The sequence below is a fragment of the Limobrevibacterium gyesilva genome, assembly GCF_025989185.1.
Lineage (GTDB): Bacteria > Pseudomonadota > Alphaproteobacteria > Acetobacterales > Acetobacteraceae > Limobrevibacterium > Limobrevibacterium gyesilva.
The window spans coordinates 21370-77210 of sequence record NZ_JAPDNT010000014.1; the positions used below are offsets into that span (position 1 = coordinate 21370).

A 55841-nucleotide genomic window follows, 5' to 3' on the forward strand; every position below is an offset into this window, starting at 1 on the left:
CTTGCCGGCATCGGCGGTCGGCGCCGGCAGCGGGCGGTTGGACGCACCCAGGCGGACCTTGCCGGCATCGGCGGTCGGCGCCGGCAGCGGGCGGTTGGACGCACCCAGGCGAACCTTGCCGGCGTCAACAACAGAGGCGATCAGCTGCTGGGTGGTGGTCATGTCGTAGTCCCTTCCTGCTCGATGGGCGACCGGCATCGCCCGGCACCGCAAACTTGATGAGCAAGAAGATTTCACATATCGGTGTGTATCTACGTTTTAACGGCGTTAAGACGCCGTGAAAACGATCTCTAGACGACGAATTAACGATGCGCGCCCCGATCGGCGCAAAACCAGGCAAAAGTCACACTTGTCCGGCTGCCGATGACCCGCCAATGCCGCGCATTGTGCAGTGCCAAACAAATACGGTGTGAACGTGCTCAATTCTATGTGTGCCTGGCTGTGAATTTCCAGCCATTCGTTCAACCGCTTGTCACGCCAAAGACATATTGGTGCATAGATGCGACAAATATGTCATCGCGTTGGCAAATCGATGTCTTTGACGATGGGCCGTGCCCCGCACGCCGTGACCGGAGCGGCCAGGCCAGCGCCGGCGCGATTGCCGGCCATGCGGGGACAGCGCGCGCGGCCCCGATCTCGTCTTTCAACGCATAATGCGCATGGCGGGCTCGGGCAGCCCGCAGGTGATGAGACTCACCGGCCGTTGATCGCCCCGATCCCGGCGCCGCTCGCCCCGGGGCAAAGTCTCATACCAGCGGCCATGAAGAATGACCGCTGTTACGAGCCGTTATTTTGCGCGCCGCCGCCCACCAACCCGGCGCGCGATATCAACGGCCCTTGACGATGGAAGGGTCATCGTCAAGGGCCGTTGGTATCAGGCGGCGGTGCCGCCGACCGTCAGGCCCGCCAGCTTCAGCGTCGGCTGGCCCACGCCCACCGGAACGCCCTGCCCGTTCTTGCCGCAGGTACCGATGCCGGGATCCAGCGCCATGTCGTTGCCGACCATTTCCACCTTGGTCAGCGCGTCCGGCCCGTTGCCGATCAGCGTCGCGCCCTTGACCGGCGCGGTCACGCGGCCGTCCTCGATCAGATAGGCCTCGCTGGCCGAAAACACGAATTTCCCGGACGTGATGTCCACCTGGCCGCCGCCGAAATTCACGGCGTACAGGCCGCGCTGCACCGAGCGGATCATCTCCTCCGGCGCGTGCGCCCCGGCCAGCATGATCGTGTTGGTCATGCGCGGCATCGGCGCGTGCGCATAGGACTGGCGGCGGCCGTTGCCGGTGGGGCGCACCCCCATCAGGCGCGCGTTCAGCCGGTCCTGCAGGAAGCCGCGCAGGATGCCGTCCTCGATCAGCACGGTGCGCCCGCTCGGCGTGCCTTCGTCGTCCACGGTCAGGCTGCCGCGCCGGTCGGGGATGGTGCCGTCATCGACCACGGTCACGCCGGGTGCCGCGATGCGCTGGTTCAGCAGGCCCGCGAAGGCGCTGGTCTTCTTGCGGTTGAAGTCGCCTTCCAGCCCGTGGCCGATCGCCTCGTGCAGCAGGATGCCCGGCCAACCCGGGCCCAGCACCACCGGCATTTCGCCCGCCGGTGCGGGGCGGCTGTCCAGGTTCACCAGCGCCTGCCGCAGCGCCTCGTCCACTGCTCCCCGCCAGATATCGTCGGTGACGATGCGGCTGTAGTCGAAACGCCCGCCGGTACCATGGCTGCCGGTCTCGCGTCGCCCGTCCTGCTCGACCACCACGGCCACGTTCAGCCGCACCAGCGGGCGCAGATCGGCCACGCGGGTGCCGTCGGCGCGGATGATCTGCACCGCCTGCCATTCACCGGAGATCGAGGCCATCACCTGGCGCACCCGCGAATCCTTGCCGCGGGCATAGGCGTCGATGTCGGCCAGCACGCCGGTGCGGCGGGCGAAGTCCATGCGCGCCAGCGGATTGGCGTCGGAATACAGCCGCGCGTTGCTGGCGCGCGGCGGCTCGGCCGCGGTGCCGGAATGGCCGGCGGCCACCGCGGACACGGTGGCGGCGGCGCGCTTCAGCGCGTCCTCCGTCAGCTCGCCGGCATGGGCGTACCCCGCCTGCTCGCCGGCGACCGCGCGCATGCCGAATCCCAGTTGCGTGTCGAAGCCGGCGCTACGGATGCGGCCGTCGTCGAGGCTGATCGACTCGCTCTCCCGGTATTCCAGGAACAGCTCGCCGTCGTCGGAGCCGCTCAGCGCCTGGCCGAGAATGCGCTCGGCGGCGTCGCGCTCCAGTGTGGCGCCGGCGCGTTCGAAGAACAGCCGGTCGGTGACGTTCAGCGGGGTATCGCCGGTGATCGTGGCACTCATGGCGGATCCTGACGGGACAGAAATGGGTTCAAGAAACCCGCCGCAGCGCGTGCAGCGAGACAATTGCGGCGGTCAGCACCAGCACGGCGACGGCCTGGTGGGCGGTACCCAGCGCCGGCGGCACGACCAGCAGCAGCGTGGCCACGCCCAGCGCATATTGCGCCGCCACGGCCACCCCCAACGCCAGCAGCGCGCCCAGAGCGAGCCCGGTCACGCGTGCGCGCAACCCCGCGGCCAGTGTCGCCAACGCCACCAGCGCCGTGACCGTGGCCAGCAGGCGATGGTCGAACTGCACGGCGGCCACGTTCTCGGTCAGGTTGCGCAGGAACGGGACGAGCCGCGCATAGCCCTCCGGCACCAGCCGGCCGTCCATCAGCGGGAAGGTGTTGTAGTCGAGCCCGGCGCGCAGCCCGGCGACGAAACCGCCGGCCAGTATGGTCAGCGACACCAGCACGACACTGAGCTTCACCAGCCGGCGCAGCCCCGGCGTGCCGCTCAGCACGCGCACCGGCCGCAGCACCGACAGGCCGGTCCACAGGATGGCCACATACAGCACCAGCGCCAGCGTCAGGTGAACGACCAGCCGATACGGCGAGACCGTCGTGCTGTCGGGGAAGAAGCCGCTGGCCACCATGAACCAGCCGACGGCGCCCTGCAGGCCACCCAGCGCGAACAGCAGGGCCAGCCGCGGCACCAGATGCCGGCCGATGGCGCCGCGCACGGCCAGCACGATCAGCGGCAGCAGGAACACCACGCCGATCAGCCGGCCCCACAGCCGGTGCGTCCATTCCAGCCAGAAGATCTGCTTGAAGCCGTCGATGCCGAAGCCCTTGTTCAGCAGCTCGTATTGCGGAATCTGCTGGTAGAGGCCGTAGAGTCGCTGCCACTCCGCCTCGCTCAGCGGCGGCAGCGTGCCGCTGAGCGGCGCCCACTCCATGATCGACAGGCCGGAGCCGGTCAGGCGGGTGGCGCCGCCGAGCGCGATCATCACCCAGATCATCGCGCACACGCTGAACAGCCACGTGGCCACCAATCGGCGGTTGCGCAGCGCGGCATCGGGTGCCCCCGCGGCGGCGGCGGGGAAATTTCGGTCGTCGAAGGGCATGGCCCTTCATATAGGCAGCCGCGCTTGCGAAACAGGGTGGGGATCGGCCGGGGCCGGTCACGGCATGGCGATGCGCCGCCCCACCCAGGACGGGCGCGGCAGAACCGCATGCGCGGCAGCGGCTTTCTGCATGCGCGCCAGAAGATCGCCGGGCCACGGCACCACCCGCCGCGTGCCGAGATTCACGTGCAGGTACATGATCTCCTGCGCCGCCGCGCGCTTGCCGTCAGAGACGCGCAGCATCTCGTGCGCCAGATGCAGCCGCTTGGCATCCACGCCCAGAACCTGCGTCACCACCCGCACCCGCTCGCCCAGGCGCAACTCCTGGTCGTACAGCGTGTGGGTCTCCACCGCGAAGGTGCCGTGGTTGGTGGCCGATTTGTAGGCGGCGGCACCGAGGCCGAGGGCGTCGTAGATGGCATCGGTCGCGTAGTCGAACATCACCACGTAGTAGGCGAGGTTCATGTGGTCGTTGGAATCGATCCATGCCGGCAGGACCTCGCCTTCGTACTGGGCGAAGGGAGTCGGGAAATTCATTGCGCGGGTCTCGGGGTTACGGGTTGGGGGCAGCCGGGTGAAATGGCGAGGCAAGGCGGTGGCGGATATGACCATCCGGCCGCTTGTGTGGCCACCCCTCCCCGTCGCCCGCATCCTGCGTCAGGATGACGTGGCGGAACCGGCACGAAAAAGGGAGACAGGCATGGCGAACGGCGCTTTCGGGATCGAGCATCCGCTGGTGACCGTGCACGACATCGCGGCCGTCGCCGCGCGCTACGAGGCGATCGGCTTCGATCCGACGCCGCTGGGCCGGCATCCCTGGGGCACGGTGAACCGGCTGGTGATGTTCCCCGACAACTTCATCGAGCTGATCGGCGTGGGCGACGCCGCCGCGATCGAAGCCGACCCGGTGGGCGGCCACAAATTCGGCCGGCGCGTGCGCGACAGCCTCGCTCTGGGTGAGGGCATCTCGCTGATGGCGCTGCACAGCAAGGACGCGATCGCCGACGCGCGCACCGCCGTCGCCCGCGGCGCCGAGAGCGCCGGGCAGGTGGATTTCCGCCGCGCCGTGCGCCTGCCGGACGGCACCCGCGACGAGGCGGTCGTGACGCTGTCGATCCTGCCCGACGCCACGCATCCCGGGCTGAGCTTCTTCCTGTGCCATCAGCACAAGCCGCATCTGGTCTGGAACCCCGACTGGCTGCGCCACCGCAACCAGGCGGACGCCATCACCGCCGTCACCTACCTCGCCCCCGAACCCGATGACGTCGTCGACCGTTTCCGCACCGTCTGGGGCGCGGACGCGGTCACGGTACAACCCGGCGGCTACCGGATCGCCACCGCCGGCGGCCTGATCCACTTGCTGGACCACGCCGCCGTGGCCGCGAAATTCCCGGGCATGGCCTTGCCGGAGGGCGCCGACCGGCGGGCCCCGTGCGGGGTGGCGATCTCCGTGCACACGCCGGCCCTCGCAATGGCCGGGCCGATGGCCCTGCAGGCGCCGGGCGCGAGGGCCCTTCGCGGGCGCGTCCTGGTGCCCGCCGCCTATGCGGGCGGGGTGATCCTGGAGATCCATGGGTGAAGCCGGAACAGGCAAAAGCCAGGGCCGGGGCCCTGCACCGCCCTCAGCGCCCGGCCGTCGGCGCCGGCAGCTCGTCGTAGCGTTTCCAGCGGTAGATCGCCGCCGAGACGGCCCAGCTCAGGGCGAAGATGGCGATGACGGCAAAGCCGAAATTGCCCATGTCGTCGTTCAGTGCGGACACGGCCGACCAGATCGTGCCTTCCAGGCCCAGCTTGTTCACAATCAGCCCCGCGCCCTCGATGCCGCCGATCAGCAACGCGACCGCGACCGAGGTCGCGGTGATGGTGAGGTTGTACCACAGCTTGCGCACCGGATGCAGGAACGCCCAGCCATAGGCGCCCACCATGAATGCCGAGTCCGCGGTGTCCACCAGCGCCATGCCGGCGGTGAACAGGGCCGGGAACACCAGGGTGTGCCAGGGCGACATGCCGCGCGCGGCCTCGGTGGCGGCAATGCCCAGCAGGCCGATCTCGGTGGCGGTGTCGAAGCCGAGACCGAACAGGAAGCCCAGCGGATACATGTGCCAGCTTCGCCGCACCGCGCGAAACAGCGGGCGGAACAGGCGCGCCATCAGGCCGCGGCCGGACAGCAGCAGGTCCAGTTGTTCCTCGTGCAGCACAACGCCGCGCCGCACGGCGCGGAAGCTGCGCCAGACATTGCGCAGGATCACCAGGTTCACGCCGGCGATCGCCAGCAGGAACAGGGATGATATCGACGTGCTGATGACGCCGCCGACCATGCGGGCGTCCTGCAGTTCCCCCTGCAGCGAAGCGGCGGTCGCCGCGATCGCGATGGAGCCCAGGATCACCACGGTGGAATGGCCCAGCGAGAAATGGAACCCGACGGCGACCGGCTTGCGCCCCTCCTGCATCAGCTTGCGCACCACGTTGTCGATGGCGGCGATGTGGTCGGCATCGATGGCGTGGCGCAGGCCGAACGCCCAGGCCAGCAGGGCGGTGCCCATCAGCGTCGGCTGATCGCCGAAGGCGCTCCAGGCCCACGCCCAGGCGCCGAGGTTGGCGGCGATCAGCAGCGCGAACAGCCGTTTGGTGCCGCCCGGCAGGCGGGCGGCCGGAGTGCCGGCGGTCACGCCGCCGGTCGCAGGGCCACGGTAGCCGCGAGGCTCTCGCGAATGAAGCCGACCAATGGATCCACCAGCGCCGAGCGCCCCTCGGCGTCGCCGAAGATCGCCATCTCCGCGGTGCCCAGCGGCGGCAGGCCGACAACCTCACGCAGGCCGGGCGTGAGGGTGGAGCGGCCCAGCACCGTCACCGCGAGCCCCGCCTCGGCGGCGGCGATGACGCCGAGCAGGCTGGCCGAGGTGTAGACGATCTCGTGGGCGATGTTGGCGCGGCTCAGCGTGGACAGGGTGCGGTCGCGGAACATGCAGCCGGGCGGCAGCATGGCCAGCGGCAGCGGCGCGTTGCGGCCGCTGTCGGCGGTCCAGCGCGCGAGCTGGCCGTCGCGGGCGGCCACCCAGGCGAGCGTCTCGGTCCAGATCGGCGTGCCCGCGGTCTCGCCGTCGCGGCGCTTGCCGATGACGAGATCGAGCGTGCCGCGCTCGCAGTCCGCGCGCAGCTCATGGCTGCGGCCCACCTCCACCTCAAGCTGCACGTCTGGGTAGGTGCGGGCGAAGCGGGCCAGAATCGGGGCAAGATGCTGCGGGACGAAATGGTCGGCGACGCCAAGGCGCAGATGACCGCGCACCGGCGGCGCGATCATGCGGCGCACCGCCTCGTCGTTCAGCGTCAGCAGGCGGCGGGCATAGACCAGCAGTACCTCGCCGTCCGGGGTCAGGGACAGGCGTCGGCTGGTGCGGTCGAACACCCGTTTGCGCAGGATGTCCTCGAGCCGCTTGATCTTCAGGCTGACCGCCGACTGGGTCAGGCCGAGCGACTGCCCCGCCGCGGTGAAGCCGCCCTGCCCGGCGACGGTGGCGAAACAGCGCAGCAGGTCAATGTCCAGATCCGGGTAGCGCATCGGCTCATCCTCCGGCGGTCCATGAGAAAACCCTAATGGACCGATGCGCCGGGATCAAATTCCGTTATGAGCTCACGTATTGTCGTAATCGTCGAACCCGCCGCCGCCGCTGGCATCGTCCCAGCCGCCGGCGTCGGGCTCGGCCGCGTTGGCATCATCCCAGCCGCCGGGCGAGGAGGCCGCCTGCTGCCAGCCCTGATCCTGGCTCTGGTCGGCCCAGCCGGCCGGATCCTTCGGCGCGCCGCCGACGTCGTAGGGATCGACGGACGGGGCCGCCGGCGTGCTCGCCCAGGGGCTCGCAGTCTCCACCGGGATGAATGGCGCGGCCGCCGCCGTGCCGAAGCCGCCGCCGCCGTGACCGCCGGAGAACAGGTTCATCAGCGCGTGGCCCGCCACCATGCCGCCGGCCACGCCGGCCGCGGTGGTGAGGGCGGAGCCGAGGAAGCCCGATCCCTGCCGCTGGAACATGCCGGGCTGGTAGCCCGGCGCATATTGCGGCGGCGGTGGGGCGTATTGCGGCGGCTGGTTTTGCGGCTGGGGCGGCTGCGGCGGGGCCGCCTGCTGGCCGCCGCCGAACAGGCCGCCGAACAGGCCGCGCGACGGCTGCTGCGGCGGCGGCTGGGCCGGTGCGCCCCACGGCGACTGCGCCGGCTGGGCGGGTGCCTGGGCCTGGGCCTGCCTCGCGTTCTGCAGCTCCCATTGCAGCCGGTTGATCTGGTTCTGCGCCTCGGCCAGCGCGTGCTCCTGCATGAAGGCCATCTGGGTGATGCGGTAGCGCGCTTCCGGGTAGCGGCTGAACAGCTCGGCGATCAGCGCATCCGCGTCCCGGTCGACCGGCGGCAACGGCTGCGTGGGCGCCGTGCCTGGCACGGATCCGCCGAAACCGCCGGCCGGCGCGCCGCCGACCCGCTGGATGAAGCGCGTGATAAGGTCGCGTTCCTCGTTGGTCATGTCCTGGGTCCTGTTGTGCCGGCCGACTCCGTCCCGGCCTTGCCGCGCCAGCATGTGGCAAGCGGCCGAGCCGGGTTCAAGTTAACTGTCTGATATCCAGCCGGCTTGTCTCGATCGCCGGGCAGCGGTTCATCACCACGACGATGCCGGCCGCCCGGGCGCGAGCCGCCGCCGCCGCGTGGACCACGCCGAGCTGCATCCAGATCACCTTGGCGCCCAACCGGATGGCGTCGTCCACGACCGGGGGCACGTGCGCGCTGGCGCGGAACACGTCCACCATCTCCAGCGGCACCGCCTCGTCCAGCCGTGCCGCGACGCGGCGGCCCTGCAAGATCTGTCCGGCGAGGCCCGGGTTCACCGGCGTCACGTCGTAGCCGAAATCCTGCAGGAAACCCTGGATCTCATGGGCCGCCCGGTCGGGGTTCGCCGAGGCGCCGACCAGGGCGATGCGGCGCACGCCGGTCAGCACGGCGCGGATGGTGTCGTCGTCGAGTCCGTCGATTGCCATGCGCGCATCCTTTCACGACCCGGCAAGAACCGGTAGTGGCGAGGCATGTCCCGTCCGACCCCTTGGCTGCTGCCCTTGCTCGCCGTGCTGTCCGCGCTGCTGGTGCTGCTGTGGTGGGTGCCGAACCGGCCGCGCGACGCCGGGCCCGACCTGCCGGACGGGAAGCTCAATTCCGTGTCGTTCGCACCGTACCGCGCCGACCAGTCGCCGTTCGACGGTACCTTCCCCACCGCGGCCCAGGTCGATGCGGACATGGCGCTGCTGGCCGGGCATGTGCGGGCCATCCGCAGCTACGCCGCGATCGAGGGCGCCTACGATGTGGCCGCACTGGCGCAGAAACACGGGCTGAAGCTGTGGCAGGGCATCTGGCTGGGCAGCGACCGGGCGCAGAACCGGCGCGAGATCGCCCGCGCCATCGCCAGCGCGAACCGCTACCCCGACACGGTGGAGCGCGTGATCGTCGGCAACGAAGTGCTGCTGCGCCGCGACCTGCCACCGGCCGAGCTGATGGCCGCACTCGACGCGGTGCGCGCCGCCGTGCGCCAGCCCGTGACCTATGCCGACGTGTGGGAGTTCTGGGAGCAGTTCCCCGAAGTCGCGGCGCATGTCGACATCGTCACCATCCATCTGCTGCCGTACTGGGAGGACCATCCCACCGCCATCGACCGCGCCATCGCCCATGTCGACGCCACCTACCGGCACATGGCCGCGCTGTTTCCGGGCAAGCCGATCTCCGTGGGTGAAACCGGCTGGCCCAGTCGCGGCCGCTGGCGCGCCGATGCCGCACCGGGGCTGGTGAACCAGACATCCTTCGTGCGCCGCTTCGTCGCCTTGGCCCATCAGGAAGGCTTCGACTACAACCTGATCGAGGCGTTCGACCAGGTATGGAAGCAGCGGGCCGAGGGCGCGGTGGGCGCCAACTGGGGGCTGTGGACCGCCGACCGGCAGCCGAAATTCGCCGCCGCCGGCAAGGTGGTGGAAAACCCGCACTGGCGTCTCGGTGCCGCGGGCGGCTGCGTGCTGGGGCTGGTGCTGCTGGCCGCGGGGCTGGCCACGCCCGGGCTGAGGGCGCCGGCGCAGGCGACGCTCGCCGTGCTGGCGATGGCCCTTGGCGGCGTGCTGGGCTGGGCCGTGATGGCGACGCTGCCCGACATCTACGACGCCTATCAGGGCGTCGCCGCTGCCGGGAATCTCGCGGGACAGGCGTTGCTCGCCGTGCTGATGACGCGGCGCGCGGCCGGGCTGCTCGCCGGCAACGCCGTGCCGCCGCCGCGCACCGGCGCGGACGCGACGGACGCCGTCCGGGGGCTGCTGCGCCTGTCGCTGCCGCGCCGGGACTGGCTGTTCGACGACCTCGGCTTCGTGTTCGTCTGGACCGCCGCGGTGCTGCAACTCCTGTTGCTGTTCGACCCGCGCTACCGCGACTTTCCCATCCCCACCTTCGCCGTGCCGGTGGTGGCGGTGCTCGCCCGCGCGCTGCTGCGCGACCTGCCGCGCGGCGGCGGCGGGCGGGAGGAGCTTTGGGCCGGCGGCGTGCTGGCGCTGGCGGCGATCGGCACCGCCGTCAACGAAGGCCCGCGCAACCTGCAGGCGCTGGCCTGGACCGCCTGCGCCCTGGTCCTGGCCGCCCCGCCATTGCTTCGTTGCTTCACATCAGCGGCTATGAAGAATGGCCGCTGATGAGAGTCTTTGTTTCGCGCGCCGCCGCCCACCAACCCGGCGCGCGATGCCCGCGGCCATGAAGGCTGGCCGCGGGCATCAGGCCCGCGCGCGCCTGATCCAGACCCAGGCGCCCAGCGCCGCGCCGAGCATCCCCCAGGTCGCGTTGTAGTTGACCACCCCGGCGGCGCCCGCGGCCACCGCCGCGACGGCGACCGGGGCCCCGGCGAAGGCCGCGACCCCGAGGGCCAGGCCGCTCAGCCCCCACACTCCCCAGTGTTGCAGCCACAGCAAGGCGGCCCTGGGGGCGCAGGCGAGCGGCGGGTTCGCCGCCGCGCACAGCGCCCCCCAGACGCGCGGCTCGATATAGGCATGGCGGTATGCCAGCAGCACCGCCAGCCACATCGCCACCGCCGCAAGTCCTGTCGCGTCTCGCCGGTCCATCATCCGCTCCCGAGGCCCTCACCTTGTGACCGGGGGGGCCGCCCCGTATTGTGCGCCGCATCAAGCGACCCGAGACGCCAGCACACAATGCCAAACACCGCATCCACCCCGCCCAGCTTCCAGGAGCTGATCCTGCGGCTGCACGCGTTCTGGTCCCGCCAGGGCTGCGTGATCCTGCAACCCTACGACGTCGAGATGGGGGCCGGCACCTTCCACCCCGCCACCACGCTGCGCGCCCTGGGCGCCACGCCCTGGGCCGCCGCCTACGTCCAGCCCAGCCGCCGCCCCACCGACGGCCGCTATGGCGAGAACCCGAACCGCCTGCAGCACTACTACCAGTACCAGGTGATCATGAAGCCCAGCCCGGCGGAGGCGCAGGCGCTGCTGCTGGAGAGCTATCGCGAGCTGGGGCTCGACCCGCTGCTGCATGATTTCCGCTTCGTCGAGGACGACTGGGAAAGCCCGACCCTGGGCGCCTGGGGCCTGGGCTGGGAGGTCTGGTGCGACGGCATGGAAGTCGGCCAGTTCACCTATTTCCAGCAGGTCGGCGGCATTTCCGTGGCGCTGCCCAGCTTCGAGATGACCTACGGGCTCGAACGGCTGGCGATGTACGTGCAGAACGTCGAGAACGTCTACGACCTCGACTTCAACGGCCGCGGCGTGCGCTACGGCGACATCTTCCTGCGCGCCGAGCGCGAATACAGCGCCTACAACTTCGAGCACGCCGACACCGCCGCGCTGTCGCGCCACTTCGCGGACGCCGAGCGCGAATGCGCCGCCTTGCTCGACCGCAAGCTGGCGCTGCCGGCCTATGACCAGTGCATCAAGGCCAGCCACCTGTTCAACCTGCTGGAAGCCCGCGGCGTGATCAGCGTCACCGAGCGCGCCAGCTACATCGCCCGCGTGCGCACGCTGGCGAAGGGCTGCTGCGAAGCCTGGATCGCCGGAGAGGACGCCGCCCGTGCCTGAATTCTTCCTTGAGCTGTTCAGCGAGGAAATCCCCGCCCGCATGCAGGCCCGCGCGGCCGAAGACCTGGCCCGGCTGGTCGGCGAGGCGCTGGCCCCGCTGGCCCCGTCCGCCGTGGCGACGTTCTGCGGCCCGCGCCGCATCGCGCTGGCCGCCCAGGTCGCCGCCGCCGTCGCCGAGAGCCGCAGCGCCGAGCGCGGGCCGCGCCGCAACGCGCCCGAGCAGGCCCTGGCGGGCTTCCTGCGCAAGCACGGCGCCACCTGCGCGCAGTTGCGCGAGGAAGGTGCGTTCTGGGTGCTCGACAAGGTCAGCCCCGGCGTCGAGGCCGCGTCCCTGATCGCCGCCGCGCTGCCGCCGCTGCTGTGGCGCTTCCCCTGGCCGAAATCCATGCGCTGGGGCGGCACCAGTGCCTTCACCTGGGTGCGGCCGCTGCGCCGCATCCTGTGCCTGCTGGACGGCGCCGTGGTTCCGTTCGACCTGCGCGAGGGCGCCGATGACGGGCACGGCCTGGCGTCGGCGAACCAGACTGAGGGTCATCGCTTTCTGGCCCCCGGCGCCTTCCCGGTCACCTCCGCCGGCGCATGGCGGGCGATGCTGCGCGAGCGGCGCGTGATCGTGGACGCGGCCGAGCGCAAGCGCCTGATCGCCGACGGGCTCGCCGGCCTCGCGGCCACGCGCGGCCTCGCCGTGGTCGACGATCCCGGGCTGCTCGACGAAGTGGCCGGGCTGGTGGAATGGCCGGTGCCGCTGATCGGCCGGATCGACGACGCCTACATGGACCTGCCGGCCGAGGTGATGCAGGTGTCGATGCGCGTGAACCAGCGCTATTTCGCGCTGCGCGACGCGCTGGGCCGCGCCGCGCCGTTCTTCGCCTTCGTCGCCAACATCACCGCCGCCGATGGCGGGGCCACCATCATCGCCGGCAACGAGCGCGTGCTGCGCGCCCGCTTCGCCGATGCGCGGCATTTCTGGGACCTCGACCGCACCCGCACGCTGGCAAGCCGCGTGCCGGCGCTGGATGCGGTGACGTTCCACGCCAAGCTCGGCAGCCAGGGCGAGAGGGTGCGCCGGCTGGTGCGGCTGGCGGCCGTCATCGCCCCCTTCGTCAAGGCCGACATGGCGAAGGCAAAGCGCGCGGCGCTGCTGGCCAAGGCCGACCTCACCACCGGCATGGTCGCGGAGTTCCCGGAACTGCAAGGCGTGATGGGCAGTTACTACGCCCTGCATGACGGCGAGGATGCCTGCGTGGCCGAGGCCATCCGCGACCACTACGCGCCCAAGGGCCCCGCCGACGCCGTGCCGGGCAACCCGGTGGGCACCACGGCGGCGCTGGCCGACAAGCTCGACCTGCTGGCCGGGTTCTTCGCCATCGGCGAGAAGCCCACGGGCTCGGGCGACCCCTATGCGCTGCGCCGCGCCGCCCTCGGCATCATCCGCATCATCCGCGAGCGCGGCCTGCGCCTGCCGTTGCGCGTGCTGGTCGCCGAGGCGGGCGCGGGCCAGCCCGCCCGGCCGGATGTGGAGGACATCCTCGGCTTCCTGGCCGAGCGCCTGCGCGTGCAGCTGCGCACCGAAGGCGCGCGCCACGACGTGCTGGCCGCGGTGCTGGGCGCGGGCCTGGACGACGACTTCACCCGCCTGCTGGCGCGCACCGACGCGGTGGCGGAGATGCTGGCCGGCGAGGACGGCGCCAATCTGCTGGCCGCCTATCGCCGCGCCGCCAACATCCTGCGCATCGAGGAGCGGAAGGACGGCCCCCATGACGGCCCGGTGCAGCCCGCGCTGCTCGAAGCCGCCGAGGAGATCGCCCTGGCGGCGGCACTCGACCGGGTCGCGCCGGTGGTGCGCGCCGAGATCGGACACGAGGCGTTCACGGCTGCCATGGCCGCCCTGGCCTCGCTGCGGGCGCCGCTCGATGCGTTCTTCGATAAGGTAACGGTCAACGACGAGCGGCCGGAATTGCGCCGCAATCGTTTGGCCCTTCTCGCACGCGTTCGCGCCGCCATGAATATGGCGGCCGATTTTTCCAAGATCGAAGGCTGAAGGATCCGACCATGAGCAAGTGGGTGTACAGCTTCGGGGCCGGCCACAACGACGGCGGCGCAGACATGCGCAACCTGTTGGGCGGCAAGGGCGCCAACCTGGCGGAGATGGCCAGCATCGGGCTGCCCGTGCCCCCCGGCTTCACCATCACCACCGAGGTGTGCACCGCCTATTACGACAACAACCAGAAATACCCCCCCGACCTCGCCCCCCAGGTCAAGGCGGCGCTGGCGCGCATCGAGCAGGCGGTGGGGCTGACCTTCGGCGACAAGCACAAGCCGCTGCTGGTCTCGGTCCGCTCCGGCGCGCGCGTGTCGATGCCGGGCATGATGGACACGGTGCTGAACCTCGGTCTGAACGACGCCACTGTGGAAGGGCTCGGGGAAGCCTCGGGCGACGCCCGCTTCGCCTGGGATTCCTATCGCCGCTTCATCCAGATGTACGGCGGCGTGGTGCTGGGCGTGGACCATCACCGCTTCGAGGAGATCATCGAGCACGTCAAGCTCGACGCCGGCGTGACCGAGGACACGGCGCTGACCGCGTCGGACTGGCACCGCGTGGTGCACGGCTACAAGGAGATGATCCAGGAGGAGACCGGCAAGCCGTTCCCGATGGACCCCGAGGAGCAGCTGTGGGGCGCGATCGGCGCCGTGTTCGGCAGCTGGATGAACCCGCGCGCCAACACCTATCGCCGGCTGCACGACATCCCCGCCACCTGGGGCACCGCCGTGAACGTGCAGGCCATGGTGTTCGGCAACATGGGTGACGACTGCGCCACCGGCGTGTGCTTCACCCGCGACCCCTCCACGGGCGAGAACGTGTTCTACGGCGAGTACCTGGTGAACGCGCAGGGCGAGGACGTGGTGGCCGGCATCCGCACGCCGCAACCGATGTCCAAGGCGCGCGCCAAGCCGGGCGAAGTGGCGATGGAAACGGCCATGCCCGCCGCCTATGCCGAGCTGATGGAGGTCCGCAGGACGCTCGAGCGGCACTACAAGGACATGCAGGACATCGAGTTCACGGTGCAGCAGAACAAGCTGTACATGCTGCAGACCCGCAACGGCAAGCGCACCGCCGCCGCGGCGCTGCGCGTCGCCGTGGAGATGGCCGAGGAAGGGCTGATCGACCGCAAGGAGGCGATCAAGCGCGTCAATCCGGCCTCGCTGGACCAGCTGCTGCACCCCACGCTCGACCCGAAGGCGCCGCGCGTGCTGCTGTCCAAGGGCCTGCCCGCGAGCCCCGGGGCCGCCAGCGGCATCGTGGTGTTCAGCGCCGACGAGGCCGAGATCCGCGCCGCCAAGGGCGAGCAGGTGATCCTGGTGCGCATCGAGACCAGCCCCGAGGACATCCACGGCATGCATGCCGCCAGGGGCATCCTGACCACGCGCGGCGGCATGACCAGCCACGCCGCCGTGGTGGCGCGCGGCATGGGCCGGCCTTGCGTCGCCGGCGCCGGCGGCATCGCCATCGATTACGGCGCGCAGACGCTGTCGGCCGGCGGCCGCGTGGTGCGCGCCGGCGACACCATCACCCTCGACGGCGCCACCGGCGAGGTGTTCATCGGCACCGTCGCGATGGTCGAGCCGATGCTGTCCGGCGACTTCGCCACCCTGATGGGCTGGGCCGACCAGGTCCGCCGGCTGAAGGTCCGCACCAACGCCGAAACGCCGCTGGACGCGGAAACGGCGAAGAAGTTCGGCGCCGAGGGCATCGGCCTGTGCCGCACCGAGCACATGTTCTTCGACCCCGCGCGCATCGGCGCGGTGCGCCAGATGATCATGGCCTCCGACGAGCGTGGCCGGCGCACGGCCCTGGCCAGGCTGCTGCCGTTCCAGCGCCAGGATTTCATCGACCTGTTCCGCATCATGGCCGGCCTGCCGGTCACCATCCGCCTGCTGGATCCGCCGCTGCACGAGTTCCTGCCGCACGCCGACGGCGAGCTGGAGGAGGTTGCCGAGGCGCTGGGCACCGATGTCGAAGCGATGCGCCGCCGCGCCGCCGAGCTGGCCGAGGCGAACCCGATGCTGGGTCATCGCGGCTGCCGCCTGGGCATCACCTATCCCGAGATCTACGAGATGCAGGCCCGCGCCATCTTCGAGGGCGCGATCGCGGTGGCCAAGGAGCTCGGCCGCGCCCCGGTGCCGGAGATCATGATCCCGCTGGTCGGCGCCCGCCGCGAGCTGGAGATCACCCGCGCCCAGGTGGAGAAGGTGGCCGCCGAGGTGTTCGAGGAAAGCGGCACGGCGATCGACTACGTCGTCGGCACCATGATCGAGCTGCCGCGCGCCTGCATCACCGCGGACAAGATCGCCGGCGTCGCCGATTTCTTCAGCTTCGGCACCAACGACCTGACGCAGACCGTGTTCGGCCTGTCGCGCGACGACGCCGGCAAGTTCCTGCCGGCCTATGTCGATGCCGGCATCCTGCCCAAGGACCCGTTCGTGTCGCTGGACGTGGAAGGCGTGGGCGCCATGGTGCGCATCGCCGCCGAGCGCGGCCGCGCCACCAAGCCCGGCCTCAAGATGGGCATCTGCGGCGAGCATGGCGGCGACCCGGCCTCGATCGCGTTCTGCGAAGAGGTCGGGCTCGACTACATCTCCTGCAGCCCCTACCGGGTGCCGGTGGCCCGCCTCGCGGCGGCGCAGGCGGCGCTGGGCGCCGGGGACGACCGGACCGCGTAGCGCCGGCGCGGGGAGCGGTCCGTGCCGGTCCTGGGACCGTTCCCCCGCCGCGACCTGCTCTCGATGCTCGACGCGGCGCGCAGGAGCGGATCATCGCGCCTGGTCTCGGCACGCACGGTCGCCGCGCCGCAGACCGTCGCCCTGCCGCCATTGCCGACCGGGCAGCACATGCTGCGGTGGGTCCCCCTCGCCGAGCATCCGCCCGGTGCGCACTGGGACGAGCGGTCCTACGAGTCCGTCGCGGCCTGGATCTGCGAATTCCACGACGTGCTGCTGCACAGCGACGCCGGCATCGCCTGCGTCGGCGGCCAGGTGGTCGAGGACACGCTGAACCAGACCAACGCCGCCGAGCACCATTACCGGCACAGCCCCGAAGGGCTCGTCCTGCACCCCGGTGGGGCGGTGCAGCAACTGCGCGGGACATGGCTGAGCCTGCTGGCCTTCAACCATGCCAACTACTATCACTGGATGCTCGACTGCCTGGGCCGGCTGGCCGCCGCCGACAGCGCGGCGCTCGCCGAGTGCGCAGGCGTGCTGGTGCCGGAATTGCGGACCGGGTTCCAGACGGCCGGCTTCGCGCTGACGGGCCTGCAGCAAAGCCACGCGGTGCACACGGTGGCGGCGGACGCGGCGCTGCGGGTGGAGCGCGTGGTCGTGCCCTGGAGCATCAGCTGCGACCACCGGCCGCATCCCTGCATCCGCGGCTTCTTCGGCACGCTGCGCGCGGCCGCACCGGCCTGTGCCGGCCCGTTCCCGCCGCGCGTCTACATCGACCGCCGCGGCGGCCCCAACCGGCCACTGGTCAACGAGGACGAACTGGTCACCGGGCTCGCGGGCCTGGGCTTCGTGCCGGTGCGGCTGGAACGGTTATCGCTCGCCGAGCAGATCGCGCTGTTCGCCAATGCCGAGATCGTCGTGGCGCCGCACGGTGCCGGCCTCGCCAACATCGTCTTCGCCCAACCCGGCAGCCGCGTGGTCGAGCTGCACGCCGATTTCTGGGTGAACTGGTGCTTCCGCAGGCTCGCGGCCGTGTTCGACCTCCGCTACGACTGCGTGGTCGGCCGCCAGTTGCCCGGCCCGCAGCCGGAATGGATCAACCGCCGGAGCTGGGCGATCTCGCTGACGCATGTGCTGGGCGCAGTCGAGCAGGCCCTGGCGGCATAGGCGTCCGGCTTGAAGCCATGTCGCCGCAGGTCTACAGCACGGCCATGCCAAGCGAGCTGGCCGCCAGCATTCCCACCACGATTCCACGCGCCGCCCTGGTCACCGGCGGCGCCCGCCGGCTGGGCCGCTCCATCGCCCTGGCTCTGGCCGAGGCCGGGTTCGCCATCGCCGTGCATTGCAATGGCAGCATGGCCGAAGCCGAAGCCACCGCCAGCGAGATCCGCCTGCGTGGCGTGCCGGCCGTGGTGCTGCCGGCCAGCCTGTCGGACGAAGCCGCCGTCGCCGGGCTGGTGCCGGCGGCGCAGGCCGCGATCGGGCCGTTGGGCGTGCTGGTGAACAACGCCAGCACGTTCGAGCGGGACGAGTGGAACGACGCGACGCGCGAATCCTGGGACCTGCATCTCGAACCGAACCTGCGCGCGCCCTTCGTGCTGATGCAGCATTTCGCCCGCGCCCTGCCGGACGGGGCCGAGGGGGCGGTGATCAACATGCTGGACCAGCGAGTGTGGGCGCTGACGCCGCATTTCGTCAGCTACACCGTCTCCAAGGCCGGGCTGTGGGCGTTGACGCAGACCATGGCGCTGGCCCTGGCGCCGCGCATCCGCGTGAACGCGATCGGCCCCGGCCCGGCCATGCCCAGCGCGCGCCAGACCCAGGAGCAGTTCGACCGGCAATCCGCCTCGGTTCCGCTCGGCCATGGCACCGGGCCCGACGAGATCGCGCGCGCGGTCCTGGCGCTGCTGGCGCTGCCGTCGATGACCGGCCAGATGCTGGCGTTGGACGGCGGGCAGCACTTGCAATGGCATTCGGCCGCACGCGGCCGGTCGGTCGAGGAGTAGCGGGATGGACACGAAGCGGATCGCCGATGCCGCACGCGGCCTGCGCCACGTGTTCCTGCGCGACCTGATGCTGACCGCCAGCATCGGCATCTATCCGCACGAGCACGAGGCCAAGCAGCGCATCCGCATCAATGTCGACCTCGCCGTGCAGGACGACGCCGGCCGCGGGCTGTCGCGCGCGGCGGTCGGGCGCGACGACCTGACCCGGGTGGTGGATTACGAGGCGCTGGCCAACAAGGTCCGGGCCCTGGTCGCCGCCGGCCATGTCCGCCTGGTGGAGACGCTGGCGGAACGGATCGCCGAGGCGTGCCTCGAGGATCCGCGCGTCGAGCTGGCGCGAATCAGGGTCGAAAAGCTCGATGTCTTCGCGGATGCGGCAAGCGCCGGGGTCGAGGTCGAGCGGCGCCGCCGCTGATTTTGTCCACTTCCGGTCATGTCCGCCTTGCATTACAGGCACATGACAGCCTGTCTTCAGGTTATTACAGAGTTGTGATCCACAAATTCATATAAATCAATCACTTAGTTTTGCTGCCTCCAAACTAGGCAGAGTCGTCAGCGTCAGGAATTCCGCGGTTTTGGCGCAACCGCCCCTGGCTTGCCCACAAACTTATCCACATATTCGGTGGATCATTTTTTCCGCCGTCGCCGGCTTGAGCAGGACGCGGGCGCGCGCTTAATCCATGTCCATGAGTGATGGCTCCGACACCCCGCAGGACGCGCCGCCGCCGCCCCTCAAAGGGGTCGCGGTGATCGAGGCGCAGCTTGTCACCATGCCGCTGGCGCCCGGCGTCTACCGCATGCTCGATGCCAAGGGCGACGCGCTGTATGTCGGCAAGGCCCGGTCGCTGAAGAAGCGGGTGACCTCGTACACGCAGATCCCGCGCTTGCCGGAGCGGCTGCGGCGGATGGTGTCGGAGACGGTCTCGATGGAGATCGTCACCACCCATACCGAGGCCGAGGCGCTGCTGCTGGAAGCCAACCTGATCAAGCGGCTGAAGCCGCGCTACAACATCGTGCTGCGCGACGACAAGTCGTACCCGTGGCTGATGCTGACCGAGGATCACCCCTTCCCGCAGATCGCCAAGCATCGCGGCGCGCGCACCCGCAAGGGCAGCTATTACGGCCCGTTCGCCTCGGCCTGGGCGGTGAACCAGACCGTCACCGCCATGCAGCGCGTGTTCCTGCTGCGCAGCTGCGCGGACACGGTGTTCGCCAACCGCTCCCGTCCCTGCCTGCTGCACCAGATCCGCCGCTGCTCGGCCCCCTGCGTGGGGCGCATCAGCAACGAGGCCTATGGCGAGCTGGTGGCGCAGGCGAAGGCGTTCCTGTCCGGCAAGGCCGGCACCGTGCAGCAGGAGCTGGCCAAGGAGATGGAAAGTGCGGCCGAGGCGCTGGAGTTCGAGCGCGCGGCCGCCATCCGCGACCGCATCCGGGCGCTGACGCATGTGCAGGGCACCGACGTCATCAATCCCGCCAGCCTGACCGATGCCGACGTCATCGCCGGCTGGCAGATCGCCGGCCAGACCTGCGTGCAGGTGTTCTTCATCCGCGGCGGGCGCAACAACGGCAACCGCGCCTTCTTCCCCGCGCACGCGAAGAACGACGAGACGGCCGAGGTGCTGGCCGCCTTCATCGCCCAGTTCTACGACGACAAGCCGCCGCCGCCGCTGCTGCTGCTGAACGCCGCGCTGCCGGAGCAGGAGCTGATCGCCGAGGCGCTGACCCTGAAGGCCAACACCTTCGGCGGCGGCAAGAAGGTCGACATCGCGGTGCCGCAGCGCGGCGAGAAGCACGCCGTGGTGGCGCATGCCGAGCTGAACGCGCGCGAGGCGCTGGAGCGGCGGCTGGCCGAGACCGCCGGCCAGGCGAAGCTGCTGGACGGTGCCGCGGAGCTGTTCGGCCTGCCCGCGCCGCCCGAGCGCATCGAGGTCTACGACAACAGCCACATCATGGGCACGAACGCCTATGGCGTGATGATCGTGGCCGGCCCCGAAGGCTTCCGCAAATCCGCCTACCGCAAATTCGCCATCCGCGGCGCCATCACGCCGGGCGATGACTTCGCGATGATGCGCCAGGTGCTGGAACGCCGCTTCGGCCGCGCGCTGAAAGAGGAGTCCGAAGGCCCTGGCACCCCCTCCTGGCCCGACCTGGTGCTGATCGACGGCGGCGCCGGCCAGCTCTCCGCCGCCCGCGCGGTGCTGGAGGAGCTCGGCGTGGACGACGTGCCCCTGGTCGCCATCGCCAAGGGCCCGAACCGCGACGCTGGGCGCGAATGGTTCCACATGGACGGCCGCGCCGCATTCCAGCTGCCGCCGCGCGACCCCATCCTGTATTTCCTGCAGCGCCTGCGCGACGAAGCCCATCGCTTCGCCATCACCACCCACCGCGCCGGCCGGTCGAAGGCCCTGGTCACCAGCGAGCTGGACGAGATCCAGGGCATCGGACCGGGCCGCAAGCGCGCCCTGCTGAACCATTTCGGCTCCGCCCGCGGGGTGAAGCAGGCCGGCCTGCACGACCTGGAGGCCGCGCCGGGGATCTCACGCGAGATCGCGCGGCGGGTGTATGCGCATTTCCATCCGGGCGTGCGCGTCGAGGGCGTGTCGTAGCGGCGTCGTCCGCTCAGCGTCGGGATCGGGCAAGCCAGGCATAGGCCGCGCCGCCCGCCATCACCACGCAGGTGCCCAGGAACACGGCGCGCATGCCGAAATGCCCGCCGACGAACCCGCCCGCCAGCGGCCCGACCACCTGCCCGGCATATTGCGCCGAGGTGGAATAGCCGAGCATGCTGCCGGCGACGCCGTCCGGCACGTTGTGGCGGATGACGCTGGCGATGCAGGGCAGCAGGCCGCCCAGCGACAGCCCCATCAGGAAGCGCAGCCCGACGAGCTGCCAGCCTTCGGTGACGAAAGCCTGCGGCACCAGCAGCAGGGCCGAGACCAGCAGCCCGCCGACGATGACGTTCCAGTGCCCGACTCGGTCCGCGAGCCGGCCGAGGCGCGCGGCGGACAGGATGCTCCCGAGCGCCGCGGCCGACATCACCAGGCCGGACACCAGCGTCACGTGCCCGGCGTCGCGCACCAGTTGCGCGACATAGACGGCGATGATCGGCTCGATCGACATGTTGGCGACCATGAGCAGCAGCCCGGTGGCCAGCATGGCGAAGACCGGCCGCTTGTCCGGTATCGCCGCCCACCCGCCGCGCGCCCGCGCCTGTTTCGCCCTGGGCGGCCGTGGCGCCTCGCGGATCAGAAACAGGGTGGCCAGGAACGCCACGAAGATGATCGCACCGGCCGCGAAGAAGGTCTGGCGAATCCCGATCAGCGGCGGCAGCACGCCGCCGACCAGCGGGCCGACGAGGTTGCCGGCCATGACGCCGGACGACAGCGTGCCGAGCGCCCAGGCGGTGCGGTCCTTCGGCGTTTGCGTGGCGACGAGCACGGTCGAGCCCGAAGCGTAGCCGCCGAGCAGCCCGGCCAGCAGCCGCAGCGCCACCAGCTGCCACACGTCCTGCGCCATGCCGATCAGCGACATCGCCACCGCCATGCCGAGGCTCGCGCGGATCAGCATCAGCTTGCGTCCGTACAGGTCCGCGAGCCGGCCCCACAGCGGTGCCACCAGCCCCGCGGTGAAGAAGGTCGCGCCGAAAGCCACCCCCGACCACTGCACGATCGCCGCATGGTCCTGCACGCCGAGCTGCTCGACGTAGAGCGGCAGGAACGGCAGCAGCAGCGTCATCGCCACGATCGTGGTGAACGAGCCGAATACGCAGACGGCGAGGTTGCGCCGCCAGTACTCCGGTTCGGCCGTGGTTTCGGTCCGATCCGGCGGCGCTGCCGGCCGGGCCTCGTCACGCATGACGGGCCCTGTCCACGATGGCGACGCTGCGCACCGGCGGCCCTTCCCTTCAGGCCCCGTATGGCCCCAGCCGCGCGGCGAAGCGGCTGATGGCGGCTTCGCCGAATGGGGTGGGGGCCAGGCCGGGAGCACGGTCATGCACCTGCGCGAGGCCCATGCGGGCGGCGACCAGGCGCTTGCCGTAGCAGATCAGGTGGTCGATCGACTGCATGACGAACACGATGGCCGGCAGGATCTCGCGATAGAGGCGCTCGGCTTCCGCCGCGTCGCCGCGCCGCATCGCGTCGTAGATGCGCACCTGGGCCTCGAAGCAGTCCGGGGCGGGGATCAGCCCGGCGCACCCGGCCCGCAGATTGTCCGGCAGCTCCAGGCCGCCGCGGCCATTGAACACGGCCAGCCTGCCTTCGGTTTCCGCCACCACCCGCGCCATCAGGACCGCCGGGCCTTCGCCCTTCAGGACGCGGAAATTGCCGTGCCGGCGGCTGAGCTCGGCGATGGCGGGCGGGCTCAGGCCGATGCCGAGGAACTCCGGGGCGTTCTGGATGGCCATGGTGACCGGCGAGCGGTCCATGACCCGGCCGAAGAAGCGCTGCAACGCCGCCTCGGTCATGGCGGGATCGCGGGGCGGCTGCAGGATGGCGAGAGCGGCGCCGTTGGCGGCGGCATGGGCCACCGCCTCGCTCTGCTCCTCGGGGGTCGCGCCAAAGATGGTCACCGCCAGGGGGATGCGCCCGTCGAGGTCCTCGGCGGCCCACTCGACGACGGCCCGCCGTTCCGCGGTGGAGAGCTTGGCGACTTCCGTGGCCAGCCCGAGAACGGCCATGCCGCGGCCGCCGCCGGCGACGCAGATTTCGGTCTGGCGGCGCATGGCCGCACGGTCCAGCCGGTCCTGCGCGGTGAAGAACGCATACAGGATCGGCCAGATGCCTTCGAACGACGTTTCCATCCGGTCGGGGTACGGCAGTTTCTCAGGAATCGTCAATGCGGCATGGCTGACCTGGGCGATGTTCTGTCCTAGTGTGTGGGTCCGATGCTGACCGATCTCCCGAACGTCCTCACCTTGTCGCGGATCGCCGCCATCCCGCTGCTGGTGGCGCTGGTGGCGCTGCGCGAGCCGTGGGGCGACATGGGCGCCTGCGTGGTGTTCTCGGTGGCCGCGATCACCGATTATTTCGACGGCAAGCTGGCGCGCGACCGGCTGCAGACATCCAATCTCGGCCGCATGCTGGACCCGATCGCGGACAAGCTGCTGGTGGGGGCGGCGCTGATGATGCTGGCCGGGATGAACCGGCTGAGCACATACGGGTTGTATCCGGCGATCGTCATCATGCTGCGCGAGATCCTGGTCAGCGGCCTGCGCGAGTACCTGGCGGGAATCCCCGTCGGCCTGCCTGTCACCTGGCTGGCGAAGTGGAAGACCGGCGTGCAGATGGGGGCCCTGGGCACGCTGCTGGCCGGCGACACCGGGGCGGCGGTGGTGCATCTGCAATTCCTGCCGGTGGCCGGGATCGGGGAGGCGATGCTGTGGGGCGCCGCCCTGCTGACCCTGGTGACCGGCTGGGACTACCTGACCGTCGGGCTTCGCCACGCCGCCGCACCGCCGCGGCCGCCGCGCGGCGCCCATACCGGAACCGTACCGGACTGATCGGAGATGAACGCGCGCCGATGAGAATCCTCGGACTGACGGGCTGGTCGGGCAGCGGCAAGACGACGCTGCTCACCGCATTGCTGCCGCTGTTCATCGCCCGCGGCTTCAGCGTGTCCACCGTCAAGCACGCGCATCACGGCTTCGACCTCGACCAGCCCGGCAAGGACAGCTGGCGCCACCGCCAGGCCGGCGCGCGCGAGGTGATGATCGCGAGCGGCGTGCGCTGGGCGCTGATGCACGAGCTGGACGGCCCCGAGCCGGCCCTGCCCGAGCTGGTGCGGCGGCTGTCGCCGGTGGACCTGGTGCTGGTGGAGGGGTTCAAGGCCAACCCGCACCCGAAGATCGAGGTGCACCGCCCCGCGCTGGGCCAGCCGCCGATGTGGCCGGGCCGGTCCGACATCGTCGCCGTGGCCTGCGACGCGGTGCCTGCGGATTGCGACCGCCCGATACTGCCGCTGAACGATCCGGCGGCGATCGTGGACTGGGTGCATCACTTCGTGCAAACCAATGATGCGGTGCACACTACACCTTGAGTGCGGCGCGGGGCGGGGGCACATTCCCGTCTCTCCCGGCCGGGCCCACCCCGGCACGGCCGGAACGCGCGACAAGGAATTCCCGCTCATGCGGCGCATGGCCCTGCTTGGCTCGATCCTCCTGCTTTCCGCTTGCGAATCCCCGAGCAGCTACGTGGGCAACCCGCTCTCCGGCTTCGGCGGTTTCGTCAGCAACACCACCAGCCTCAGGCTGAACCCGAACGGCCCCACCGGCCCCAGCGACAACATGCGGCGGGTCCGCGGCGAGGAATTCACGACCGAACCGCTGCTGCCCGAGGCCGGCAATATCTGGCCCGGCCCGCCGCCGCCGGAGCCGACCCTGATGGACCTGCAGCGCCAGCAGATGGAGCCGCTGCCGCCCGTCACGCCACCAGAGCAGCCTCGCCCGGCCCCGCCGCGCGGCAGTTCCACGCCGCCTGTGCCGGTGACGCCGACGCCGCTGCCCGGCGTGCCGGGCGCCGCGGTGCCCCCGCGGGCGCCCGCAGCCCCCGTGGCCGTGGCGCCGGGCGGGGTGGTGCAGACGCCGCAGGGCCCGGCGACGATCAGGAACAGCCCCAACGGCGTGCAGACCTACACGCTTCCGAGCGGTGTCACCGGACGCGCCATCAACAACGGCAACGGCACCATGACGCTGATCGGGCCCGACGGCAGCGTCCAGTCCGTCCCGGTCCCGCGATGACCGGCACCGTCGCCACCGCCGGCACGCTGCGCATCCTGTATTTCGCCTGGCTGCGCGAGCGCGTGGGCACCAGCGAGGAAACCGTGGCGCTGCCGGCGACGGTGACGACCGTGGGAGAGCTGATGGCGTGGCTGCAGACGCGCGGCCCCGGCCACGCCGCCGCCTTCGCCGCCGGCGGCACGGTGCGTTGCGCGGTGAACCAGGATTTCGCCCACGCCGACGCGGCGGTGCGGCCGGGTGACGAGGTCGCGTTCTTCCCGCCCGTCACCGGGGGATGAGATGGCCGGCATTCGCGTCCAGGCGGAGGATTTCGATGTCGGCGCCGAGATCGCGGCACTGACCGCCGGGCGCGTGGACATCGGCGGCATCGGCTGCTTCGTCGGCACGGTCCGGGACCACGGCGCCGGGCGGCGGATCACCGCCATGACGCTGGAGCACTATCCCGGCATGACCGAGCAGGCGATGGCGCGCATCGCCGCCGAGGCGGAGGCGCGCTGGCCGCTGCAAGGCTGCACCCTGATCCACCGGGTCGGCCGGCTGGAGCCGGGGGCGAACATCGTGCTGGTGCTAACGGCCTCGCCGCACCGGCACGCGGCCCTGGACGCGACCGCCTTCCTGATCGACTGGCTGAAGACCAAGGCGCCGTTCTGGAAGAAGGAATGCTTCGCCGACGGCAGCGAGGCCTGGGTCGATGCGCGCGAGGCGGACGACCAGGCAGCGGCGCGCTGGGCCGCCACGGCGCCCTGATCTTGGCGGATCGTTTACCAATCCTTGCGACCCTGGACGGGACACAAAAGGTGCCCGCCCCATGTCGCATGCCGAATCGCTCGCCGAGCCCGACGCCGCCCCCACGCTCGTAGACCGGCTGGTCGCCGCCCTCGCGGCGCATCGGGCAGGGCGGATCGCCGAGGCCGGGGCCGGCTATCGCGGCGTGCTGGACGACGACCCTGCCCAACCGGTGGCGTTGCACCTGCTGGGCGTGCTGACGCTCGCCACCGGCCGCGCCGCCGAGGCGGTGGAGCTGCTGCGGCGGGCGATGGTCGAGCGTTCCAACAACGAAGAGACCAGGCTGGCCTTGGCCAATGCCCTGGCGGCCCTGGGCAGGCATGACGAGGCGATCGGCCTGTACCGCGCCTTGCTGGCCGACCGGCCCGGCAATCATGCCGCCATGGTCAACCTTGCCAACGCGTTGCGCGACGCCGGCCATGCCAAGGAGGCGATTGCCATCTGCCGCCAGGCGCTGGCCACATCGCCGCGGCTGGTTCCGGCGCATGTCACGCTGGGCAGTGCCATGCTGGCCGCCGGCCAGGTCGTCCCCGCCATCGGCGCCTATCGCACGGCGGTGACGTTGCAGCCCGATTTCGCCCCGGCGCAGATCGGCTTCGCCCTGGCGCTGCTGCGCGACAACCGGGTGATCGACGCGCTGGCCGCCGCCTCGCGCGCCGTGGAATTGCAGCCCGGACTCGCGGAAGCCTGGTTTGTGCGAGGGGCGGTGGAGCGGGCGATGCGCCGGTTCGAGCCGGCGGTGGCCTCGCTGCGCCGCGCCATCGCCGCCGACCCCGGGCACGCACGCGCGCATCTGACGCTGGGCAACGCCCTGCTCGACCGCGACGATGCCGCCGCCGCGGAGACGCATCTGCGCGCGGCGGTGGCGCTGGCACCCGAGTTGCCGGAGGCCCATGCCAGCCTCGGCTTCCTGCTGGCCGGCGCCGGCCGGCTGGACGAGGCCGTCGCTGCGTGCGACGCGGCCATCCGGCTGCGCCCGGAGTTCGCCCACGCCCACTGGAACCGCGGCTGTGCCCATCTGCTGGCCGGCGATTTCGCACCGGGGTGGGAGGATTTCGAGTGGCGCAAGCGACACGACGCCTTCGGCCACGACTTCCCTGCATTGCCCGGCCGCGAATGGGACGGCGGGCCGCTCGAAGGCCGCCGGCTGCTGGTCCGCGCCGAACAGGGGCTTGGCGACGCCATCCAGTTCGCCCGCTATCTGCCGCTGCTGGCCGCGCAAGGGGCGGTCGTGCTGCTGGCCTGCGCACCGCCGCTGATCGCGCTGCTGCAGACCTTGCCCGGCGTGGCCGCCGTGGTCGCCAAGGACGCGGCGCTGCCGCCCTACGACCTGTGGGTCGACCAGATGAGCTTGCCGCGCCTCATCGGGACACGCCTGGACTCGGTTCCGGCGCCGCAGGGCTATCTGGCGGCCGCCCCCGAACGGATCGCCGCCTGGGAGCCGATGCGGCCGCATCGTCCCCTGGTCGGGCTGGTCTGGGCCGGCAATCCCGCCCATGCCAACGACGCGCGCCGCTCCATGCCGACCGAGGCGCTGGCGCCGATCGTCGCGGTGCCGGGCATCGACTGGATGAACCTGCAGATCGGCGGCCGCGGCGTGGAACTGGCGATCCGCCACCGCCTGCCCACCCCGCCGCCGGGCCTGACCGATCTGGCCGAGACGGCGGCGCTGGTGACGACGCTGGATCTGGTGATCGCCGTGGATACCGCGGTCGCGCATCTGGCCGGCGCCCTGGGCAAGCCGGTATGGATCATGCTGCCCTTCGCGCCGGATTGGCGCTGGATGACCGGGCGCAGCGATTCGCCCTGGTACGCCAGCGCGCGGCTGTTCCGCCAGGATCGGCCCGGCGACTGGGCCGGCGTCACGGCTCGGGTCGCCACCGCCCTGACCGGGCGTTACGGCCCGCGCAGCGGCGCGGATCCGCTCATCCCTTAGGCACGGCAGCGACACCGGGCCACAGTGATGGCATAGAACAGCCAGGGCGGGCAGAGGCTGTCGACCATGGTGCAGGCGATGAGGGTGGCGCGCAGTGTCGGTCCTGGCCGCTGAACCTGCCGGCGGGAGACGGCGCGTCCCGCAGGACCATCCGCTGACGGGAACCCTCGCGGTCCTGGCCATTCTGGCCGGCGCCGTGCTGCTGGTGTGGCCGGCGTTGGCGAACGGCTACCCGATCCTGTTCAGCGACACGCATGCCTTCCTGGTGCAGGCCAGCCAGCCGCGCATGGTCTGGGACAAGCCGTGGATCTACGGACCGTTCCTGCTGGCGCTGCACGGCCGCACCACGCTGTGGCTGCCATTGGCGGCCCAGGGGCTGCTGCTGTCGCATCTGCTGTGGCTCACCGCTCGCGCACTGGGCGTTGCCACGGCCGCACGGCATGTGGCGCTATGCCTGCTGCTCGCCGCCGGGTCGGCGGCGCCATGGTTCGCGGCGTTGTTGATGCCGGACATCCTGGCGCCCGTCACCGTCCTGTGCCTGTTCCTGCTGGCCTTCGGCGACCGGCTGCGGGGGTGGGAACGCGGCTGGGCCGGCGGGCTTGCCGCCTTCGCCATCGCGGCACATCTGTCGCACCTGGTCATCGCCGCCGTCTGCGTGGCGGTGGTGGCGCTGCTGCGGTGGCGCCGCGTGATGGCGGCCGCGGCCCCGCTGCTGGCGGCGCTGGCGCTGCTGCTGCTGACCAATCTCGTGGGCTACGGCAGGTTCGCCGTCTCCCCCTACGGTGCGGTGTTCGCGCTGGCGAAGATGGCCTCGGACGGCACCGCGCGCGCGGTGATCGACCGCGCCTGCCCGCAGGCCGGCTGGTACATGTGCGGCTGGGCCGGGCGCCTGCCTGCCGACAGCGACGATTTCCTCTGGGACGGGAACGGCCCGGTCTGGTCCAGCCCCGGCGGCCCGATCGGACTGGCCCCGGAGGCAGCCCGCATCGTCCGCCGCACCGTCGCCGAGGAGCCCGGCGGCGTGGCGCTGAGCGCCCTGCGCAACATGCGGCACCAGCTCGCGCGGGTCAGGCTCGGCGACACGCTCGGGCCGGACTGGCTGGAGCAGTCGGTGACCGGCAGCCTGCGGGCCTATTTTCCGGCGGCGGAACAGGCGCGGTTCGCCGCCTCACGCCAGGCGCACGGCGCGCTGGCCGCCGTCGCCGCACCGTTCAACGCCGTGCACGCGGCGCTGCTGGCGCTGGGCGCGGCGATGACCGTGGTGATGCTCGCGGTCCGGCGCCGCGACCCGGTGTGGACCGGGCTCGCGGCACTGGTATTGGCCGGCGTGCTGGCAAACGCACTCGTCACCGGGGCGCTGTCGCATGTGCACGACCGCTACCAGGCCCGGATCGCCTGGCTGGTGCTGCTGCCGCCGGCGTTTGCCGCCCTCTCCTCACGGCAGAGGGCGGCGTAGGTTCAGATCGGCGCCAGCGCCTCGACTTCGGCCGGGCCCATCCGCACCAGCTTCTCGTAGTCGTTCAGCAGCGTCTCGGTGACGCGGCCCGGGGTGTAGTTCAGCTCCCCGATCTGGCGCACCGGCGTCACCTCCGCGGCCGTGCCGGCGAGGAACACCTCGCTCGCCTTCGGCAGCTCCGCCGGCATGATCACACGCTGCACCACCTTCATCTGGTGGCGCCGGGCGATCGACATCACCGTGCGCCGCGTGATCCCGTCGAGGAAGCAGTCCGGCGTCGGCGTATGCAGCTCGCCGTCCATGACGAAGAAGATGTTGGCGCCGGAGGCCTCAGCCACCTGGCCGCGCCAGTCCAGCATCAGCGCGTCGTTGAAGCCCTTGGCCTCGGCCGCATGCTTGGCCAGCGTGCCGATCATGTACAGGCCGGCCGCCTTCGACGCAGTCGGCGCCGTTTCCGGATGCGGCCGCTTCCAGCTCGCGATGTCCAGCCGAACGCCCTTCATGCGGTCGGCGCCGAACAGGTTCGGCCAGGCCCAGGTGGCGATCGCAAGATGAATTTTGGTCTGCTGTGCGGAGACGGAAAGCTGCTCGGCGCCACGCCAGGCGATCGGGCGCACATAGGCGTCGGTCAGGCCGTTGGCCTGCACCACCTGGATGCAGGCGGCGTCGATCTCGTCGGCGGTGAAGGGAATCTCGAAGCCGAGGATGCGGCCCGAGACGAGCAGGCGCTCGGTATGCGCACGCAGCTTGAAGATGTTGCCGCTATAGACTCTCTCGCCTTCGAACACGCCGCTGGCATAGTGCAGGCCGTGCGAAAGGACGTGCAGCTTGGCCTCCCGCCAGGGAACCATAACGCCGTCGTACCAGATCTGGCCGTCGCGGTCGTCGAAAGGAACAAGCGTCATGATAGGCGTTCCTCGCAATATTGTTGCTCTACAAGGCCGAATGCTATAATGCTCATGCGTCTACGTCAACGAACCTGCCGTAATCACGTGGAATGCCAGCCATGCCCGAGCCGAAGGGCGACCCGACCCGGTCGTTGCCGAACATCGGCCTCAGGAGCACCGACCCGAAGGGCAGCCCGAGGATGAACGACCCGAAATCGGCGCCGCAGGCCGGCGCCGGCCTGCTGTTCCTGCGCGAGGAGGAAATCCGCGCCGCCCAGGACATGCTGTTTTTCGCCTATCGCGACTTCACCAACGTCGCCGACGTGATCCTGGAGGAGCTCGGCCTGGGCCGCGCCCACCACCGCGCGCTGCACTTCATCGGCCGCAATGCCGGCATGTCCGTGGGCGACCTGCTGGGCATCCTGCGCATCACCAAGCAAAGCCTCGCGCGCGTGCTCACCGCCCTGATCGAGCAGGGCTACGTTGCCCAGGCCCAGGGCCGCGCCGACCGCCGCCAACGCCTGCTGACCCTCACTGAAGCCGGCAAGGCGCTGGAGCGGCGCCTGTACGAGCGCCAGCGCGAGCGGCTGGTAGCGGCCTATCGCGAGGCCGGCGGCGCATCGGTCGAGGGGTTCAAGCGGGTGATGCGCGGTATCATGGATGCGGATGCCCGCACCTATATGGACCAGGGCGACCAGGCCGGCCGCGACCCGCGCCCGCGCCAAGCCTGAAGGAGCCGCCGATGCCCGACGACGCGCTGATCCTGGTGGTCGATGACGACGTGCGGCTGCGCGGCCTGCTGCAACGCTACCTCGCCGAGAACGGCTTTCGTGTCACCGCCGCCCAGGACGCCGCCGAGGCCCGCGACCGGCTGCGCTTCCTGCAGCCCGACCTGATGGTGCTGGACGTGATGATGCCCGGGGAGACCGGCCTGTCGCTGACCGAGTCGCTGCGCCGCGACAACGCCGAGATCCCCGTCCTGCTGCTGACCGCCCGCGGCGCCCCGGAAGACCGCATCGCCGGCTTCGAGGCCGGGGCTGACGACTACCTGCCCAAGCCGTTCGAGCCGAAGGAGCTGCTGCTGCGCATCCGTGCCATGCTGCGCCGCGCCGCCCCGCCTTTGCCCGTCATCGGTGCGCCCGCGGGCCCGGTGCAGCTCGGCCCCCTCAGCTTCGACACCGGCCGCGGCGAGTTGCGCGGTCCCGCCGGCCCGATCCGCCTGACCGGCGGCGAGGCGGCGCTGCTGACCGCCCTCGCCCGCCGGCCGAACGAGATCCTCTCGCGCGAGGATATCGCCGAAGCCCTGGACATGGACGAGGCGGGCGAACGCGCCATCGACGTCCAGGTGACCCGGCTGCGCCGCAAGATCGAAGCCGACCCGCGCGAACCCCGCTTCCTCCACACCGTCCGCGGCCGCGGCTACGTGCTCAAACCCGGGGCCTAGGATGCGGGTCCGGTTGCCGCTGCGCAGCGGGATGGTGAAGCGGTTCCTGCCGCGCTCGTTGCTGGGGCGGACGCTGCTGATCGTGCTGGTGCCGCTGGTGGTGGTGCAGGCGGTGGCGCTGCAGATCTTCTACGGCTCGCATCTCGACGTCGTCTCGCGCCGCCTGTCGGCGAGCGTGGCCGGCGAGATCGCCACCACCGTGGAGTTGCTGCAGCGCCTGCCCGGCGAGGCGGACCGGGCCTGGGTGCTGCAGAACGCCTGGGAGCAGTACGAGCTGGCGATGCGCCTGCTGCCGGATGCGGTGGTGCCGCAGGGGCGGCGGCCCGGTTTTCTGGAGCCGCGCAATTCCGGCCTGGTGGCGGCGTTGCGCGACAAGGTGCGGCGCCCCTTCACTATCGACTGGGCCTCCGACCCGCTATCCGTGCTGATCCGGGTGCAGCTGCCGGACGCGGTGCTGGAGGTCGAGGCCCCGCGCAAGCGGCTGTATGCGGCCACGTTCTACGTGTTCGTGCTGTGGCTGGTGGGGTCGTCGTTGCTGGTGTTCGGCATCGCGACGCTTTTCCTGCGTAACCAGGTGCGAGCGCTCAGCCGGCTGGCCGGCGCCGCCGAGGCGTTCGGAATGGGCCGCGACATCGGCCCGATCAAGCCGGAAGGGGCCGCCGAGGTGCGGCAGGCGGCGGCGGCGTTCAACCGGATGCAGGAGCGCATCCGCCGGTTCCTGCAGCAGCGCACCGAGATGCTGGCGGGCGTGTCGCACGACCTGCGCACGCCGCTGACCCGGCTGCGGCTGGCGCTCGCGGTGATGCCGTCCACCGAGGCGCTGCGCCAGGACATCGCCGACATGACCGGCGACGTGGAAGAGATGGAGCGGATGATCGGCGCCTATCTCGCCTTCGCGCGTGGCGAGGGCACGGAGCAGGCGCAGCCCACCGACCTGTCGGCGGTGCTCGAGGACGTGGTGGCGGGGGCGCGGCGCACCGGCGCGGACGTGGCGCTGCGGGTGCCGGCCGATCTGGTGCTGCCGCTGCGCCCGGACGCGATCCGCCGGGCCGTCACCAACCTCGTCGACAATGCCTGCCGCCACGCCCGCCATGTCGCCCTCGCCGCGGGACGGCTGGGCGAGCGCCTGGTGCAGGTGACGGTGGACGACGACGGGCCGGGCATTCCGCCGGACCGGCGCGAGGACGCGTTCCGCCCGTTCGAGAGTGCGGCCGCCGGTGGGACCGGGCTCGGCCTGACCATTGCACGCGACATCGTGCGCGCGCATGGCGGCGACATCATGCTGGAAGAAAGCCCGCTGGGCGGGCTGCGCGCCCGGATTCAGCTACCCGTCTAGCCGGGCAATCATTTCGGTGGGCGCGATCAGGCCGCGTTCCAGGTTGCCGATCATGTTGGCGGTCTTCTGCCGGAAGTCCGGCCCCATCAGGATCGGCAGGCCGAGCGGCGGCGGCCCGGTCTCGGCCTGACGGGCCTTCATGGCGCCGAAGAAGGCGATGGCGAAATCGCGCCGGTCGCGTTCCGCCGTGACCGCGAACCCGGCCGCCCGCAGCGCGGCGCGATAGGCGGGGGCGGCGGCGACGAAGCTGGTTTCGGGCCGGCTCGCCCACGGCACCGGGAAATCGAGCGCGCCCTCGCCCACACGCATCACGTCATAGACCGCGAGGAAGCCGCCGGGCCGCAGCACCCGGCGCACGCCGGCAAACAGCGCCGGCTTGTCGGCGATGTTCATGCCGACATGGAGCATGTAGGCGCCATCGAAACTGGCGTCCGGAAACGGCAGGTCGAGGGCGCTGCCCTGCTGGAAGCGCACCTTGCCGCCGAGCCCGGTGCGCCGGGCGAGGCTGCGGGCGACGGCCACGTATTCCTCGGTGAGATCGATGCCGGTGACGCGGCAGTCATGCGCCAGCGCGAAATACCGGGCCGCCCCGCCGATGCCGCTGCCGATGTCGAGCAGGTGGCGGCCGGGCGCCAGAGCGAGCTGCGCGGCCAGGTCGGCCGTGGCCTGGCGGCCGCCGATATGGAACTCGTCCACCGGCGCAAGGTCGGCGGGATCGAGCCGGTCCGGATCCTTGCCCTGTCCCACCAGGGCCTCCAGGATCGCCTGCTCCAGCCCACCATGCGCGTAATGACCGGCAACGTCGTGTTCGATGGTCATGGGGCGGCTCCGGCCGATCGATGATCACGGCGTATGGAAAGAGGCCGGCGATGGCGCGCTGCCACCGCCGGAAACGAAAGCAGGCTCAGCGCTTGGCGGCGTTGGCCTGCTCCATCAGGCGCTTCACCTCGTCCATCGCCTCGGCGAAGCGCTTGTTGAGCGTGTTCAGCGCCTCGCCGTTGGCCCGCTGGATCAGGTCCGACAGCTCCCTGGTGTTGGCGACCGCGTGTTCGTAGGAGCGTTTCAGCAACTCGGCATGCTTGGCTGCCTTGACCTGCGGCGCATCGGCGCTGGCCAGCGCGGACATGGTCTCGGTCAGCTCGGTCATGGTCTGCTGCATGATTTCCATGTGGCGCTTGGCCACGGCCTGGGCGCCTTCCAGGGCGATGCGGTTGGCCGCCGACATGGCCTCCATGTTGCGCTTCTGCGCCGTCAGCAGCGCCTCCATGTCGGGCATAGCGGGAAATTTCAGCTCGGCGAACATCTTGGTGAATTCCTCGGCGGCGTTCTTCGCCTGCCCCATCGCCGCGGCAAACGGGGTATCGCCGCCAGATTTCTTTGAATCGCTTGGCATCTCCGGCTCCTGCTGTGATTGCTTGCCCGCTTCAGGCCCGCGTCATCCCCCGCCCCGGATTGAACACCGGCTTCCCGCGCCGCCTGCCGCGACCCTCCTGATTTACGGGACGTGGGACGCGGTCACAACCCGAACGCGATGGCACGTTTGCGACGAACTCATGAAACGTCAGGCGGTGGCCCGAGCGGCGGTTCGGACGACGGCTCCGTGGGCGGCGGCTCGGGGGCCGGCGGCGCGGGGGCTGGCGGCTCGGGGGCCTCGCCTTCGGCCACCGGCGCCTCGTGCGGCCGGGGGGCGCGCGCCGGGGGCCGGCGCGGGTGCAGCCAGCTCTCCGCGTGCTCGGCGCGCGCCAGCGCGTGGTCCAGCGCCGCCATGGTGGCGGCAAGATCCAGGCTCTCGTCGTGCCGCCAGGCGCGGACGGTCCACAGCCATACGCCCAGCAATCCCTTGGTGCGCAGCCGGCCGCGCGGGCCGGTCGCCGGGATGCCGGCGCCGTCCAGCATCCAGCCCATGCTGCACAGGTTGGCGGCGGCCAGCATCAGCGCCAGCGGGGGATCGCAGGGCAGCGCCTGCAGCAACGCCAGCACGCCGGGGCGGTGCGCCTGCAGCACGTCGATGCGGCGCATCAGGATGTCGAACAGCCGGTCGCGCACCGGGCCTTCGGCAATGACGCCGGCGAGGGCGTTCTGATCGGCGAGCCGGCCGAAGCGGATCAGCACCACGCCGCGGCCGGGGAAGCGGGCGCGGGCGCGGTCCAGCGGCAGCGCGGCGTGGCGTGCGGCATCGGCCACGCGCATCCGATGCCAGCCGCGTTGGGCCGCGACCTCGAACGCGGCAGCGATCAGCGCACGATCGAACTCGGTGTCGTCCATGGCGCAAACATGGGGCCGCAATGGCCCGCTGTCACCCCGCGAGTTCGCGCGAACGGGCGGTGGCGGCGGCGATCGCGCGGGAAATTGCGCTCGGCCAGGCGTCGTCGGCCATCAGCACGGCCAACGCCCGTTCCGTGGTGCCCTTGGGGCTGGTGACGGCGCGGCGCAGCGCCGCCGCGTCCTCGCGGCTGGCGGCCAGCAGAGCGCCGGAGCCTGACACGGTCTGGCGCGCCAGCAGGCGGGCGAGGTCGGCGGGGATGCCCTGCTCGATCGCGGCACGTTCCAGCAGCTCGGCCAGCAGGAACACATAGGCCGGGCCCCCGCCGGAAACCGCGGTGACCGGGTCGATCAGGCCCTCGTCGTCCACCCAGGCCACGGCGCCGATGGCCGCCAGCAGGGTGTCGCACAAGTCGCGCTGGGACGGCGTAACGCCCGGGCCAGCGCAGGCGACGGTGACGCCCTGGCGCACCGCCGCCGGCGTGTTGGGCATGGCGCGCACGATGGCCGCATCCGCTCCCAGCAGTGCACCGAGGCCGGCGATGGTGCGGCCGGCCATGATCGACAGCATGACCGCGGACCCCGCGAACCGGGCGTAAAGGGGCAGCGTCTCGGCGGCGTTCTGCGGCTTCACCGCCAGCACCACCGCCGCGGGCGTGAAGCCGGCCGGGATGTCGGCGGCGGCGGCGGCGACGGTCACGCCGGCGCCCGGCGAAGCGGGCAGCGTGGGGTCCACTGCCACCGACGGCGCCAATCCGCGCTCGCGCCAACCGGCCAGCATCGCCCCGCCCATCTTGCCGAAACCCACCAGCAGGATGGGCGGGATCGTCGTGCCGGTCATGCGTTCAGGCTTCGCCGACGCATTCGAGCATGGCGGCCTGCAGCGCCTCGGCCGGGGCCTTGCCGCCCCACAGCACGAACTGGAAGGCGGGGAAGAAGCGTTCGCATTCGGTAATCGCGATATCCACCATGTCCTCCAGGCTCTCGGCGGAGGCGCCGGGGGCGCCGCGCAGCAGCACGGCATGGCGGAACACCGGCATGCCGTCGTCGGCGTCCATGCCGAAATGGCCGATCCACAGGCGTTCGTTGGCCAGCGCCAGCAATTCGTACAGCGCGGCGCGGCGCTTCTCCGGCACCTTCAGGTCGAAGGCGCAGGTGAAGTGCATGGCGCTGATCTCGTGCGACCAGCTGAAATACAGCCCGTAGTCGCACCACTTGCCCGGCGCCTCGGCCGCCATTTCCGAGTCGTTGCGCCGGTCGAAGACCCAGTCGTTCGCGGCGACGATCTGCTCCATCACATCGAGGGGATTGGCGGCGTTGTCCTGGATGGTGCTCATGAGAGCTGGCATGGGAGGTCTCCCGGGTGGAGGAAGGCCGAGTAGCACATGCCGGCATTGCCGGACATGGCCCGCGCGGCGGACATGGAACCCGTTATGGTGCCGGCCGGGCCCCCTGCGCGACACGCCCTGTACCCTACCGGGCAGGCAAACCGTGCCGCAAGGGGTCAAGGGCCAGCATAGTCAAGTTAATGCGTCGTCTCATGACGCACCGCAATATAAATCCTTGTCATGCGATCATGCCGGGGCCGCCGCCTTCGGGGCGGCCGGCGCTCTCCAGTGCCGCCACGCGCGACTCGAGGGCCTCCAGCCGGGCTTGCATTCCGGCCAGCCGGGCCTCGGCCGCTTCCTGCCCGGCGCGGGCGTTGGCGGCCATTTCCATGGCGGCGTCCAGCTCTTCCCTGCGGACGAGGTCGAGGCGGCGGACCGTCTCGTCGATACGCGCGCGGGCCAGCGCCTCGGCCTCGTCGCGCAGACCGGACAGCGCCGACAGCGCCCCGCCCGCCACGCCGGCGAGGTCGTCGAAGATGCGGGGGCGTTCGGTCATGGCAACCTCCTGTGGTTAGCGGGTTCAACCGCATGGCTTTCCCCGGCTCGTCGTGGCCCGTATACCGTGCCGCCATGATCCTGGTCACCGGCGGCGCCGGCTTCATCGGCTCGAACCTGCACGCCGCCCTGGCCGGGCGCGGGCTGGAAACCGTGGTTGTGGACCGGCTGCGCGCCGAGGGGAAGTGGCGAAACCTGGCCCATCACCCGCCGGCGCGCCTGGTGCCGCCCGAGGCGCTGGACGATTTCCTGGCCACCCACCCGCCGCTGGAGATGGTGTTCCATCTGGGCGCCGTCAGCAGCACCACCGCGACCGACGGCGACCTGGTCTGGGCCAGCAATGTCGAGCTGTCCTTGCGGCTGTGGCGCTGGTGCGCGGTGCGGAGGGTTCGCTTCGTCTACGCCTCCTCCGCCGCGACCTATGGCGACGGCGCCGCCGGCTTCGACGACGACATGGCGGCCCTCGGCCGGCTGCAGCCGCTGAACCTGTACGGGTGGAGCAAGCACGCCTTCGACCTGCAGGTGGCGCGCATGGTCGGCGTCGGGCAGCCGCGGCCGCCGCAATGGGCCGGGCTCAAGTTCTTCAACGTCTATGGCCCGAACGAATACCACAAGGGCGGCATGATCTCGGTCGTGAAGGTCAAGCACGACGAGGTCCTCGCCGGCAAGGCGCCCCGCCTGTTCCGCTCCGACCGCGCCGACCTCGCGGACGGCCAGCAGCGGCGCGACTTCATCTGGGTGGGCGACGTGGTGGCCGTGCTGCTGTGGCTGCTGGACACGCCGGACGTGAGCGGCCTGTTCAACCTGGGCACCGGCACCGCGCGCAGCTATCTCGACCTCGCGCACGCCGTGTGCAGCGCCGCCGGCGCCGCGCCCCAGGTGGAGTTCGTGGACATGCCCGACCGGCTGCGCGGCCAGTACCAGTCCTTCACCCAGGCCGCCATGGAGCGGCTGCGGGCCGCCGGATATCCCGGCCAGTTCACCCCGCTGGAAGAAGGCGTCACCCGCTACGTGCGCGACTTCCTGCGCCAACCGGACCCATACCTGTAATGCTGCCCGTGCTGCTGTTCCCGCAATTCGACCCGGTCATCATCCAGGTCGGGCCGCTGGCCATACGCTGGTATGCCCTGGCCTATATCGTGGGCCTCGTGCTCGGCTGGCGTCTGGTGCGCCGGCTGGCGCAGCAGGCCCCGGTGGTGGCGACGCCCGTGCAGGTGGACGACTTCCTCACCTGGGCCACGCTCGGCGTGGTGCTGGGCGGCCGGCTGGGCTACGTGCTGTTCTACCAGCCCGACCGGTTCCTGGCCGCGCCGCTGGAGATCTTCGCGGTCTGGCAGGGCGGCATGTCGTTCCATGGCGGCATGCTCGGTGTCGCCATCGCCATCATCTGGTTCTGCCGCCGCCAGCGCATCCCCATCCTGGGCTTCGCCGACCGCATCGCCGTCGCCGCCCCGATCGGCCTGGGGCTCGGCCGCGTCGCCAACTTCATCAACGGCGAGCTGTGGGGCCGGCCCGCGCCGGAAGACCTGCCCTGGGCCATGATCTTTCCCACCGGCGGGCCGGTTGCGCGCCACCCGAGCCAGATCTATCAGGCGCTGATGGAAGGGCTGATCCTGTTCGTGGTCATGTTCGCCCTGTCGCGCCGGGAGGCTTTGCGCGCCCGCTTCGGCCTGTTGACCGGCATCTTCCTGACCGGATACGCCCTCGCCCGCATCATCGGCGAGCTCTTCCGCCAGCCGGACGCCTTCCTGGGCTTCCTGTTCGCCGGCGCCACCATGGGGCAGTTGCTGTCCGTGCCCATGCTGCTGGTCGGCCTTGCCCTGGTCGTGCGTGCGAAACCCCAGCCCGTTTCACCATAATCGAGGAACCCCATGCCGCAGCCCGACCACATCTCCGTCCTCGGCGTTCCCGATGCCGGCACGCTGGACGACGACCTCAAGGCGATCTGGGCGAAATGCGTGGAGAAGCTGGGCTTCGTGCCCAACGTCTATTCCACCTACAGCCTGCGGCCGCAGCGCCTGCGCAACTTCATGGCCATGTACAACGAGATCATGCTGTCGCCGTCGGGCCTGTCGAAGCTCGAGCGCGAGATGGTGGCGGTCGTCGTGTCCTCGGCCAACCGCTGCTACTACTGCCTGGTGGCGCATGGGGCGGCGGTGCGGATGCTGTCCGGCGATCCCGAGCTGGGCGAGATGATGGCGCTGAACTACCGGGTGGCGAAGCTCGATGCGCGGCAGCGGGCGATGCTGGATTTCGCCTGGAAGATGACGACCACGCCGCATCTGATCGGTGACGCCGACCGCGACGCGCTGCGCGCCCATGGCCTCGGCAACGAGGACCTGTTCGACCTTGCGGAGACGGTGGCGTTCTTCAACCTGTCGAACCGCATGGCCTCGGCGACCGACATGATGCCGAACCGCGAGTACCACGACGCGGTGCGTTCGCCCGCCACCCCCGCCGCCGCCAAGGCGAAGAAGGTGCCGGCGGAGCCGGGCGCGGCCCGTTGATCAGACGTTCGATTGATCAGACGTTGAAGCGGAACAGCAGGACGTCGCCGTCCTTCACCGCGTAGTCCTTGCCCTCGACGCGCATCTTGCCGGCTTCCTTGGCGCCCACGTCGCCCTTGCAGGCGACGTAGTCGTCATAGGCGATGGTCTCGCAGGCGATGAAGCCGCGCTCGAAGTCCTTGTGGATCACCGCGGCGGCCTGCGGCGCCTTGGTGCCGTTCACGATGGTCCAGGCGCGCGCTTCCTTCGGGCCGCAGGTGAAATAGGTGATCAGCCCCAGCAGCCCGTAGCCGGCGCGGATCACCCGATCCAGCCCGCTATCCTCCAGCCCCAGCCCTTCGAGGAACTCGCGGCGGTCTTCCTCCGGCAACTGGCTGACCTCGGCCTCGATGGCGGCGGAGACGATCACGTGGCGGGCGCCCTCGGCACGGGCCCGCTCGGCCACGCGGGCGGAGTACGCGTTGCCGGTGGCGGCCGCGGCTTCCTCGACGTTGCAGACATACAGCACGGGCTTGCTGGTCAGCAGCTGCAGCCGCCGCGCCGCCTCCGCCTGCTCGGGCGGGATGGCGGTGCGCGCCGGGCGGCCGGCGGTGAGTGCCGCCACGATCGGCTCCATCAGCGCCACCTGGGCGATGCTCTCCTTGTCGCCGCCGCGGGCCTTCTTCTGGGCGGCGATCAGGCGCTTCTCCAGGCTTTCAAGGTCGGCCAGCATCAGCTCGGTCTCGACCGTCTCGGCATCGCGGATCGGATCGACGCTGCCCTCGACATGCGCGACATCGGTGTCCTCGAAGCAGCGCAGCACGTGGATGATGGCGTCCACTTCGCGGATATTGGCCAGGAACTGGTTGCCCAGGCCCTCGCCCTTGGAGGCGCCGCGCACCAGGCCGGCGATGTCCACGAATTCCAGGCTGGTCGGCACGGTCTTCTGCGACTTGCCGATCTTCGTCAGTGCCTCCAGCCGCGGGTCGGGCACCGCCACCCGGCCCACGTTCGGCTCGATCGTGCAGAACGGATAATTCGCCGCCTGCGCGGACGCGGTGGCCGTCAGCGCGTTGAACAGGGTGCTCTTGCCCACATTGGGCAGGCCCACGATGCCGCAGTTGAAACCCATCTACTTCGTATCCCGTGTCAGCAATGCGACCTTGGTCATGAAGTCCTCGGCCCGGCCCGCCGCCAGCAGCGCAGCCTCGTCCGCCACCGCATCCAGCAGGGCGATCAGCCAGTCCCGGTCCACCTTGGCGAAATCGCCCAGGACATGCCCGGTGACGCGTTCCTTGGTGCCGGGGTGGCCGATGCCCAGCCGCACCCGCCAGTACTCGGGGCTGCCCAGCATCCGGTCCATGCTGCGCAGGCCGTTATGCCCCGCCGCCCCGCCGCCGCGCTTCACCCGCATCTTGCCGGGGGCGAGGTCCAGCTCGTCATGGAACGCGGTGATCGCCTCGACCGGCAGCTTGAAGAATGACGCGGCCGCCTGAACGCTCTCGCCCGAGGCGTTCATGTAGGTCATCGGCTTGAGCGCCAGCACCTTCACGCCGCCAATGCTGCCATCGGCGACCAGGCCCTTGAAACGCTGCCGCCACGGGCTGAACCCGTGGCGGTGCGCAATCACGTCGATCGCCATGAAGCCGATATTGTGCCGCTGCCTCGCCATCCCCGGCTCGGGATTGCCAAGGCCGACCCACAGCTTCATCCGGACGCTCCCGGCCGGACGGCGTTACTTCTTCGCGTTCGCCTTCGCCGGGGCCTTGGCGGGCGCGGCCGGTGCCGCCGCGGCAGCGCCGGCTTCGGCTGCCGGCTCGGCCATCTTGGTCGGCGCGGCCACCGTGGCGATCACGAAGTCGCGGTCCAGGATGGTCGGGCGCGTGTCCTCGGTGCCCTTCAGGTCGGACCAGCGGACGTTGTCGTTGATGTCGAGCGACGCGAGGTCGGCTTCGAAATGCTCGGGCACCTTCTCGGGGTCGCAATAGCACTCGACCGAGTGGCGCACGACGTTCAGCACGCCGCCGCGCTTGAGGCCGACGCTGGTAGCTTCGTTGTGGAACATCACGGTCACGGCCACGCGGATCTTCTCGCCGGGCGCAAAGCGCTGGAAGTCCACATGCTCGGGCTTGTCGGAAACCGGATGCAGCTGCACGTCGCGGATCAGCGCGCGCGTGGTCTCCGCGCCCACCTTGATCTCGTACAGGCGGGACCGCCAGCCACTGCGCTGGATCTCGCGCAGCACCAGGCGCGGGTCGAGCGCGATAAGGGTCGGCGTCTGCTTGGCGCCATAGATTACGGCGGGCACCTTGCCCTGCCGGCGAGTCGCGCGTGCTGCCCCCTTACCTGCACGCTCGCGCGCCTCGGCCTCGATCGACACGAATTTGGCCATGGTTCGCTCCTGAACTGGAAACGCCGGCCTCCAGGGGTGCCGGCGCGGCCGGGATGTAGCAACAAGCGGCGTCGCGCGCAAATTCCTTGACCGTCCGGCAGCCATGCGGGCCTCATTTCGCTATGGAAATCCTGCTGCCACTCCTGCTGGTCCTGGCCCTCATCGGCGGCTACGTGCTGGGGATCGTCGGCTTCTTCAAGGCCAACCGGGCCCTGGCGGAGCTGCGCGCGCTGCGGCAGGCCCTGGGTCCGACGCCCGCGGCTGCGCCAAAACTCCCGCAAGCCTCGCCCTGGGCGCAGCCGCCCATCCCCGGTCCGACGCCGGCCGCGCCCGAACCGGAAGCGCCGGCGTCCGCCGCCAAACCCAAGCGCGACATCGAGGCGCTGCTGACTCTGCGCTGGGGCGTGTGGCTCGGTGCGGCCGCCCTGCTGATGGCCGGCGTGTTCCTGATCCGCTACGCGGTGGACGAGGGGCTGCTCGGCCCGCCGGAACGCTGCGCCCTGGCGGCAGTGCTGGGTGCGGCCCTGATCGCCGCGGCCGAATGGCTCGGCCGCCGGCCCGCCGCCGAAGCGGCGGGCGCAGTCCCGATCGACCAGGCGCCGGCGGGCCTCGCCGCCGGCGGCGTCGCCATCCTGTTCGGCGCGGCCTACGGCGCCGGGCCGTTCTACGCGCTGGTGCCGCCGCTGGCGGGCTTCGTGCTGCTGGCCGGAGCAGCGATGGCCGGGCTGCTGGCCTCGTTGCGCTACGGCCAGCTCGCCGCCGCCGTCGGCGTCGCCGGCGCCTTCGTCACCCCGGCGCTGGTGCAGACCGACACGCCGTCGCTGCCCGGACTGTTCGGCTACCTGCTGGCGGTGACGGCCGTGTCCCTCGCGGTGGTCCGTTCCAGCGCCTGGACCTGGCTCGGCTGGGCCGCCACCGTGGCCGGCGCCGCCTGGGTGTTCCTGGCCGCCCTTGCCGCCACGGCCGCCGATGCCTGGGCGCCGGCGCTGTTCGTGCCCGCCGCCGCGGCGCTGAACCTCGCTTTGCTGCCGCCCGCCGCCCTCGACCACCCGGTCGGCCGGCGCTTGTCCTGGGTGCCCTTCGCCACGCTCGGCGCCACCGGCCTGCTGCTGGAAGCCATCGCCCCCGGCATGGCCCCGCGCATCGGCGTCATGCTGCTGGCCCCGTTGGCGGTGGCCAAGGGCGCCACCGAGCCGCGGCTCGACCGGCTGCCCTGGCTCGCCGCGCTGCTGTTCCTGCTGGCGCTGCTGCTGTGGGCCCTGCCGGACTGGCAGCCGGGCGGCGAGGCCATCACCGTCGAGGGCGTGGTGCAGGCGGTGCTGCCCGGTCCCTGGGCGCCCGAAGCGATCCGCCCGCTGCTGACCGCCGCCGCCGTCGTCGCCGGTTTCCTCGCCGCCGCCGGGCTGTATCTGGAACGCCGCGCGGCGAACCCGCTGCACTGGGCGGCGCTGGCCGCCGCGGTGCCGGTGCTGACCCTGGCCGTCACCTATGCCCAGGTGGCGCGCTTCCAGCCGGACATCGCCTGGGCCTTCGCCGCCCTGGCGCTGACCGCCGGGCTGGTTGGCGCCGCGGCCCGTGCTGCGCGGGAGCAGGCACGCCCGCGCGCCGGCGCCCACGCCGCCGGTGCCGTCGCGGCACTCGCCCTGGGTTGCGCCATCCTGCTGCACGACCATTGGCTGACCCTGGCGGTGGCGCTGTTCCTGCCGCCACTGGCCTGGATCGAGGCGCGGGCCGACCTGCCGCCACTGCGCCGGGTGGCGCTGGCCGTCGCCGCCCTGGTGCTGGTCCGGCTGCTGCTGAACTGGTACGTGCTCGACTACCAGTACGGCTCGACCCCGGTGGCGAACGGTCTGCTCGCCGCCTATGGGGTGCCCGCCGCCGCCTTCGCCGCCGCCGCCATCCTGTTCCGCCGCCGGGGCGACGACCTCACGGTCGCCGTGCTGGAAGCCGGCGCCGTCGCCTTCGCGACCGTTCTGGTGGCGCTGGAAATCCGCCACTGGGCCAGTTCCGGCGGCCTCCGCGAACCGGGCTCGTTCCTGGAGGCGGCATTGCATGTCAGCGCGCTCGGCCTGCAGGCCACCGCCCTGCGCGCCCTTGCCCGCCGCACCGGCCGCCCGGTCCTGCGGGCGGGCTGGCAGATCCAGGGCGGGCTGGCGCTCGTGGGGGCAGCGTTGCTGCTGCTGGTCAACCCCGCCTTCACCGGCGCATCCGCCGGCAGCGCGGCGCTGGCACTGGCCTACCTGCTGCCCGGGCTGCTCGCCGCCCTCGCCTTGCGCGACCGCGCGACGCTGCCGGCGTCGGTTCCGGCGGTGCTCGGCCTCTACGCCATCCTGGCCGGCTTTGCCTGGATCGGGCTGGAAATCCGCGCCCTGTTCCACGGTGATGCGCTGTCGCTGGACGAAAGCCCGGTGGAAGACGCCGAACTGTGGGCGTGGTCGGGCGCGTGGCTGGCCTATGGCGCCGGGCTGATGGCGCTGGGCATCCGCAACGGCGGCCGGGCGTTGCGCCTGGCGGGCCTCGCGATCATCGGCGTGGCGGCCGCGAAAGTGTTCCTGGTGGACATGGCCGACCTCGCCGGGCTGTGGCGGGTGCTGTCGTTCCTGGCCCTGGGCCTGATCCTGATCGGGCTGGGCGCCGTCTATCGCCGCTTCGTGCTGCCGGGCCGGGCCGCGGCCGAACCGTGAAGGTCGGCCGTTTCCTTACGCGACCGGCTGAACCGCCGGCGTCAGGCTCCAGGGACGGCCGGGTTCGCAGAAGAGCGGCATGGCGTTCGGCGTGCGCACGTTCGGCTCCAGGCCCATCTCGGCCCGCAGCGCGCGGAACAGCGCGCCGTGCGCCACCACCAGCACCGGCGCGGGCCGCGCCAGCGCGCGGTTCACCGCCGCCACGGCGCGGGCGCGCAGTGCGGCGAAGCTCTCGGCGTCGGGCGGCGTGAAAGTGCCGGCCACCCAGTCGCTGAACCATTGCGACATCGGCTGGCCTTCCTGCGCGCCGAACGACACCTCGCGCAGGCCGTCGTCGACCTCGACCGGCAGGCCCAGCACCGAAGCGGCCGCCAGCGCGGTATCGTAGGCGCGCGACAGCGGCGAGGCGACGATGGCGGCGATGCCGCGGTGGCGCAGCATGTCCGCGGCCGAGAGGGCCTGCGCCCGCCCGGTCGCGTTCAGCGGAATATCGACGTTGCCCTGTGACAGCCCCTGCGCGTTCCAGTCCGTCTCGCCGTGGCGAAGGAACCAGAACGCGAGCGGCGTCAGGCTTGCGGCGAGCGTGATCAGGCGGCGAGTCCTTCCTTCTTGAGCACGGCGGCCACCGCCGGGCGGGCCTTCATGCGGGCATAATGCGCCGCAAGATTGGCCGGCAGCTTCTGGCCCAGGCGGTCGGCCCACCAGAACTCCACATAGAACAGCGCCGCGTCGGCGACCGAGAAGCTGCCGGCGACGTAGTCCTTGCCGGCCATCGCCTTTTCCATCACCGCCAGGCCCTTCTCGAAGATCTCCTTGCCGCGGGCCTTCACCGCCTCATGGTCGGCCTCGCTCGGGGCGAAGTTGCTGGGGCGGAACATGCGCGAGAAGCCCTGCATGTGCATGGTGCTCACCACGTAGTCCATCGCCTCCAGCGCCCGCGCCTGGGCCTCGGTGTCGGCGGGCAACAGCTTCTTGTCGGGGTTGGTGGTGGCCAGCCAGTAGGCGATAGCCGGGAACTCGGTCAGCGCCGAGCCGTCGTCGCGCTGCAGCGTCGGCACCTTCGACTTCGGGTTCAACGCGATGAACTCGGGCTTGAATTGCGCGCCCTCGCGCAGGTTGGTCAGCACCGCCTCGTAGGGCTTGCCGATCTCTTCCAGCAGCACATGGATGCCGACCGAGCAGGCGCCCGGCGAGTAGTACAGCTTGTTCATGGCTTCCCTCTTTGTTGGTACGCGGATCAATCGAACAGCGAGCTGACCGAGCTTTCGTCGCTGATCCGCCGCATGGCCTCGGCCAGCAGCGGGGCGATCGTAGTCTGGCGGATGTTGCTGGCAAGCCGCACCGCCTCGGTGGCCAGGATGCTGTCGGTGATGGTCAGCATCTCGATCGGGCTCGACGCGATGCGCGCGACGGCGCCGCCGGACAGCACGCCGTGGGTCACGTACACGCTGGCCGACTTGGCGCCGTTGGCGATCAGCGCCGCCGCGGCGTTGCACAGCGTGCCGCCGGAATCGACGATGTCGTCCACCAGGATGCAGTCGCGGCCGGAGACGTCGCCGATCACGTTCATCACCTCGGAGACGCCGGCGCGCTCGCGCCGCTTGTCGATGATGGCGAGGTCGCAGTTCAGCCGGGTCGCGATCGCGCGCGCGCGCACCACGCCGCCGACGTCGGGCGAGACGATCATCAGGTCGCGGCCGTCGTAGTTCTCCTTGATGTCGCGGCTGTACAGCGGCGCCGCGTACAGGTTGTCCACGGGGATGTCGAAGAAGCCCTGGATCTGCCCGGCATGCAGATCCATGGTCAGCACCCGGTTGGCCCCCGCCTCGGTGATCAGGTTGGCCACCAGCTTGGCGCTGATCGGCGTGCGCGGGCCGGATTTGCGGTCCTGCCGGGCGTAGCCGAAATACGGCACCACCGCCGTCACCCGCCGGGCCGAGGCGCGGCGCAGCGCGTCCAGCGTGATCAACAGCTCCATCAGGTTGTCGTTCGCCGGATAGGAGGTGGACTGGATCACGAACACGTCCTCGCCGCGGATGTTCTCGTGGATCTCCACGAACACCTCCATATCGGCGAAGCGGCGGACCGAGGCACGGGTCAGCGGCAGGTTCAGCGCGGCGGCGACCGCCTCGGCGAGGGGGCGGTTGCTGTTGCAGGCGACGATCTTCATCGGATTCGATCCAGGAAAGACGATCCCAGGGACGGAAACCGTGGCGCTGCCGCGCATGGCAGGGCTGGACCGCTGGGCCGGGCTGACAACGGGGGGCGAACGGGTCGCCGGCGTTCTAGCAACGCCCCGTCCGCCTGTCCATGAAGCGGGGCCCGTCCTCATCAAGAAACTGTGCGCAAATACGCAGATCAGCGCTTCGCGCCACCCTGGTTGACGATCACGTCACGCACGCCGCCCGCCGCTTCCTGCGCCACCACCAGGGCGATGTCGCCCCAGTAGCCGTCCAGCGTGCCGCGCGGCACCTCGTTGAGCTGCACCACCCGGCCAGCCTCGGCGCCCCTGGCGTCCTTCACGAGCCACTGGATCTCCACGCGCATCTGCCCGCCGGCGATCGGCGCCGTCTTCACCTCGCCGACGAGGGTGAAATCGGCGCCCTGGTCGGTGTCCTGCAGCACCTGACCGAGCTTCGACAGCTGGTCGCGTATCTGCCGGGTCAGTGACTGGTTGCCGTCACCCGGCGCGCCCGTCACCCCGGTGAAGGCCACCCGCGCCGGCCGGTTCACCAGGCTGTTCGGGTCGCTCTGCCGCCGCGCCGCCTCGATATGGGTCAGCAGCGACGCCACCCGCGGCGCGGCATCCGCGGCCGCCTGCTTCAGCGTCGCCGGCGCCGCCGCCGCCCAGGACGCCGCACTGATCGGCAGGCCCTCGGTGGCGCCCTGATCGACCCCGGCCGGGTCCTGCACGGTATAGCCCGGCACGATGGTCTCCCCGCGCGTCTCAGCGGTGATGATCAGCCGCCAGTCGGTGCGTCCGGGCGCGTCGGCGACGGCGGGGACCTCCTGGTCCACCAGCGCCGCGGCCAGGTTGCGCGCCAGGCTGTCGCTGGCGGCGTCGGTCAGGAACGCCGTCCCCGGCGCCGGGACGGCAAGGCGCGCCGGCGGCGGCTGCGCCAGCCGCAGCGCCGTGGCGCCGGGATTGCCCTCGAACGGCCGCGGCAGCGACCCGCAGCCGGCGAGCAGCCCCAGCAGCAGGAACAGCGCCAGCCTAGAGAACACAGCTCACCAGCGCCGAGAGCAGAATAAGGAAGATGAAGAACACCATGTAGGGCATCGGCCCGCCAGCTACAGCACAATGACGGATATCTGGTGCCCGATCGGCCCGCCGCCGGCAAGCGTGCGGCGGCGATGGCTGAAGAACCGCGCCTCCTCGGCCAGGGTGTCCAGGCCCGAAACCGTGACCGTGCCTGCGCCGGCGGCGCGCAGCCGGGCCGCACAATATCCCGCGAGGTCGAACTGCCAGCGCTCCGGCCGCCGGCCGGCGGCGAAGAATCGCGCGTCGCCGGGGTCGCGCGCCAACACCGCGTCGCGCAGGTCCGCCGCCACTTCATAGGAGTCCTGGCCGATGCACGGTCCCACCGCCGCCACCACCCGCGCCGGGTCGGCCCCCAGTGCCGCCATCGCCGCCAGCGTCGCCTCCAGCACGCCCGCCACCGCCCCGCGCCAGCCGGCATGGGCGGCGCCGACGACGCCGGCGGTGGCGTCGGCGAACAGCACCGGGGCGCAATCGGCGGTGACGATGCCCAGGGCGAGGCCCGGCCGGTCCGTCACCGCGGCATCCGCGCGCGGGCCGGCACCGGGGGCCCATGGGGTCTCCACGGGCACCGCCTCCGTCCCGTGCACCTGCGTCAGGCCGACCATGCAGGCAGGGTCGGCGCCCAGGCTGCGCGCGGCCAAGGCGCGGTTGGCGAGCACGTTGTCGCGGCTGTCCTGGCCGGACAGGCTGCAATTGAGGCTGGCGAACGGCCCCTCGGACACGCCGCCGCGGCGGGTGAAGAAGCCGTGGCGAACCGGCAGGCCGGCGGTGACGGCCTCGGCCGTGGAATGGGGGGAATTCATGCGTCGAATCCGGGTGGGGGCGGCAGCCCAGGGTGGCAAAGCGCGAGCGCCTTGAACAGCCGCCCCATCTGGTCGGGCTCCGCCAGCCGCCGTGCCGCGTCCAGCAGCGCCGCCGCGCGGACCGGGGGCTGGGTGCGAGCAAGGATGCCGGTGCGCTGGAACAGGCCGAGCCGGGCCAGGAACAGTCCCTGCGGCAGCGGCCCGTACACCGCGGCCCCGGCCGCCCGGGCGGCCTCTGCCACCGCCTGGAAATCCACATGCGCCGTCAGGTCGGCGGTGCCCGGCGCCACCAGCGGGTCCACCGGCTTGCGCTCCCGCAGCGCCTGCAGGCTGTCGCCGGCCGCACTTTCCGCCGGCCCGTAATCCAGCAGCAGCACCGCCCCCCCGGTTTCGGCCACCCGTGCGCCCAGCGACGCCGCCAGCGCGCGGGCCGCGTCGCCGCGCTCCACCACCTCGCCCTCGCCCGCATCAAGGCCCGGCGCGGCGGCGGGCAGTTCGACGAAGGCGCCGTCCTGCACATGCCGCTCGGTCCAGCCGGCGCCGCGGCGGACGAACTGGCGGATCGGCAGGGCATCGAGGAACTCGTTGGCGAGCAGGATCAGCGGTCCCGGCGGGAGAGCCTCGACCGCCTCGTGCCAGACCGCCCCCGGCAGCCGCGTTGCCTGTTCTGCCCTGAGCCGGGGCGAGGTCTCCACCAGGTGCAGGCGCAGCGCCGCCCGGAACCCCGGCGCCATCTGGCCGATCGCCCGCAGCGCATCCGCCATCAGGGTGCCCCGTCCCGGCCCTGCCTCGGCCAGGATCACCGGGTCAGGTGACCCCATCGCCTGCCAAATCACCGCCGCCCACAGCCCCAGCAGCTCGCCGAAGACCTGGCTGATCTCCGGCGCGGTGGTGAAGTCGGCGAACGGGTCCTGCGCGGCGTAATACGCCGCATTGGCCCGCGCCATGAACGCGTCCAGCCGCTCCATCAAGGGGACGTGGCGGGGCCGACCGTCACAGTGCCAGCACCGGCAGCCGCACACAGCTCGGGCGGGCGGCATCGGCGAACACCGTGTTGACGGCGATACGCTTGCGCCGCGCCCGGCCTTCAGGCTCGCCGGTGTTCGGGTTGACGTCGAATTTCGGGAAGTTGCTGGAGGAGATGTCGAGGCGGATGCGGTGGCCGGCCAGGAACAGGTTGGCCGTCGGGAACAGGGTGACGCGGATCTTCACCACTTCGCCGGGCGCGCGCAGGCGCGGCTTCGCCCAGTCTTCGGCGTAGCGCAGGCGAACGATGCCGTCGGTGAGGATCATCGCGTATCCGCGCGGATAGTCCGCGCTGGGCGGGTGCACGTCGATCAGCTTGGCGGTGAAATCGGTGTCGGGGCCGTCGGTGGCGACCCACAGCTCCGCCTCGATGGGCCCCACGACCTGCACCGGGGCAGCCAGGGGCGCGGTCTGGAACGCCAGCACGTCCGCGCGGCTGGCCAGCGGCAGGTAGGGCGGCGTGCAGCCGAAGAAGTCCGGGCTCTCCACCTGGTCCCAGGCGCCGGCGCGCGCCACCGGCTCCAGGCTGGTGAGGTTGCCGCCGATGGTGGGCACCGGATGGGCCGGGTCGAAGTCATAGGACAGCGGGACGGCCCCGGCGTCCGGGGCGGCGGGGTCCAGCCGGCCATCATTGTGCAGATGGTAGGCCACGCGCTCGGCCTGCGGCGCCGGCCAGTCCGGCAGGCTGATCCAGCGCCCCCCGTGTTCGAGCCGGCCCGCTTCGTTGCGCCGGCCGCTGCCGCCGCCCATGACGAAGACGCGCACCGGCGGTTCGGGATTGGGCGTGCCGTGGATGACGCTGTCGAAATGGCGCAGGCGGTACTGGCGCCAGTCGCCGGCCCAGGAATCGATGGCGGCATCCGGCCCGAATTCCACGTCGCCGAAGCTGGTGCGGCTGCGGTCGCCATGCGTCCAGGGGCCGAGGATCAGGCGTTGCGGCCCGCGCCCGGCGCGCTTCAGGCCCATGTAGTTGCCGGTCGCCGTCAGCGGATAGGGGTCGAACCACGACGACATGTGCACGCAGTCCGCACGGCTGTAGCGGTGGTGATAGCCCTCCGCCCAGATGCCGAGCTGCTGCCAGTACTCGTCGAACGCGCCGTGGCGCCACTGGTCGAACAGATAGGCCTCGTAGTCGGGATGGTGGCGCAGCGGCGAGTGGCCGGGCTGCCAGGGCATGCGGGTGAACCAGGCGGAGATGTCCTCGGCTTCCAGCGCCGCCTTCATCACCGGATCGGCCTCGGCCTCCGGCGACAGGATCGCCTGCTTGTGCGCCCAGGTGGCCTGCTTCAGCTCGAACGCGCCGAACTGGCGGATGCCGCCGGTCCAGGCGTTGGCGAAGCCGCCGGAATCCAGCACCTGCGCCACCACCCCCGGCGGGTCGAGGCAGCCCAGCGCCGCCTGGGTATGCGCGGCATAGGACAGGCCCATGGTGCAGATGCGCCCGTCGCACCAGGGCTGGGCGGTGATCCAGGCGCAGGCGTCGAACCCGTCCTCGCCGTCGCTGAGATATTTGACGAACTTGCCTTCCGAGCCGTGGCGGCCGCGATTGTCCTGATAGACGACGGCGTAGCCATGCGCCGTGAACAGCGCGGCGAAATCGCTGCGCGGCAGCGGCGTGGGATCGGCCGCGGTCACCTCGCTGCGGCTGGCCTGGTTGCGGCCATAGGGCGTGCGCTCCAGGATCACCGGGAACGGGCCGGGCCCGTCCGGCAGATGCACGTCGGTCGCCAGCCGCACGCCGTCGCGCATGGCGACCCTATCCGTCCAGAACCGGTTGCCGGCGCGCACGGTGTCAGGGGGCATCTAGGCTTCCTCCAGCTCCGTGCTCAAGGCGCGCAGCTCGGTGGTGTGCGGGTGCGTGGTGCGGCCGGCGCGCAGGTCCTCGCCGCTGAGGATCTCGACCATCTCGCCGCCCTGCATCACCCCGATCATCGGGCAGAGATGGGCCACGACCGCGAGGTTGTGGCTGACCATCACGTAGGTCAGCCCGCGGCGCTGCTGCAGGTCGGCCAGCAGGTTCAGCACCTCGGCCTGCACCGAGACGTCGAGCGCGCTGGTCGGCTCGTCCAGCAGCAGCACCTCCGGCTCGGCCATCAGCCCGCGCGCGATCGCGACCCGCTGGCGCTGCCCGCCGGAAAGCTGGTGCGGATAGCGGAAACGGGCGGCGGGGGGCAGCGCCACCTCGGCCAGCGCGCGGGCGATGCGCGCGTCGGCATCGCCGATGCCATGCACCAGCAGCGGCTCGCTGAGCGCGCGGTCCACGGTCTGGCGCGGATGCAGCGAGCCGTAGGGGTCCTGGAACACCATCTGCACGCGGCGGAAGAAATCCTTGCCGCGATTCGGTGCCAGCACCTGGCCCTTCACGGTCATGCGGCCGGTCCAGTCGTCGTTCAGCCCGGACAGGGCCCGCAGCACGGTCGATTTGCCCGAGCCGCTCTCTCCCACGATGCCGAAGCTCGACCCTTCCGGCACGGCGAAGGACACGCCCTTGACCGCCTCGGTCTCGCCGAAGCGCACGCGCAGGTCATCGACGGTGATCATGCGCCCGCCCTCACGACAGCCACGCGGGGTCGCGCACCATCACCGGCAGGCGCGGCTTGGGGTGCGACAGGGTGGGCAGGCAGTCCAGCAGGCCGCGCGTGTAGGCGTGTTGGGCATGGGTGAGGTCGCCGGCGCGCAGCTCTTCCACGATGCGGCCGGCGTACATCACCAGGACCCGGTCGCAGAAATGCGACACCAGCGGCAGGTCGTGGCTGATCAGGATCAGCGCCATGCCGCGGCGCGACACCAGATCCTCCAGCAGGCGCAGGATCTCGGCCTGCACCGTCGCGTCGAGCGCACTGGTGGGCTCGTCGGCGATCAGCATCTCCGGGTCCGGTGCGAGCATCATGGCGATCATCACGCGCTGTCCCATGCCGCCGGACAGCTCGTGCGGATAGGCTTCGGCCACCCGCCGCGGGTCGCGGATCTGCACCTGCGCCAGCAGATCGACGGCGGCGGACAGCGCCTCGCGCCGGCTGCCCTTGCGATGGGTGCGCCAGGCCTCGGCGATCTGCTCGCCGGCGGTCATCACCGGGTTCAGCGAGTATTTCGGGTCCTGGAGGATGAGCCCGGCGCGCTTGCCGCGGATGGCGCGCATGGCGCCTTCGCGGGCGCGCAGCACGTCGATGCCGTCGAAGGTCAGCTTGTCCGCGGCGATCCGGGCATTCTCGGGCAGCAGCCGCAGGATCGAGCGCGCGGTGAGCGACTTGCCGGAGCCGGATTCGCCGACGATGCCCATCTTCTCGGCGCCCAAAGTCAGCGACACGCCACGCACGGCGTGGCTCATGCCCTGCGGCGTCGGGAACGACACCGTCAGGTTCTCGATTTCGACCAGCATCAGCGCCGACCCTTTCTCATCGCTGTTTCGGGTCGAGCACGTCGCGCAATCCGTCCCCCAGCAGGTTGAAGGCCAGCGAGGCCACGAAGATGGCGATGCCGGGAATGGTCGGCACCCACCACTGGTCCAGGATGAAGCGCCGGGCGGTGGCGATCATCGCCCCCCATTCCGGCGAGGGCGGCTGCGCGCCCATGCCGAGGAAGCCCAGGCTGGCGGCGGTGAGGATGATCGAGCTCATGTCCAGGGTCACGCGCACGATCAGGCTGCCCAGGCACATCGGCGCCACGTGGCGCAGGATGATGCGCGCCTTGGCGGCGCCGGTCAGCCGCACGGCGGCGATGTAGTCGCTGCTGCGGATCATCATCGTCTCCGCCCGCGCGAGGCGGGCGTAGGGCGGCCATGCCGTCAGCGCGATGGCGGCGATGGCGCTGGTGACGCCGGGCTTGATCGCGGCCACGAAGGCCAGCGCCAGGATCAGGCGTGGGAAGGCCAGGAACACGTCGGTCACGCGCATCAGCACGCGGTCGGCGACGCCGCCGACATAGCCGGCGATGCAGCCGACCGCCAGCCCCAGCGGGGCCACCAGCACCACGACGGCCACCACCATGCCGAGCGTGACCCGCCCGCCATAGAGCACGCGCGAATAGATGTCGCGGCCGAGCTCGTCGGTGCCCAGCCAGTGCGCCGCCGACGGCCTGGCCAGCCGGTTGGCGAGGTTCTGCGCACCGGGGTCGTGCGTCGCCAGCCAGGGGGCCAGCAGCGAGACCGCGATCAGCAGCACGGTCACGATGAGGCCGGCCATGGCCAGCGGATTGGCGCGGAAATCGCACCACAGCCGGTAGCGCCGTCCCCAGGCCGCCTGGGCGCGGGACGACGGCGTGTCGGTCAGCAGCCAGTCGCGTAATGTGGTCGTGCTCATTTCACTCGCGGGTCCATCAGCCGGTAGGCCGCATCGGCGAACAGGTTCAGCGCGAGATAGGTCAGGCCCACGACCAGCGTGGCCCCCAGCACCGCATTCATGTCGGCATTCAGCAGCGAGACGGTCAAATACAGGCCCAGCCCGGGCCAGGAAAAGACGGTTTCGGTCACCACTGCGCCTTCCAGCAGCCCGGCATAGGTCAGCGCCAGCACCGTGATCAGACGCACCGAGATGTTGCCGAAGGCATGTTTCCAGATCACCCGCGCGGCGGACAGGCCCTTGGCGCGGGCGGTGATGACGTATTCGCCGCTCAATGAATCCAGCATGAAGGCGCGGGTCATGCGCGCGATATAGGCCATGCTGAAATAGGCCAGCACGCCGGCGGGCTGCAGCAGATGCGCCACCGCGTCGCGGAACACCTCCCAGTCGCCGGCCAACAGGGCATCGACGGTCAGCAGGTTGGTCACCGCCGGCACCATGTCGTCGAACACGACGTCCTGCCTGCCGGGCCCCGGGGCCCAGCCGAGCGTCGCGTAGAAGACCAGCAGGCTCAGCAGCGCCAGCACGAAGATCGGCAGCGAATGGCCGGCCAGGCACAGCACGCGGATGATATGGTCGGTGCGCGTGCCCTGCTTCACCGCGGCCAGCACCCCCAGCGGGATGCCGATCAGGGCGGCGATGAGGATCGCCACCGTGGCCAGCTCCAGGGTGGCCGGAAAGAAATGCCGGATGTCCGCGCCGACGGTGTGCGAGGTCATCACCGAGCGGCCGAGATCGCCCTGCAGCAGCTTGCCGACATAGATCACGAACTGCACCGGCAGCGGCCGGTCCAGGCCAAGCTCCAGCCGGGTCTGTTCGACCACGTCCATCGGCGCGCGGTCGCCCACGATCGCCAGCACCGGGTCGATCGGCATCACCCGCCCGATCAGGAAGGTGACGAGGACCAGGCCGAACAAAGTGATAGGCACGCTGGCGGCAGTCGCCGCCAGCGTGCCCAGACGCTTACGCTTACTCAACGCCTTATGACCTTCGCCAAGCCGCTCAGGTCTTCGAGATCTTTTCGTAGATGGTCCGGGCGGACATCGGCGCCACCTCGAAGCCATCCACCACCTTGCGCATCACCGCCATTTCCGTGGACTGCAGCAGCAGCACGAAGGGGCTGCGGGCCTGGTGGTCGCGCTGCATCTTCTCGTACTCGATCACGCGCTTCTCGCCGTCGGTCTCCTTCACGTTGGCGGCGGCGCGGTCGGACAGGTCCTTGTCCTGCCAGGCGCTGCGCCAGGCCAGCGTGCGGTTGCGCGCGTTGTCCGAGTTGTCGGTGTTTATGTTGAAGGTTTCCGCGTTGGAGTGCGGATCGAAATAGTCCGAGCCCCAGCTGACCAGCGCCATCTGATGCTGGCGCGCGCGGGTCTTGGTGACGACCTGGCGCGATTCGCCGGAGAGCAGAGCGACCTTGATGCCCACCGCCGCGAGATCGGCCTGGAGCGCCTGGGCGATGTCGGCCTGCGGCTGGCTGGAGGCATGGTCGAGCGTGATCTCGAACCCGTTGGGCAGCCCGGCCTCGGCCAGCAGGGCCTTCGCCTTGGCGGGATCCTTGTGGAACGGATTCTCGTCGATCGCCGCCGGGAACCCCTTGGGCAGGAAGGTCTGGTGAACCTCCCAGGAGGTGGGCGTGATGTTCTTCTGGATGGCGGCGTAGTCGATCGCCCACTTGACCGCCTGGCGCACCTGCGGCTTGGCCAGCTCCGGATGCTTCTGGTTCAGGGCGATGTACATGATGTAGCTGCGCGCGGCCGAAGTGATCTTGAAGGCCGGGTTGCCCTGCACCGACTTGATCTGGTCGGCCTGCAGGTCGCGGGCGATGTCGATGTCGCCCTTCTGCAGCTGCAGCAGCTGCGCCGCGGGGTCG

55 protein-coding genes (1 of these 55 running past the window's edge) are annotated in these 55841 nt (G+C 71.0%); 23 read left to right on the plus strand and 32 right to left on the minus strand.

The window, feature by feature from the left end:
* Nucleotides 1-874 precede the first annotated feature (874 nt).
* Genes tldD through OL599_RS15550 form a run of 3 tightly spaced genes read right to left on the minus strand, consistent with a single transcriptional unit; the run spans nucleotide 875 to nucleotide 3977 of the window.
* Entirely contained in the window at nucleotides 875-2335 is a 1461-nt protein-coding gene (tldD, locus tag OL599_RS15540) for a metalloprotease TldD (protein WP_264714727.1), read from the minus strand.
* A gap of 28 nt (nucleotides 2336-2363) precedes the next feature.
* On the minus strand, nucleotides 2364-3440 hold the full coding sequence (locus OL599_RS15545) for a COX15/CtaA family protein (RefSeq protein ID WP_264714728.1): 1077 nt from the start codon (nucleotides 3438-3440) through the stop codon (nucleotides 2364-2366).
* A gap of 57 nt (nucleotides 3441-3497) precedes the next feature.
* Nucleotides 3498-3977, minus strand: a complete 480-nt coding sequence (locus tag OL599_RS15550) for a thioesterase family protein (protein ID WP_264714729.1) — start codon at nucleotides 3975-3977, stop codon at nucleotides 3498-3500.
* A 163-nt stretch (nucleotides 3978-4140) separates the two neighbouring features.
* On the opposite strand from OL599_RS15550, the gene OL599_RS15555 reads away from it, so the two are divergent.
* Nucleotides 4141-5019 (plus strand): VOC family protein, encoded by an 879-nt coding sequence (locus tag OL599_RS15555; protein WP_264714730.1) that lies wholly within the window; start codon nucleotides 4141-4143, stop codon nucleotides 5017-5019.
* A 43-nt stretch (nucleotides 5020-5062) separates the two neighbouring features.
* Here OL599_RS15555 and OL599_RS15560 read toward each other — a convergent pair whose 3' ends face one another.
* From OL599_RS15560 to OL599_RS15575, 4 genes are all read right to left on the minus strand, one after another.
* Nucleotides 5063-6109, minus strand: coding sequence for a HoxN/HupN/NixA family nickel/cobalt transporter (locus OL599_RS15560; RefSeq protein ID WP_264714731.1), 1047 nt, complete (start codon nucleotides 6107-6109; stop codon nucleotides 5063-5065).
* Nucleotides 6106-6999, minus strand: coding sequence for a LysR substrate-binding domain-containing protein (locus tag OL599_RS15565; protein WP_264714733.1), 894 nt, complete (start codon nucleotides 6997-6999; stop codon nucleotides 6106-6108). Before OL599_RS15565 ends, OL599_RS15560 begins: the two co-directional genes overlap by 4 nt.
* 72 nt (nucleotides 7000-7071) lie before the next feature.
* Entirely contained in the window at nucleotides 7072-7950 is an 879-nt protein-coding gene (locus OL599_RS15570) for a DUF2076 domain-containing protein (RefSeq protein ID WP_264714734.1), read from the minus strand.
* Nucleotides 7951-8026: 76 nt separating this feature from the next.
* Entirely contained in the window at nucleotides 8027-8458 is a 432-nt protein-coding gene (locus OL599_RS15575; protein ID WP_264714735.1) for a CoA-binding protein, read from the minus strand.
* Between the two features lie 45 nt (nucleotides 8459-8503).
* Here OL599_RS15575 and OL599_RS15580 point away from each other — a divergent pair, with 45 nt between their 5' ends.
* Entirely contained in the window at nucleotides 8504-10138 is a 1635-nt protein-coding gene (locus OL599_RS15580; protein WP_264714736.1) for a glycoside hydrolase family 17 protein, read from the plus strand.
* A gap of 78 nt (nucleotides 10139-10216) precedes the next feature.
* Here OL599_RS15580 and OL599_RS15585 read toward each other — a convergent pair whose 3' ends face one another.
* Nucleotides 10217-10561 (minus strand): hypothetical protein, encoded by a 345-nt coding sequence (locus tag OL599_RS15585; RefSeq protein WP_264714737.1) that lies wholly within the window; start codon nucleotides 10559-10561, stop codon nucleotides 10217-10219.
* Between the two features lie 87 nt (nucleotides 10562-10648).
* On the opposite strand from OL599_RS15585, the gene OL599_RS15590 reads away from it, so the two are divergent.
* From OL599_RS15590 to uvrC, 7 genes are all read left to right on the plus strand, one after another.
* Nucleotides 10649-11530, plus strand: a complete 882-nt coding sequence (locus OL599_RS15590) for a glycine--tRNA ligase subunit alpha (protein WP_264714738.1) — start codon at nucleotides 10649-10651, stop codon at nucleotides 11528-11530.
* Nucleotides 11523-13571, plus strand: coding sequence for a glycine--tRNA ligase subunit beta (gene glyS / locus OL599_RS15595; RefSeq protein ID WP_264714739.1), 2049 nt, complete (start codon nucleotides 11523-11525; stop codon nucleotides 13569-13571). The genes OL599_RS15590 and glyS overlap by 8 nt, the downstream gene beginning before the upstream one ends.
* 11 nt (nucleotides 13572-13582) lie before the next feature.
* Nucleotides 13583-16252 carry a pyruvate, phosphate dikinase gene (gene ppdK / locus OL599_RS15600; protein WP_264714740.1) on the plus strand — a complete coding sequence of 890 codons (2670 nt, stop codon included), beginning with the start codon at nucleotides 13583-13585 and terminating at the stop codon, nucleotides 16250-16252.
* A gap of 21 nt (nucleotides 16253-16273) precedes the next feature.
* Complete coding sequence (locus tag OL599_RS15605; RefSeq protein ID WP_264714742.1) at nucleotides 16274-17416, plus strand: glycosyltransferase family 61 protein; 1143 nt, start codon at nucleotides 16274-16276, stop codon at nucleotides 17414-17416.
* Nucleotides 17417-17460: 44 nt separating this feature from the next.
* Entirely contained in the window at nucleotides 17461-18255 is a 795-nt protein-coding gene (locus OL599_RS15610) for an SDR family oxidoreductase (RefSeq protein ID WP_264714743.1), read from the plus strand.
* Nucleotides 18256-18259: 4 nt separating this feature from the next.
* Nucleotides 18260-18670, plus strand: a complete 411-nt coding sequence (gene folB, locus OL599_RS15615) for a dihydroneopterin aldolase (RefSeq protein ID WP_264714744.1) — start codon at nucleotides 18260-18262, stop codon at nucleotides 18668-18670.
* 271 nt (nucleotides 18671-18941) lie between these two features.
* The gene (gene uvrC / locus OL599_RS15620) at nucleotides 18942-20861 is read left to right on the plus strand and encodes an excinuclease ABC subunit UvrC (protein ID WP_408886943.1); all 1920 of its coding nucleotides are present in this window, start codon (nucleotides 18942-18944) and stop codon (nucleotides 20859-20861) included.
* Between the two features lie 13 nt (nucleotides 20862-20874).
* Here the strand turns inward: uvrC and OL599_RS15625 are convergent, their stop codons facing one another.
* Together OL599_RS15625 and OL599_RS15630 are read right to left on the minus strand one after the other, a co-directional pair.
* A complete protein-coding gene (locus OL599_RS15625; RefSeq protein WP_264714746.1) occupies nucleotides 20875-22110 on the minus strand; it encodes an MFS transporter in 1236 nt (411 codons plus the stop codon).
* A gap of 49 nt (nucleotides 22111-22159) precedes the next feature.
* Nucleotides 22160-23056, minus strand: a complete 897-nt coding sequence (locus tag OL599_RS15630) for a dihydrodipicolinate synthase family protein (protein WP_264714747.1) — start codon at nucleotides 23054-23056, stop codon at nucleotides 22160-22162.
* An 84-nt stretch (nucleotides 23057-23140) separates the two neighbouring features.
* Between OL599_RS15630 and pgsA the strand changes: the two genes are divergently transcribed.
* From pgsA to OL599_RS15665, 7 genes are all read left to right on the plus strand, one after another.
* A complete protein-coding gene (gene pgsA / locus OL599_RS15635) occupies nucleotides 23141-23755 on the plus strand; it encodes a CDP-diacylglycerol--glycerol-3-phosphate 3-phosphatidyltransferase (RefSeq protein ID WP_264714748.1) in 615 nt (204 codons plus the stop codon).
* A gap of 20 nt (nucleotides 23756-23775) precedes the next feature.
* Nucleotides 23776-24291: a molybdopterin-guanine dinucleotide biosynthesis protein B gene (gene mobB / locus OL599_RS15640; RefSeq protein WP_264714749.1), complete on the plus strand. Its 516-nt coding sequence runs from the start codon at nucleotides 23776-23778 to the stop codon at nucleotides 24289-24291.
* An 88-nt stretch (nucleotides 24292-24379) separates the two neighbouring features.
* On the plus strand, nucleotides 24380-24991 hold the full coding sequence (locus OL599_RS15645) for a hypothetical protein (protein ID WP_264714750.1): 612 nt from the start codon (nucleotides 24380-24382) through the stop codon (nucleotides 24989-24991).
* Nucleotides 24988-25269 (plus strand): molybdopterin converting factor subunit 1, encoded by a 282-nt coding sequence (gene moaD / locus OL599_RS15650; RefSeq protein WP_264714751.1) that lies wholly within the window; start codon nucleotides 24988-24990, stop codon nucleotides 25267-25269. Before OL599_RS15645 ends, moaD begins: the two co-directional genes overlap by 4 nt.
* Before the next feature lies 1 nt (nucleotide 25270).
* A complete protein-coding gene (locus OL599_RS15655) occupies nucleotides 25271-25738 on the plus strand; it encodes a molybdenum cofactor biosynthesis protein MoaE (protein ID WP_264714752.1) in 468 nt (155 codons plus the stop codon).
* A gap of 61 nt (nucleotides 25739-25799) precedes the next feature.
* Nucleotides 25800-27713: a tetratricopeptide repeat protein gene (locus OL599_RS15660; protein WP_264714753.1), complete on the plus strand. Its 1914-nt coding sequence runs from the start codon at nucleotides 25800-25802 to the stop codon at nucleotides 27711-27713.
* A gap of 94 nt (nucleotides 27714-27807) precedes the next feature.
* Entirely contained in the window at nucleotides 27808-29169 is a 1362-nt protein-coding gene (locus OL599_RS15665; protein ID WP_264714754.1) for a hypothetical protein, read from the plus strand.
* 2 nt (nucleotides 29170-29171) lie between these two features.
* On the opposite strand, the gene OL599_RS15670 is transcribed toward OL599_RS15665, so the two are convergent.
* Nucleotides 29172-30074, minus strand: coding sequence for a branched-chain amino acid aminotransferase (locus OL599_RS15670; protein ID WP_264714755.1), 903 nt, complete (start codon nucleotides 30072-30074; stop codon nucleotides 29172-29174).
* Nucleotides 30075-30256: 182 nt separating this feature from the next.
* On the opposite strand from OL599_RS15670, the gene OL599_RS15675 reads away from it, so the two are divergent.
* The 3 genes from OL599_RS15675 to OL599_RS15685 are packed head-to-tail and all read left to right on the plus strand — an operon-like array spanning nucleotide 30257 to nucleotide 32836.
* The gene (locus tag OL599_RS15675) at nucleotides 30257-30787 is read left to right on the plus strand and encodes a MarR family winged helix-turn-helix transcriptional regulator (protein WP_264714794.1); all 531 of its coding nucleotides are present in this window, start codon (nucleotides 30257-30259) and stop codon (nucleotides 30785-30787) included.
* Between the two features lie 11 nt (nucleotides 30788-30798).
* Nucleotides 30799-31500 (plus strand): response regulator, encoded by a 702-nt coding sequence (locus tag OL599_RS15680; RefSeq protein WP_264714756.1) that lies wholly within the window; start codon nucleotides 30799-30801, stop codon nucleotides 31498-31500.
* Between the two features lies 1 nt (nucleotide 31501).
* Nucleotides 31502-32836: an ATP-binding protein gene (locus OL599_RS15685; protein ID WP_264714757.1), complete on the plus strand. Its 1335-nt coding sequence runs from the start codon at nucleotides 31502-31504 to the stop codon at nucleotides 32834-32836.
* On the opposite strand, the gene OL599_RS15690 is transcribed toward OL599_RS15685, so the two are convergent.
* The 6 genes from OL599_RS15690 to OL599_RS15715 all read right to left on the minus strand — a co-directional run bounded on the left by OL599_RS15690 (nucleotide 32825) and on the right by OL599_RS15715 (nucleotide 36982).
* Nucleotides 32825-33655, minus strand: a complete 831-nt coding sequence (locus tag OL599_RS15690; RefSeq protein WP_264714759.1) for a class I SAM-dependent methyltransferase — start codon at nucleotides 33653-33655, stop codon at nucleotides 32825-32827. The two genes, OL599_RS15685 and OL599_RS15690, sit on opposite strands and share 12 nt — an antisense overlap.
* An 85-nt stretch (nucleotides 33656-33740) precedes the next feature.
* Nucleotides 33741-34229: a phasin family protein gene (locus OL599_RS15695; protein ID WP_347403211.1), complete on the minus strand. Its 489-nt coding sequence runs from the start codon at nucleotides 34227-34229 to the stop codon at nucleotides 33741-33743.
* Nucleotides 34230-34387: 158 nt separating this feature from the next.
* Nucleotides 34388-35101, minus strand: coding sequence for a TetR family transcriptional regulator (locus tag OL599_RS15700; RefSeq protein ID WP_264714760.1), 714 nt, complete (start codon nucleotides 35099-35101; stop codon nucleotides 34388-34390).
* 31 nt (nucleotides 35102-35132) lie between these two features.
* Entirely contained in the window at nucleotides 35133-35939 is an 807-nt protein-coding gene (gene proC, locus OL599_RS15705) for a pyrroline-5-carboxylate reductase (protein WP_264714762.1), read from the minus strand.
* A gap of 4 nt (nucleotides 35940-35943) precedes the next feature.
* Nucleotides 35944-36447 carry a type III secretion system chaperone family protein gene (locus tag OL599_RS15710; RefSeq protein WP_264714763.1) on the minus strand — a complete coding sequence of 168 codons (504 nt, stop codon included), beginning with the start codon at nucleotides 36445-36447 and terminating at the stop codon, nucleotides 35944-35946.
* Between the two features lie 217 nt (nucleotides 36448-36664).
* Complete coding sequence (locus OL599_RS15715) at nucleotides 36665-36982, minus strand: accessory factor UbiK family protein (protein ID WP_264714764.1); 318 nt, start codon at nucleotides 36980-36982, stop codon at nucleotides 36665-36667.
* 74 nt (nucleotides 36983-37056) lie between these two features.
* Here OL599_RS15715 and rfaD point away from each other — a divergent pair, with 74 nt between their 5' ends.
* From rfaD to OL599_RS15730, 3 genes are read left to right on the plus strand one after another with little or no spacing between them, the layout of a single operon-like run.
* Nucleotides 37057-38031, plus strand: a complete 975-nt coding sequence (rfaD, locus tag OL599_RS15720) for an ADP-glyceromanno-heptose 6-epimerase (protein ID WP_264714765.1) — start codon at nucleotides 37057-37059, stop codon at nucleotides 38029-38031.
* Nucleotides 38031-38840 carry a prolipoprotein diacylglyceryl transferase gene (gene lgt, locus OL599_RS15725; RefSeq protein ID WP_264714766.1) on the plus strand — a complete coding sequence of 270 codons (810 nt, stop codon included), beginning with the start codon at nucleotides 38031-38033 and terminating at the stop codon, nucleotides 38838-38840. The genes rfaD and lgt overlap by 1 nt, the downstream gene beginning before the upstream one ends.
* Before the next feature lie 12 nt (nucleotides 38841-38852).
* The gene (locus OL599_RS15730; RefSeq protein ID WP_264714767.1) at nucleotides 38853-39488 is read left to right on the plus strand and encodes a peroxidase-related enzyme; all 636 of its coding nucleotides are present in this window, start codon (nucleotides 38853-38855) and stop codon (nucleotides 39486-39488) included.
* A gap of 16 nt (nucleotides 39489-39504) precedes the next feature.
* Here the strand turns inward: OL599_RS15730 and ychF are convergent, their stop codons facing one another.
* From ychF to OL599_RS15745, 3 genes are read right to left on the minus strand one after another with little or no spacing between them, the layout of a single operon-like run.
* A complete protein-coding gene (gene ychF, locus OL599_RS15735; protein ID WP_264714769.1) occupies nucleotides 39505-40599 on the minus strand; it encodes a redox-regulated ATPase YchF in 1095 nt (364 codons plus the stop codon).
* Complete coding sequence (gene pth / locus OL599_RS15740; RefSeq protein ID WP_264714770.1) at nucleotides 40600-41178, minus strand: aminoacyl-tRNA hydrolase; 579 nt, start codon at nucleotides 41176-41178, stop codon at nucleotides 40600-40602. It lies immediately after the preceding gene.
* Nucleotides 41179-41202: 24 nt separating this feature from the next.
* Nucleotides 41203-41859 carry a 50S ribosomal protein L25/general stress protein Ctc gene (locus OL599_RS15745; RefSeq protein WP_264714771.1) on the minus strand — a complete coding sequence of 219 codons (657 nt, stop codon included), beginning with the start codon at nucleotides 41857-41859 and terminating at the stop codon, nucleotides 41203-41205.
* A gap of 122 nt (nucleotides 41860-41981) precedes the next feature.
* Between OL599_RS15745 and OL599_RS15750 the strand changes: the two genes are divergently transcribed.
* Nucleotides 41982-44543, plus strand: coding sequence for a DUF2339 domain-containing protein (locus OL599_RS15750; RefSeq protein ID WP_264714772.1), 2562 nt, complete (start codon nucleotides 41982-41984; stop codon nucleotides 44541-44543).
* A gap of 15 nt (nucleotides 44544-44558) precedes the next feature.
* On the opposite strand, the gene OL599_RS15755 is transcribed toward OL599_RS15750, so the two are convergent.
* The 12 genes from OL599_RS15755 to OL599_RS15810 all read right to left on the minus strand — a co-directional run.
* Nucleotides 44559-45131 (minus strand): histidine phosphatase family protein, encoded by a 573-nt coding sequence (locus OL599_RS15755; RefSeq protein WP_264714796.1) that lies wholly within the window; start codon nucleotides 45129-45131, stop codon nucleotides 44559-44561.
* Nucleotides 45131-45754: a glutathione S-transferase family protein gene (locus OL599_RS15760; RefSeq protein WP_264714773.1), complete on the minus strand. Its 624-nt coding sequence runs from the start codon at nucleotides 45752-45754 to the stop codon at nucleotides 45131-45133. The genes OL599_RS15755 and OL599_RS15760 overlap by 1 nt, the downstream gene beginning before the upstream one ends.
* Before the next feature lie 26 nt (nucleotides 45755-45780).
* Nucleotides 45781-46713 (minus strand): ribose-phosphate pyrophosphokinase, encoded by a 933-nt coding sequence (locus tag OL599_RS15765; RefSeq protein WP_264714774.1) that lies wholly within the window; start codon nucleotides 46711-46713, stop codon nucleotides 45781-45783.
* A 188-nt stretch (nucleotides 46714-46901) separates the two neighbouring features.
* The gene (locus OL599_RS15770; protein ID WP_264714775.1) at nucleotides 46902-47768 is read right to left on the minus strand and encodes a hypothetical protein; all 867 of its coding nucleotides are present in this window, start codon (nucleotides 47766-47768) and stop codon (nucleotides 46902-46904) included.
* A gap of 66 nt (nucleotides 47769-47834) precedes the next feature.
* The gene (pgeF, locus tag OL599_RS15775; RefSeq protein ID WP_264714776.1) at nucleotides 47835-48608 is read right to left on the minus strand and encodes a peptidoglycan editing factor PgeF; all 774 of its coding nucleotides are present in this window, start codon (nucleotides 48606-48608) and stop codon (nucleotides 47835-47837) included.
* A complete protein-coding gene (locus OL599_RS15780; RefSeq protein WP_264714777.1) occupies nucleotides 48605-49576 on the minus strand; it encodes a class I SAM-dependent methyltransferase in 972 nt (323 codons plus the stop codon). The genes pgeF and OL599_RS15780 overlap by 4 nt, the downstream gene beginning before the upstream one ends.
* A 25-nt stretch (nucleotides 49577-49601) precedes the next feature.
* Nucleotides 49602-51437 carry a CocE/NonD family hydrolase gene (locus tag OL599_RS15785; protein WP_264714778.1) on the minus strand — a complete coding sequence of 612 codons (1836 nt, stop codon included), beginning with the start codon at nucleotides 51435-51437 and terminating at the stop codon, nucleotides 49602-49604.
* Nucleotides 51438-52175 carry an ABC transporter ATP-binding protein gene (locus OL599_RS15790; RefSeq protein WP_264714779.1) on the minus strand — a complete coding sequence of 246 codons (738 nt, stop codon included), beginning with the start codon at nucleotides 52173-52175 and terminating at the stop codon, nucleotides 51438-51440.
* Nucleotides 52176-52185: 10 nt separating this feature from the next.
* Nucleotides 52186-53013, minus strand: coding sequence for an ABC transporter ATP-binding protein (locus OL599_RS15795; protein ID WP_264714780.1), 828 nt, complete (start codon nucleotides 53011-53013; stop codon nucleotides 52186-52188).
* A gap of 16 nt (nucleotides 53014-53029) precedes the next feature.
* Nucleotides 53030-53932, minus strand: a complete 903-nt coding sequence (locus OL599_RS15800; protein WP_264714781.1) for an ABC transporter permease — start codon at nucleotides 53930-53932, stop codon at nucleotides 53030-53032.
* Nucleotides 53929-54900, minus strand: a complete 972-nt coding sequence (locus OL599_RS15805) for an ABC transporter permease (protein WP_347403213.1) — start codon at nucleotides 54898-54900, stop codon at nucleotides 53929-53931. The genes OL599_RS15800 and OL599_RS15805 overlap by 4 nt, the downstream gene beginning before the upstream one ends.
* A 73-nt stretch (nucleotides 54901-54973) precedes the next feature.
* Nucleotides 54974-55841: the 3' portion of an ABC transporter substrate-binding protein gene (locus tag OL599_RS15810; RefSeq protein WP_264714782.1), read on the minus strand. It continues 719 nt past the right edge of the window; the window shows 868 of its 1587 coding nt (coding positions 720-1587); its start codon lies off the right edge, out of view; it ends in the stop codon at nucleotides 54974-54976.

Coding starts and splice junctions, on each gene's coding strand:
- rfaD (WP_264714765.1), top strand. CDS start 37,057: ATGATCCTGGTCACCGGCGGCGCCGGCTTCATCGGCTCGAACCTGCAC.
- OL599_RS15660 (WP_264714753.1), top strand. CDS start 25,800: ATGTCGCATGCCGAATCGCTCGCCGAGCCCGACGCCGCCCCCACGCTC.
- OL599_RS15730 (WP_264714767.1), top strand. CDS start 38,853: ATGCCGCAGCCCGACCACATCTCCGTCCTCGGCGTTCCCGATGCCGGC.
- OL599_RS15570 (WP_264714734.1), bottom strand. CDS start 7,950: ATGACCAACGAGGAACGCGACCTTATCACGCGCTTCATCCAGCGGGTC.
- OL599_RS15795 (WP_264714780.1), bottom strand. CDS start 53,013: ATGCTGGTCGAAATCGAGAACCTGACGGTGTCGTTCCCGACGCCGCAG.
- proC (WP_264714762.1), bottom strand. CDS start 35,939: ATGACCGGCACGACGATCCCGCCCATCCTGCTGGTGGGTTTCGGCAAG.
- folB (WP_264714744.1), top strand. CDS start 18,260: ATGGACACGAAGCGGATCGCCGATGCCGCACGCGGCCTGCGCCACGTG.
- pth (WP_264714770.1), bottom strand. CDS start 41,178: ATGAAGCTGTGGGTCGGCCTTGGCAATCCCGAGCCGGGGATGGCGAGG.
- OL599_RS15545 (WP_264714728.1), bottom strand. CDS start 3,440: ATGCCCTTCGACGACCGAAATTTCCCCGCCGCCGCCGCGGGGGCACCC.
- OL599_RS15695 (WP_347403211.1), bottom strand. CDS start 34,229: ATGCCAAGCGATTCAAAGAAATCTGGCGGCGATACCCCGTTTGCCGCG.
- OL599_RS15580 (WP_264714736.1), top strand. CDS start 8,504: ATGTCCCGTCCGACCCCTTGGCTGCTGCCCTTGCTCGCCGTGCTGTCC.
- OL599_RS15625 (WP_264714746.1), bottom strand. CDS start 22,110: ATGCGTGACGAGGCCCGGCCGGCAGCGCCGCCGGATCGGACCGAAACC.
- OL599_RS15765 (WP_264714774.1), bottom strand. CDS start 46,713: ATGAAGATCGTCGCCTGCAACAGCAACCGCCCCCTCGCCGAGGCGGTC.
- uvrC (WP_408886943.1), top strand. CDS start 18,942: ATGAGTGATGGCTCCGACACCCCGCAGGACGCGCCGCCGCCGCCCCTC.
- OL599_RS15590 (WP_264714738.1), top strand. CDS start 10,649: ATGCCAAACACCGCATCCACCCCGCCCAGCTTCCAGGAGCTGATCCTG.
- OL599_RS15800 (WP_264714781.1), bottom strand. CDS start 53,932: ATGAGCACGACCACATTACGCGACTGGCTGCTGACCGACACGCCGTCG.
- ychF (WP_264714769.1), bottom strand. CDS start 40,599: ATGGGTTTCAACTGCGGCATCGTGGGCCTGCCCAATGTGGGCAAGAGC.
- mobB (WP_264714749.1), top strand. CDS start 23,776: ATGAGAATCCTCGGACTGACGGGCTGGTCGGGCAGCGGCAAGACGACG.
- OL599_RS15690 (WP_264714759.1), bottom strand. CDS start 33,655: ATGACCATCGAACACGACGTTGCCGGTCATTACGCGCATGGTGGGCTG.
- ppdK (WP_264714740.1), top strand. CDS start 13,583: ATGAGCAAGTGGGTGTACAGCTTCGGGGCCGGCCACAACGACGGCGGC.
- OL599_RS15655 (WP_264714752.1), top strand. CDS start 25,271: ATGGCCGGCATTCGCGTCCAGGCGGAGGATTTCGATGTCGGCGCCGAG.
- OL599_RS15670 (WP_264714755.1), bottom strand. CDS start 30,074: ATGACGCTTGTTCCTTTCGACGACCGCGACGGCCAGATCTGGTACGAC.
- OL599_RS15710 (WP_264714763.1), bottom strand. CDS start 36,447: ATGCCAGCTCTCATGAGCACCATCCAGGACAACGCCGCCAATCCCCTC.
- OL599_RS15780 (WP_264714777.1), bottom strand. CDS start 49,576: ATGGAGCGGCTGGACGCGTTCATGGCGCGGGCCAATGCGGCGTATTAC.
- OL599_RS15750 (WP_264714772.1), top strand. CDS start 41,982: ATGGAAATCCTGCTGCCACTCCTGCTGGTCCTGGCCCTCATCGGCGGC.
- OL599_RS15790 (WP_264714779.1), bottom strand. CDS start 52,175: ATGATCACCGTCGATGACCTGCGCGTGCGCTTCGGCGAGACCGAGGCG.
- OL599_RS15760 (WP_264714773.1), bottom strand. CDS start 45,754: ATGAACAAGCTGTACTACTCGCCGGGCGCCTGCTCGGTCGGCATCCAT.
- OL599_RS15645 (WP_264714750.1), top strand. CDS start 24,380: ATGCGGCGCATGGCCCTGCTTGGCTCGATCCTCCTGCTTTCCGCTTGC.
- OL599_RS15555 (WP_264714730.1), top strand. CDS start 4,141: ATGGCGAACGGCGCTTTCGGGATCGAGCATCCGCTGGTGACCGTGCAC.
- moaD (WP_264714751.1), top strand. CDS start 24,988: ATGACCGGCACCGTCGCCACCGCCGGCACGCTGCGCATCCTGTATTTC.
- OL599_RS15630 (WP_264714747.1), bottom strand. CDS start 23,056: ATGGAAACGTCGTTCGAAGGCATCTGGCCGATCCTGTATGCGTTCTTC.
- OL599_RS15785 (WP_264714778.1), bottom strand. CDS start 51,437: ATGCCCCCTGACACCGTGCGCGCCGGCAACCGGTTCTGGACGGATAGG.
- OL599_RS15675 (WP_264714794.1), top strand. CDS start 30,257: ATGAACGACCCGAAATCGGCGCCGCAGGCCGGCGCCGGCCTGCTGTTC.
- lgt (WP_264714766.1), top strand. CDS start 38,031: ATGCTGCCCGTGCTGCTGTTCCCGCAATTCGACCCGGTCATCATCCAG.
- OL599_RS15715 (WP_264714764.1), bottom strand. CDS start 36,982: ATGACCGAACGCCCCCGCATCTTCGACGACCTCGCCGGCGTGGCGGGC.
- pgeF (WP_264714776.1), bottom strand. CDS start 48,608: ATGAATTCCCCCCATTCCACGGCCGAGGCCGTCACCGCCGGCCTGCCG.
- OL599_RS15680 (WP_264714756.1), top strand. CDS start 30,799: ATGCCCGACGACGCGCTGATCCTGGTGGTCGATGACGACGTGCGGCTG.
- OL599_RS15685 (WP_264714757.1), top strand. CDS start 31,502: ATGCGGGTCCGGTTGCCGCTGCGCAGCGGGATGGTGAAGCGGTTCCTG.
- OL599_RS15745 (WP_264714771.1), bottom strand. CDS start 41,859: ATGGCCAAATTCGTGTCGATCGAGGCCGAGGCGCGCGAGCGTGCAGGT.
- OL599_RS15610 (WP_264714743.1), top strand. CDS start 17,461: ATGCCAAGCGAGCTGGCCGCCAGCATTCCCACCACGATTCCACGCGCC.
- OL599_RS15550 (WP_264714729.1), bottom strand. CDS start 3,977: ATGAATTTCCCGACTCCCTTCGCCCAGTACGAAGGCGAGGTCCTGCCG.
- OL599_RS15585 (WP_264714737.1), bottom strand. CDS start 10,561: ATGGACCGGCGAGACGCGACAGGACTTGCGGCGGTGGCGATGTGGCTG.
- OL599_RS15575 (WP_264714735.1), bottom strand. CDS start 8,458: ATGGCAATCGACGGACTCGACGACGACACCATCCGCGCCGTGCTGACC.
- OL599_RS15565 (WP_264714733.1), bottom strand. CDS start 6,999: ATGCGCTACCCGGATCTGGACATTGACCTGCTGCGCTGTTTCGCCACC.
- tldD (WP_264714727.1), bottom strand. CDS start 2,335: ATGAGTGCCACGATCACCGGCGATACCCCGCTGAACGTCACCGACCGG.
- OL599_RS15700 (WP_264714760.1), bottom strand. CDS start 35,101: ATGGACGACACCGAGTTCGATCGTGCGCTGATCGCTGCCGCGTTCGAG.
- pgsA (WP_264714748.1), top strand. CDS start 23,141: ATGCTGACCGATCTCCCGAACGTCCTCACCTTGTCGCGGATCGCCGCC.